General features: G+C 71.5%; 44 protein-coding genes (2 of these 44 cut by a window edge). 21 read left to right on the top strand and 23 right to left on the bottom strand.

From position 1 onward, the window contains the following. Positions 1-5: the beginning of a hypothetical protein gene (locus WMF20_RS01070; RefSeq protein WP_437609901.1), read on the bottom strand. Its footprint begins 391 nt before the window's first position; only the first 5 of its 396 coding nucleotides appear in the window; it begins with the start codon at positions 3-5; its stop codon lies beyond the left edge, outside the window. A 512-nt stretch (positions 6-517) separates the two neighbouring features. On the opposite strand from WMF20_RS01070, the gene WMF20_RS01065 reads away from it, so the two are divergent. The 4 genes from WMF20_RS01065 to WMF20_RS01050 all read left to right on the top strand — a co-directional run bounded on the left by WMF20_RS01065 (position 518) and on the right by WMF20_RS01050 (position 5,499). Then, positions 518-1,531 (top strand): galactose ABC transporter substrate-binding protein, encoded by a 1,014-nt coding sequence (locus tag WMF20_RS01065; protein WP_437609899.1) that lies wholly within the window; start codon positions 518-520, stop codon positions 1,529-1,531. 77 nt (positions 1,532-1,608) lie between these two features. Beyond that, the gene (locus tag WMF20_RS01060) at positions 1,609-3,123 is read left to right on the top strand and encodes a sugar ABC transporter ATP-binding protein (RefSeq protein WP_437609897.1); all 1,515 of its coding nucleotides are present in this window, start codon (positions 1,609-1,611) and stop codon (positions 3,121-3,123) included. A gap of 35 nt (positions 3,124-3,158) precedes the next feature. Next, on the top strand, positions 3,159-4,202 hold the full coding sequence (gene mglC, locus WMF20_RS01055; RefSeq protein ID WP_129572614.1) for a galactose/methyl galactoside ABC transporter permease MglC: 1,044 nt from the start codon (positions 3,159-3,161) through the stop codon (positions 4,200-4,202). Positions 4,203-4,488: 286 nt separating this feature from the next. Then, positions 4,489-5,499 carry an aldo/keto reductase gene (locus WMF20_RS01050; RefSeq protein WP_437609894.1) on the top strand — a complete coding sequence of 337 codons (1,011 nt, stop codon included), beginning with the start codon at positions 4,489-4,491 and terminating at the stop codon, positions 5,497-5,499. Between the two features lie 18 nt (positions 5,500-5,517). Here the strand turns inward: WMF20_RS01050 and WMF20_RS01045 are convergent, their stop codons facing one another. From WMF20_RS01045 to WMF20_RS01035, 3 genes are all read right to left on the bottom strand, one after another. Then, the gene (locus WMF20_RS01045; RefSeq protein ID WP_437609892.1) at positions 5,518-8,814 is read right to left on the bottom strand and encodes an ATP-binding protein; all 3,297 of its coding nucleotides are present in this window, start codon (positions 8,812-8,814) and stop codon (positions 5,518-5,520) included. 174 nt (positions 8,815-8,988) lie between these two features. Then, on the bottom strand, positions 8,989-9,330 hold the full coding sequence (locus tag WMF20_RS01040) for a hypothetical protein (protein WP_129572611.1): 342 nt from the start codon (positions 9,328-9,330) through the stop codon (positions 8,989-8,991). A gap of 655 nt (positions 9,331-9,985) precedes the next feature. Continuing rightward, on the bottom strand, positions 9,986-10,702 hold the full coding sequence (locus tag WMF20_RS01035) for a trypsin-like serine peptidase (RefSeq protein ID WP_437609889.1): 717 nt from the start codon (positions 10,700-10,702) through the stop codon (positions 9,986-9,988). A 774-nt stretch (positions 10,703-11,476) separates the two neighbouring features. Here WMF20_RS01035 and WMF20_RS01030 point away from each other — a divergent pair. Then, positions 11,477-12,613, top strand: coding sequence for a lipase family protein (locus WMF20_RS01030; protein WP_437609887.1), 1,137 nt, complete (start codon positions 11,477-11,479; stop codon positions 12,611-12,613). 136 nt (positions 12,614-12,749) lie between these two features. On the opposite strand, the gene WMF20_RS01025 is transcribed toward WMF20_RS01030, so the two are convergent. Both WMF20_RS01025 and WMF20_RS01020 read right to left on the bottom strand, forming a co-directional pair. Beyond that, positions 12,750-15,749 carry a PEP/pyruvate-binding domain-containing protein gene (locus WMF20_RS01025; protein WP_437609885.1) on the bottom strand — a complete coding sequence of 1,000 codons (3,000 nt, stop codon included), beginning with the start codon at positions 15,747-15,749 and terminating at the stop codon, positions 12,750-12,752. Between the two features lie 357 nt (positions 15,750-16,106). Beyond that, positions 16,107-17,000 (bottom strand): STAS domain-containing protein, encoded by an 894-nt coding sequence (locus WMF20_RS01020; protein WP_437609883.1) that lies wholly within the window; start codon positions 16,998-17,000, stop codon positions 16,107-16,109. Between the two features lie 155 nt (positions 17,001-17,155). Between WMF20_RS01020 and WMF20_RS01015 the strand changes: the two genes are divergently transcribed. Both WMF20_RS01015 and WMF20_RS01010 read left to right on the top strand, forming a co-directional pair. After that, positions 17,156-18,358 (top strand): lanthionine synthetase C family protein, encoded by a 1,203-nt coding sequence (locus WMF20_RS01015; RefSeq protein ID WP_437609881.1) that lies wholly within the window; start codon positions 17,156-17,158, stop codon positions 18,356-18,358. Positions 18,359-18,709: 351 nt separating this feature from the next. Further along, complete coding sequence (locus tag WMF20_RS01010) at positions 18,710-20,134, top strand: M20 family metallopeptidase (RefSeq protein WP_437609879.1); 1,425 nt, start codon at positions 18,710-18,712, stop codon at positions 20,132-20,134. A gap of 33 nt (positions 20,135-20,167) precedes the next feature. Here WMF20_RS01010 and WMF20_RS01005 read toward each other — a convergent pair whose 3' ends face one another. After that, positions 20,168-22,783 (bottom strand): ATP-binding protein, encoded by a 2,616-nt coding sequence (locus tag WMF20_RS01005; RefSeq protein ID WP_437609877.1) that lies wholly within the window; start codon positions 22,781-22,783, stop codon positions 20,168-20,170. A gap of 211 nt (positions 22,784-22,994) precedes the next feature. Further along, on the bottom strand, positions 22,995-24,839 hold the full coding sequence (locus WMF20_RS01000) for a vanadium-dependent haloperoxidase (RefSeq protein ID WP_437609875.1): 1,845 nt from the start codon (positions 24,837-24,839) through the stop codon (positions 22,995-22,997). Positions 24,840-25,218: 379 nt separating this feature from the next. On the opposite strand from WMF20_RS01000, the gene WMF20_RS00995 reads away from it, so the two are divergent. Together WMF20_RS00995 and WMF20_RS00990 are read left to right on the top strand one after the other, a co-directional pair. After that, positions 25,219-27,327, top strand: a complete 2,109-nt coding sequence (locus tag WMF20_RS00995; protein ID WP_437609873.1) for a radical SAM protein — start codon at positions 25,219-25,221, stop codon at positions 27,325-27,327. Between the two features lie 418 nt (positions 27,328-27,745). Next, entirely contained in the window at positions 27,746-31,123 is a 3,378-nt protein-coding gene (locus tag WMF20_RS00990) for a carbamoyltransferase N-terminal domain-containing protein (RefSeq protein ID WP_437609871.1), read from the top strand. A gap of 30 nt (positions 31,124-31,153) precedes the next feature. Here WMF20_RS00990 and WMF20_RS00985 read toward each other — a convergent pair whose 3' ends face one another. Further along, on the bottom strand, positions 31,154-32,323 hold the full coding sequence (locus WMF20_RS00985; RefSeq protein WP_437609869.1) for a hypothetical protein: 1,170 nt from the start codon (positions 32,321-32,323) through the stop codon (positions 31,154-31,156). A 298-nt stretch (positions 32,324-32,621) separates the two neighbouring features. On the opposite strand from WMF20_RS00985, the gene WMF20_RS00980 reads away from it, so the two are divergent. Next, the gene (locus WMF20_RS00980) at positions 32,622-33,278 is read left to right on the top strand and encodes a lamin tail domain-containing protein (RefSeq protein ID WP_437609867.1); all 657 of its coding nucleotides are present in this window, start codon (positions 32,622-32,624) and stop codon (positions 33,276-33,278) included. 60 nt (positions 33,279-33,338) lie between these two features. Here the strand turns inward: WMF20_RS00980 and WMF20_RS00975 are convergent, their stop codons facing one another. After that, positions 33,339-35,312, bottom strand: a complete 1,974-nt coding sequence (locus WMF20_RS00975) for an FG-GAP-like repeat-containing protein (RefSeq protein WP_437609865.1) — start codon at positions 35,310-35,312, stop codon at positions 33,339-33,341. Between the two features lie 134 nt (positions 35,313-35,446). Here WMF20_RS00975 and WMF20_RS00970 point away from each other — a divergent pair, with 134 nt between their 5' ends. Beyond that, positions 35,447-36,457, top strand: coding sequence for a hypothetical protein (locus WMF20_RS00970; protein ID WP_437609863.1), 1,011 nt, complete (start codon positions 35,447-35,449; stop codon positions 36,455-36,457). An 85-nt stretch (positions 36,458-36,542) separates the two neighbouring features. Here WMF20_RS00970 and WMF20_RS00965 read toward each other — a convergent pair whose 3' ends face one another. Continuing rightward, positions 36,543-37,418, bottom strand: a complete 876-nt coding sequence (locus WMF20_RS00965) for a helix-turn-helix domain-containing protein (protein ID WP_437609861.1) — start codon at positions 37,416-37,418, stop codon at positions 36,543-36,545. A gap of 305 nt (positions 37,419-37,723) precedes the next feature. On the opposite strand from WMF20_RS00965, the gene WMF20_RS00960 reads away from it, so the two are divergent. Continuing rightward, complete coding sequence (locus WMF20_RS00960) at positions 37,724-38,704, top strand: SGNH/GDSL hydrolase family protein (protein WP_437609859.1); 981 nt, start codon at positions 37,724-37,726, stop codon at positions 38,702-38,704. A gap of 111 nt (positions 38,705-38,815) precedes the next feature. After that, positions 38,816-39,034 (top strand): hypothetical protein, encoded by a 219-nt coding sequence (locus tag WMF20_RS00955; RefSeq protein WP_437609857.1) that lies wholly within the window; start codon positions 38,816-38,818, stop codon positions 39,032-39,034. On the opposite strand, the gene WMF20_RS00950 is transcribed toward WMF20_RS00955, so the two are convergent. Beyond that, positions 39,035-40,471 carry an FAD-dependent monooxygenase gene (locus tag WMF20_RS00950; protein ID WP_437609855.1) on the bottom strand — a complete coding sequence of 479 codons (1,437 nt, stop codon included), beginning with the start codon at positions 40,469-40,471 and terminating at the stop codon, positions 39,035-39,037. It abuts the gene before it with no gap. 68 nt (positions 40,472-40,539) lie between these two features. Between WMF20_RS00950 and WMF20_RS00945 the strand changes: the two genes are divergently transcribed. Together WMF20_RS00945 and WMF20_RS00940 are read left to right on the top strand one after the other, a co-directional pair. Further along, positions 40,540-41,151: a TetR/AcrR family transcriptional regulator gene (locus tag WMF20_RS00945; protein ID WP_437609853.1), complete on the top strand. Its 612-nt coding sequence runs from the start codon at positions 40,540-40,542 to the stop codon at positions 41,149-41,151. A 302-nt stretch (positions 41,152-41,453) separates the two neighbouring features. Next, a complete protein-coding gene (locus tag WMF20_RS00940) occupies positions 41,454-42,914 on the top strand; it encodes a glucuronyl esterase domain-containing protein (RefSeq protein ID WP_437609850.1) in 1,461 nt (486 codons plus the stop codon). 66 nt (positions 42,915-42,980) lie between these two features. Here WMF20_RS00940 and WMF20_RS00935 read toward each other — a convergent pair whose 3' ends face one another. Continuing rightward, entirely contained in the window at positions 42,981-43,328 is a 348-nt protein-coding gene (locus WMF20_RS00935) for a hypothetical protein (RefSeq protein WP_437609848.1), read from the bottom strand. Between the two features lie 495 nt (positions 43,329-43,823). Between WMF20_RS00935 and WMF20_RS00930 the strand changes: the two genes are divergently transcribed. Beyond that, positions 43,824-44,297, top strand: coding sequence for a hypothetical protein (locus WMF20_RS00930; protein ID WP_437609846.1), 474 nt, complete (start codon positions 43,824-43,826; stop codon positions 44,295-44,297). Between the two features lie 311 nt (positions 44,298-44,608). Here the strand turns inward: WMF20_RS00930 and WMF20_RS00925 are convergent, their stop codons facing one another. Both WMF20_RS00925 and WMF20_RS00920 read right to left on the bottom strand, forming a co-directional pair. Further along, entirely contained in the window at positions 44,609-45,664 is a 1,056-nt protein-coding gene (locus WMF20_RS00925) for a DUF998 domain-containing protein (protein ID WP_437609844.1), read from the bottom strand. Positions 45,665-45,696: 32 nt separating this feature from the next. Next, positions 45,697-45,864: a hypothetical protein gene (locus WMF20_RS00920; RefSeq protein ID WP_437609843.1), complete on the bottom strand. Its 168-nt coding sequence runs from the start codon at positions 45,862-45,864 to the stop codon at positions 45,697-45,699. 79 nt (positions 45,865-45,943) lie between these two features. Here WMF20_RS00920 and WMF20_RS00915 point away from each other — a divergent pair, with 79 nt between their 5' ends. Continuing rightward, entirely contained in the window at positions 45,944-46,843 is a 900-nt protein-coding gene (locus tag WMF20_RS00915; RefSeq protein ID WP_437609841.1) for a LysR family transcriptional regulator, read from the top strand. Positions 46,844-46,982: 139 nt separating this feature from the next. On the opposite strand, the gene WMF20_RS00910 is transcribed toward WMF20_RS00915, so the two are convergent. Genes WMF20_RS00910 through WMF20_RS00895 form a run of 4 tightly spaced genes read right to left on the bottom strand, consistent with a single transcriptional unit; the run spans position 46,983 to position 50,195 of the window. After that, a complete protein-coding gene (locus WMF20_RS00910; protein ID WP_437609838.1) occupies positions 46,983-47,603 on the bottom strand; it encodes a hypothetical protein in 621 nt (206 codons plus the stop codon). Beyond that, positions 47,600-48,502, bottom strand: a complete 903-nt coding sequence (locus WMF20_RS00905; RefSeq protein ID WP_437609836.1) for a DUF692 domain-containing protein — start codon at positions 48,500-48,502, stop codon at positions 47,600-47,602. Before WMF20_RS00905 ends, WMF20_RS00910 begins: the two co-directional genes overlap by 4 nt. Then, entirely contained in the window at positions 48,499-49,272 is a 774-nt protein-coding gene (locus tag WMF20_RS00900; RefSeq protein WP_437609834.1) for a hypothetical protein, read from the bottom strand. Before WMF20_RS00900 ends, WMF20_RS00905 begins: the two co-directional genes overlap by 4 nt. A gap of 2 nt (positions 49,273-49,274) precedes the next feature. Next, entirely contained in the window at positions 49,275-50,195 is a 921-nt protein-coding gene (locus tag WMF20_RS00895; RefSeq protein WP_437609832.1) for a hypothetical protein, read from the bottom strand. A gap of 179 nt (positions 50,196-50,374) precedes the next feature. Here WMF20_RS00895 and WMF20_RS00890 point away from each other — a divergent pair, with 179 nt between their 5' ends. The 4 genes from WMF20_RS00890 to WMF20_RS00875 all read left to right on the top strand — a co-directional run bounded on the left by WMF20_RS00890 (position 50,375) and on the right by WMF20_RS00875 (position 54,335). Continuing rightward, a complete protein-coding gene (locus WMF20_RS00890) occupies positions 50,375-50,629 on the top strand; it encodes a YdeI/OmpD-associated family protein (RefSeq protein WP_437609830.1) in 255 nt (84 codons plus the stop codon). Between the two features lies 1 nt (position 50,630). Further along, a complete protein-coding gene (locus WMF20_RS00885; protein WP_437609828.1) occupies positions 50,631-51,218 on the top strand; it encodes a hypothetical protein in 588 nt (195 codons plus the stop codon). Positions 51,219-51,279: 61 nt separating this feature from the next. Beyond that, entirely contained in the window at positions 51,280-52,368 is a 1,089-nt protein-coding gene (locus WMF20_RS00880) for a hypothetical protein (RefSeq protein WP_437609826.1), read from the top strand. Positions 52,369-52,448: 80 nt separating this feature from the next. After that, the gene (locus WMF20_RS00875; protein ID WP_437609824.1) at positions 52,449-54,335 is read left to right on the top strand and encodes a hypothetical protein; all 1,887 of its coding nucleotides are present in this window, start codon (positions 52,449-52,451) and stop codon (positions 54,333-54,335) included. 45 nt (positions 54,336-54,380) lie between these two features. On the opposite strand, the gene WMF20_RS00870 is transcribed toward WMF20_RS00875, so the two are convergent. The 4 genes from WMF20_RS00870 to WMF20_RS00855 form a co-directional block, all read right to left on the bottom strand. Next, the gene (locus WMF20_RS00870; RefSeq protein WP_129572515.1) at positions 54,381-54,785 is read right to left on the bottom strand and encodes a hypothetical protein; all 405 of its coding nucleotides are present in this window, start codon (positions 54,783-54,785) and stop codon (positions 54,381-54,383) included. A 262-nt stretch (positions 54,786-55,047) separates the two neighbouring features. Continuing rightward, positions 55,048-55,446: a hypothetical protein gene (locus WMF20_RS00865; protein ID WP_437609822.1), complete on the bottom strand. Its 399-nt coding sequence runs from the start codon at positions 55,444-55,446 to the stop codon at positions 55,048-55,050. 127 nt (positions 55,447-55,573) lie between these two features. Then, positions 55,574-56,590: a zinc-binding alcohol dehydrogenase family protein gene (locus tag WMF20_RS00860; protein WP_437609820.1), complete on the bottom strand. Its 1,017-nt coding sequence runs from the start codon at positions 56,588-56,590 to the stop codon at positions 55,574-55,576. A gap of 168 nt (positions 56,591-56,758) precedes the next feature. Beyond that, on the bottom strand, positions 56,759-57,671 hold the 3' portion of the coding sequence (locus tag WMF20_RS00855) for a trans-sulfuration enzyme family protein (protein ID WP_437609818.1). The gene runs 224 nt beyond the window's last position; the window shows 913 of its 1,137 coding nt (coding positions 225-1,137); the start codon falls outside the window, past its right edge — the gene reads right to left on this strand; the stop codon is at positions 56,759-56,761.

Genomic DNA, 57,671 nt, shown 5'->3' with positions numbered 1-57,671 from the left:
TTCATGCTCATCGACATCCGACGTCTCCTGTCAGGTAAGGGCAAGCTCAGCCGCACGATCGCGGCTCAGGATGCACATGTTAACGTTAACATCACGAGCGTCAATAGAAATCGACCGATGTACGCCGCCATCCTCGGCCCCGATTGACGCGCAGCGGCGGCCGGCCGCGGCGACGGCGGGCGGGCGCCCGCCCGTCCTGGCGCGGCGCTGCGGAGGAGCCCTGCCCGCCTCGTCGTCCCCCGGGATCGACGAGACCCACTGGCCGGTCGATTCGCGTCGATTCGCGTTGACACCCCAAATGTTATCGTTAACATGAGGACGAAGTTTGTGCTTTTGCTTCGCCATGGGTGGGTCACCATGCGCGCCGAGACCTCCGGGTCCAGGCACCGACTCCGTGGCTCGATCGTGGTGGAAGCGATCGCCGCTCGACGGTGCTCGGCGGTTCACCGAGGGTAATCCAGCAGAGACCACGACGAGCCTCGCTCATTCGACGGCTGATGCGTAAGGAGATCTCTGTATGAGGGCGCATTGTTTCGCGGCGGCGGCCATCGCCGTCATGATGTCCGGCTGTCAGGAAGGCGGCCCGAGCAGCGGCGCGCCCGGCTCCGGCACGCCCAGGCTGGCGGTCGCCATCTACCAGTTCGACAACACCTTCATGTCGTACATACGGCGGACCATCGAGGAGCGCGCCAAGGGCAAGGCGGAGCTGAACATCGTCGACAGCCAGAACCAGCAGCCCATCCAGAACGATCAGGTCGACCAGTTCCTCGTGCAGGGCTTCAAGGTGATGGCCATCAACCTGGTCGACCGGACCGCGGTGCCGATCATCGTCGACAAGGCCAAGGCCAAGGACGTGCCGGTGGTCTTCTTCAACCGCGAGCCGCTCAAAGAAGACATGGCCAGGTGGGACAAGGCCTATTACGTCGGCGCCGAGGCCGAGCAGTCCGGCACGATGCAGGGCGAGATCGTCGTCGACTACTGGAAGGCCCATCCGGAGGCCGATCGGAACAAGGACGGCAAGATCCAGTACGTCATGCTGACCGGCGAGCCCGGGCACCAGGACGCCCCGATCCGCACGGAGTACTCCATCAAGGCCATCACCGGCGCCGGGCTCCAGGTGGAGAAGCTCGCGGAGGACACGGCCATGTGGGAGCGCGTCAAGGGGCAGGAGAAGATGGCCGCCTTCCTCGCCGCGCACAACGACAAGATCGAGGTCGTCCTCGCCAACAACGACGACATGGCCCTCGGCGCGATCGAGGCGCTCAAGGCGGCTGGGTATTTCACCGGCGGCAAGTACATGCCGGTCGTCGGCGTCGACGCGACGCCGCCCGCCCTCGACGCGATCGCGAACGGCACGCTCCTCGGCACCGTCCTCAACGACGCCAGGGGCCAGGGCCAGGCGATCTTCGACATCTCCCTCGCGCTCGCCACGGGCGCCGAGGTCAAGACCAGCGTCGCGCCGCTCGACGGCAGGTACGTCTGGGTCCCCTACCGGAAGGTCACGAAGGAGAACCACCAGCAGCTCAAGTGAGGCGAGCGCGCTCGCGGCGCGCGTCGGCCGGGGAGCGGCCGGCGCCGCCTCCCCGGTCGAGCGCACAGGAGTCCGTCATGGCCGGCGCCGATTACGCCCTCGAGATGAGCGGCGTCTCCAAGGAGTTCCCGGGGGTGAAGGCCCTGGACTCGGTGACCCTGCGGGTCCGTCCGGGCACCGTCCACGCCCTCATGGGGGAGAACGGCGCGGGCAAGTCCACGCTGATGAAGTGCCTGTTCGGCATGTACACGCCGGACTCCGGCACGATCGCGCTGGCCGGCGAGACCGTATCGCTGTCGTCGTCGCGCGCCGCGCTCGATCATGGCATCGCCATGATCCACCAGGAGCTGCAGCCGGTCGCCTACCGGAGCGTCATGGAGAACCTCTGGCTGGGGCGCTACCCGCTCCGCCGGTTCGGGCCTCTCAAGCTGGTCGATCACCAGAAGATGCTGCGCGACACGCAGGCGCTCTTCCAGGAGCTCCGGATGGACATCGACCCGACCGCCTGGGCCGTGGACCTCCCGGTCTCGAAGCTCCAGTCGATGGAGATCGCCAAGGCGGTCTCCCGGCGCGCCAAGATCATCATCATGGATGAGCCGACCTCGTCGCTCACCGAGCACGAGGTGGAGCACCTCTTCGAGATCATTAACAGGCTCCGGCGCGAGGGGGTGGCCATCATCTACATCTCGCACAAGATGGAGGAGATCCTTCGCATCTCCGATGAGGTCACGATCATGCGCGACGGGCGCCTCGTCGGGACCTATCCGTCGTCCGAGCTCACGACCGATCTCATCATCCAGCGCATGGTCGGCCGCGACATGACGCACCGGTTCCCGCCGCGCGAGAACGACCCCGGCGAGGTGGTGATGCGGGTCGAGGGGCTGACCTCGGCGGATCCGAGGTCCTTCGAGGACGTGAGCTTCGAGCTCCGGCGGGGCGAGATCCTCGGGGTGAGCGGCCTCGTGGGCGCCCAGCGCACCGAGGTGATGGAAGCGCTGTTCGGGCTGCGCTCCGTCGCGAAGGGTCGTGTCATCATCGACGGGAAAGAGGCGCAGATCGGGAGCCCCATCAAGGCCATCGCGCGCGGGATGGCGCTCCTGACCGAGGAGCGCCGCTCGACGGGGATCTTCCCGATGCTCCACGTGGCCGACAACACGCTGTCGGCGAGCTGGAAGAACTACAAGCGCAGGGCCGGTCTGCTGGATCTCGGCCGCGCCGAGGCGGACGTGCGGCGGCTCGTGGAGGCGCTGCGCGTCAAGACGCCGAGCACGCGCGCCTTCATCCAGAACCTGTCCGGCGGCAACCAGCAGAAGGTCATCCTGGCGCGCTGGCTCCTCACGAGCCCCGATATCCTCATCCTCGACGAGCCGACCCGCGGCGTCGACGTCGGCGCCAAATACGAGATCTACACCATCATCGCGGACCTCGCGAAGCGGGGGAAGAGCATCATCCTGATCTCCTCGGAGCTGCCCGAGGTGCTCGGCATGTCCGATCGCATCCTGGTCATGTGCGAGGGGCGGGTCACGGGCACCCTGGAAGGCAAGAGCGCCACCCAGGAGGAGATCATGTCGCTGTCCACGCAGTTCCGTTGAGCCATCGAATCGATCGAAAGCAGAGGGACCACGTCATGGCAACCAGCAGCGCCGGCGGCGCCGCCCGCGATCGCATGAGGGCAGCTCGAGAGTTCGCCAGCCGGCAGGCGATCTCTCTGGTCCTCCTCCTCCTGGTCCTCGTGATCGGCGTCATGCGGCCCAGCTTCTTGAGCGTGGCCAACCTCATCAACGTCCTCATCATCTCCTCGGTCCGGGTGATCATCGCCCTCGGCGAGGGAGGGGTCCTGATCACGCGCGGGACCGACCTCTCCGCCGGCCGCACGGTGGGGCTCGCCGCCTGCATCGCCGCCTCGCTGCTGCAGCGGCCCGATTACGCGAGCCGGATGTACCCGCACCTCGCCAGCCAGCCGGTGCTCCTGTGCATCGTCGCGGCCGTCAGCGTCGGCGCCGCGGTCGGGCTCATCAACGGATCGATCGTGGCCTTCCTCAACGTGCCGCCCTTCATCGCCACGCTCGGCACGATGATCATGGCCTACGGCGCCGCGTCGCTCTACGTCGACCGCCCGCCGCTCGGCGCCCAGCCGATCGGCGGCCTGCGGGACGACTTCACCGCCATCGGCACCGGCGCGATCCGCTTCGGCGGCGACTGGGCACTGCCCTACCTCGTCATCATCGCGGCGGTGATCACGGTCGCCATCTGGGTGCTCCTCAACCAGACCCGCCTCGGCAAGAACATCTATGCCATCGGCTCGAGCCGCGAAGCGGCGGTCGTCTCGGGGGTCGACGTCCCGAAGACGCTCCTGCTCGTGTACCTCCTGGCCGGCGCCCTCTACGGCCTCGCCGGGGCGCTGCTCGCGGCGAGGACCGGCGGCGCCACGAACAACTATGGCCTGATGTACGAGCTCGACGCCATCGCGGCCTGCGTCATCGGCGGCGTCTCGACGTCGGGCGGCGTCGGGACCGTCGGCGGCATCCTCACCGGAGTGCTCATCTTCGAGGTGCTCAACAACGGCCTCGTCATCCTCGGGGTGTCCCCTTACTGGCAGCAGATCATCAAGGGCATCATCATCGTGGCGGCCGTCTCCGTCGACATTCGCAAGTACCTGCGGAAGCGCTGAGCCTCTGTCGCCTGGAGCGCCAGGGACGAGCCCGGGCGACGCGGCGCTGGCCCGAGAGGCCCCGGCCCCACCGGGGAACGGCAGGAACGCCGGGGAACGGCAGGAACGCCGGGGAACGGCGGGCCCTCCGGCGCGGCCGGGGCCTCTCGAGGTCGCGCGAGTTACGTCCGTTCCTCGCCAGGTTACGCCACTCGGGTGGCGCCCGCGCGGCTCGAGGCGGGCGGCCCGGGAGACGGCGTGCGCCTGCGCGGTCCCGATACGGCACCTCGAGCCAGGAGAGCGCACGATGAAGGTCGTCGAGCTGGGTAACACGGGGCAGAAGGTGAGCCAGCTGAGCCTGGGCTGCATGCTGATGGGCACGCTGACGAGCGAGGAGGAGTCGCGGCAGATGCTCGATCGCTACCTCGAGCGGGGCGGCAATTTCCTGGACACCGCCAACTGTTACGGCTGGTTCTTTCGACGGGGCAGCCACGGCGGCGAGAGCGAGGCGGTGCTGGGGCGCTGGCTCGCGCAGCGCGGCAACCGCGGGCAGGTGTTCCTCGCGACCAAGGGCGCGGCGATGGTGCGGACCCCCGACGCGCACTGGCGCGAGGGCGGCGAGGTCGACTGGACGAGCGCGCGCCGCGACTTCGAGGGCGCCGGCCGCGAGACGCTCGAGCGCGCCCTGGAGGCGAGCCTGCGCCGGCTGCAGACGGACCACGTGGACCTGTACTACGTGCACGTCGACGATCGGGTGACCCCGCTCGACGAGACGCTCGAGGCGCTCGCCCGGCTGGTGAAGGCGGGCAAGGCGCGGTTCATCGGCTGGTCGAACGTGCGCACCTGGCGCCTCGAGCGCATCCGCCAGCGCTGCGCGGCCGAGGGCTGGCCCGCGCCGGTCGCGCTGCAGCAGCAGCACTCCTACCTCCGCCGGCGCCAGGGCCTCGAGCACGCGTCGATCGTGGACGACGAGCAGCTCGACTACCTGCGCGAGCACCCGGACCTGTCGCTGGTCGCGTACTCGCCCATCCTGAAGGGGATCTACGACAGCGCCGAAAAGCGGCAGGGCCACTGGGCCATGCAGCCCTACCTCGGCAGCGACAGCGACGCGCGCCTCGCGGCCGTCGCCGCGATCGCGCGGCGGCTCGACGTGCTGCCGCACCAGCTGGTGCTCGCGTGGCTGATGCACCAGCGCGCCCCCCGCGTCGTCCCGCTCGTGGGGCCGCGGACGCTCGAGCAGCTCGAGCAGAACCTGCGCGCCGTGAACCTGGAGCTCTCGCCCGAGCTCTGCGCGGAGCTCGACCGTGCGAGCGGCTGAGCGGCGCGGCGAGGGCGCTCAGGTCGGGGGGGTGTAGACGCAGTGCACGCCGGTGCGCAGCGCCGCCTCGAGCTCGTCGGCGATGGCGGGGCTCGCGGCGCGGATGCGGCGCAGCGCGAGCGTCAGGCGGCGGCGGACGTTGACGCGCGCGCGCTCGACCGCCGAGGCGCCGCGCCGCGCGCGGCCGCCGAGGCCGAGGCCGCGCGAGAGCTCCCGGGTCACCGCCTCGAGCTCCGCGGCGAGCCGCTCGCGGCGGCCGAGGTCGCTGAAGCCCTCGGCCTCCTCGATCTCGGCGCGCAGCTCGCGCACCCGCGCCTGGTACTCGGCGCGGGCCCGCGCGTCGAGGATCTCGCCCGCGTCGCCGGGATCGACGCCCGCGGGGCTGCCCGAGAGCTCGAGCACGTGGAGCTCTCGGCCGGGCTCGTCCACGAGCTGCGCCAGCATCCGCATGCCGCGGCTGTCCTGCACGCGGCACAGGGCGCCCGCGGCGCTGACGGTCCAGTACTCGCCCTCCCGGACGAGCCGCAGCGGCTCGGCGCGCCCGGGGCGAGCGCGGGCCGGCGCAGGGTCGGCTGGGACGAGCGGCGCGAGCGGCGCGGGCCGCGCGCCCTCGAGCCCGGCGAGCGCCCGGCGGCAGCGCTCCTCGAGCGCGCCCAGGCCGACCTCGCTCGCGAGCGCCGCGGCCCGCTCGAGCCGCTCCCGGGCGCTCGCCGCGAGCGCGTCGCGGTCGCTGGCCCCTGCCGTGCGCCGGCGCGCGAGCGCGACGCGGGCGTGATCGTGGTGGACGCGCGCCGCGAGGGGCCGCGCGCCCAGCCGCTCGGCGGCGGCGAGGGCCGCGCGGGCGTGCCGCTCGGCGTCCTCCCAGCGCGACAGCACGGCGCTCAGGTTGAGGAGGGCGAGGTCGACAAGCCCGTGCAGGGAGAACGCGGTCGTGGTCAGCACGAACGCCGTCCCGGCGGATGGGGCGAGCTCGTCGTAGAGCGCCCGCGCCCAGGGCGCGTCCCCGAGCGCGCACGCGATCTCGACGGCCAGCTCCGGCATGTGGATGTACCCGGCGACGCTCGGGTCGTCCGGCCCGGGGCCGCCGCGCGGGGGCCCGGGACGCCGCAGGAAGCCCGCGTAGCCGCGCGCGCACAGCGCCTCGAGCGCCGCGCGCGCGGGCCCTTCCTGGCCTCGCCAGCTCGCGAGCAGCGCCGTGAACAGGGGCACGGCGGCGCTGTCGGGCGCCCGGCTCGAGAGCTCGCCCAGGAAGCGCTCGAGGCGCTCGGGGTCGTAGCGCCCGAGCGCGCGCGCAAGCGGCCGGGCGGGGACGAGCCTCGCGCCTTCCGCGTCGCCCTGATCGCGGATGCGGCGCGCCTCGTTCTCCCACTGCAGGGCGCGCTCGAGGTCGCCCTGCCACTCGGCGCGCATCGACCGGAACATGGCGGGCACCCAGCCGTAGCGCGGCTGGCCGAGCTCGCCCGCGAGCGCCTCGCAGCGGCCGAGCGCGACCTCGAAGCCGCCCGCGTCGAGCAGCTCGGCGCGATCGAAGGCGAGGCGCTGCGCCGCGAGCAGCGCGCGCGGGCCGTCGCCGAGCGAGACCGCGAGCTCGAGCGCCTCGGCGTTCAGGCCTGCGCGCTCCTCGGGCGGCGCGAAGTCCATCAGGGCGCCGAGCGCGGCGTGGATGACCGAGAGCGAGAGGCCGGGATCGTCGAAGCGCCGCGCCATGGCGATGGCGCTCCGGGCGAGGTCCATCGGCCCTCGCGGATCGAGCTCGGGCTGGCGCGCGCTGGCGAGCCGCGCGCTGACCCGGGCCGCGAGCGGGCTGTCGCCCGGCGGCAGGAGCGAGAGCGCCTCGCCGAGCAGGCGCGCGACCTCGCGATCGGCGGCGCCGGCGCGGCTCTCCGCGCCGAGCGCGAGCGCGGCGCGCGCGAGCAGCGCGCCGTCCCCCCGGGCCCGCGCGAGCTCGACGGCCCTGCCGCACGCCGCCTCGGCGCTCGCTCGCTGCTCGGCGCGCGCCAGCGCCTCGACGTGCGCGACGAGCAGCTCCCCTTGCCGCGCCGGATCGACGGGCGAGGCGACGGCCTCGGCCGCGAGCGCCCGCTCGTAGAGCGCGGCGGCGTCCGCGAAGGCGAGGCGCGCCATGGCGAGGCGCGCGGCGCGCTCGGCGGCGCGCGCGGCCCGCGGCGCCGACGCGACGCCCGCCTCGAGCCAGTGGCGCGCGATCTCGTGGAGGGGCGCGGCCGGGTCGCCCTCGTGGCGGGCCTCCAGGGCCTCGGCGGCGCGCCGGTGCAGGAGCGCGCGCCGCGCCGGGGGCAGCTCCTGCACCAGCGTCTCGGCCACGAGGGCGTGCGAGAAGCGGTAACGGCCCGGGCTCACCGGCGCGAGCACGCCGAGGGCGCACGCCTCGTGCGCCGCGGCCTCGAGCTCCGCGGCGGGCCGCTCGAGCAGGGCCGCCACGAGGGGGAGCCCGAACTCGCGCCCGACCAGCGCCGCGGCGCGCAGCGCCTCGCGGTGGCTCGCCTCGAAGGCGGCGAGGCGCTCGCCGACGAGCGCGCGCAGCGTGCCCGGCAGCGCCGCGGAGGAGCGCCGCGCGGCGGGCGCGGGCAGCCGCAGGAGCTCGCTCACGAAGAGCGGGTTGCCGTCGCTCGCCGCGTGGATCCGGCGCGCCGCGCCCGGGTCGTCGTCGCCCGTGGTCTGCTGGATCCAGCGCCTCACGTCGCCCTCGGACAGGCGCTCGAGGCCGAGGTGATCGCAGAGGCGCGCGAGCCGTGAGAGGCGCCGCTCGATCTCCGGCCGGCGGCCGTCGACGTCGCGCCGGCTGCCGAAGAGCGCGACGCGCTCGGCGTGCAGGCCCCGCGCGACGAACTCCATGAGCTCGAGCGACGAGGGGTCGACGGCGTGGAGATCGTCGAAGAAGAGCGCGATCGGCTCCTCGCGCGCGTGCGCCGAGAGGTGGCAGGCGACCGCGTCGTAGAGCTGGAACACGTCCGCGCCGCGCGCGGGCTCCCCGGGCGCGAGCTCGAGCAAGAGGCCGCGCAGCCGGCCGGCGAACGCCGCGGGCGCCCGCGGCCGCCCGAGCAGCGCGCGCAGGATCTCGAGCCAGGGCCAGAAGCTCGGCGCCTGGCCGAGCTCCCACCCCCGCCCCCACGCGACCGCGAAGCCGCGCGCCCGCGCGCGCTCGGCGAGCTCCTCGAGCAGGCGCGTCTTGCCGATGCCCGGCTCGCCCGCCACGAGGGCGCTCGATCCGCGGCCGGCCAGCGCCGCGCCGAGCAGGTCGTCGAGCAGGCTCAGCTCTCGGTCGCGACCCACCCAGGCTGCCGGACGCAGGACCACGCGCCCACCTTACCACCGGGAGGGCGCGCGCCGGCCTGGCATCGGGTGCGATCGATCCAGGCGAACGCCTGCCATCGCCGGGCGCGCGCCGGCCTTTGCCTTTGCCGGCGGAGCCAGCACGCGCACCTCAGCTGGAAGCGGTCTCAAGACGTGCCGCGGGACTCCCCGCCACGCTCAGATACAGATGTCTTCGTACAGGTCGATGCATGCATTGATGAACTGCTCCCAGCTACAGCCGCCGTTATCATGGCAGGTCCCCGTCCCGGTACGCGGGTCGACGCAGTAGTCGAGCCACACCCAACAGTATGCGGCGGCGTCGGAGGTCTGGCCGGTCGACTGCGCTTCGGCGGCGGGTCCGGAGGCGGGCCCGCTCCAGCTGCCGAGCGGGTTCTCTGCGGCTTCGCTCGGGTCCAGGCGGACGATCTCCGGCTCCGCAGGCTCTTCGGAGCCCACGCACCCGGCGATGCCCACAGCAGCGATGACGCCAAAGACCGCGAATGCTTGTCGCATCTTCATGACATAGCTCCTGTATCGCAGGCCGTCGTCCAGGGCGCGAGATGCGCGCGTCGCGCCTGCGATGCGGCGAACATAGAAGAGCCTCGCCCGACGTGCAAGACGAACTATTTATAGATTTCGTTAAGGCAGAGCGCGACATGAAGCCATGAGCGGCCATTCGGCAGACTCAGCTTGAAGTCTCGCAGGCCGCACGGCGACAACAGCCTCATCAATCCATCGACGAACCGCCGATAGATATCATCGACTTCTCGCGAGGATAGCAGAACGCATAAGAACGTTCGTCGCCGGTGACGGGGCGTGGCGGTCTGCCCTGGACACTACATCGTCGCCATCGACGACACGCGGTGGTTTGCATTTCTTCACATTTTCCCCGGCCCCAGCCGGGATGAGCCGGGGATGGCGGTGCCGCGGAGCTTGGTCCCGCAGAGCGCCCTTGGAACGCGGCCTCTACCCTGCGCCCGTGACGGCCTCGCCCGAGCCTCGCTGCTGCGAGGCGGGCTCAGCCAGAGAGCGAGTGCGCATCCCGGCGCGCGCAGCCCCCGTGAGATCCCTCACGGCCGCGGCCGCGCAGTTCGGGGTCCCGAAGTCGACGGCGAGCCGGGCGGTGACGCGGCCGGAGGAGGGCCTCAAGGCTCGGCTCCTCCACAGCGGCGGCTCAACCCCACCACGGGTCGACCTCCTTGATCCAGCTCCCGAACACGCTCGCCACTTCCGCGGTGATCCGCCTGCCACGGCCGCGCTGAGAATGGATCGCCATCGCCACGGGTTCGCCATCGATTTCTCTCCAGATCGGGCTGCCGCTCTGCCCTTCGTCCGTGTCGAATGGATATTCGACGACGTCATTCATGCCAAGCGCGACACACCGCTCCTCGCGATACATCCGACCGTCTCCCGACATCTCGGTCGGCCTCGTTACGACGGTCGGATATCCGGCCAGACAGGTCCTCGCAGGCACCGACTCCGCTAGGCTCGCGCCACGGCTGAGCCTGAACGTCTTGACGCTGGGATCGATGACATTACAAGGGAGCAGGATGGCGCCGTAGTCGTTCTTCGTCACTGCACGCGCTCGCCAATCGTCGCAAACCCTGAACCTATCGATACCAACATCAACACCGACAGAACTCTCGCGACTGGGCCCTCGAGCCACAGCAAATCTCACCCTGATGGAATACGCATAAAACCTGCGCTCGCCCTCGCCACCATGGTACAACCTATCGTTGTAGATATTGTGAGCCGCCGTGGCCACGATGCGAGGATGAATCAAGAACCCGGTGCCGCGGTACGCTGCGGAGCCTTCTCTTGGGGTGATATCTAGAGCACAGATCCCGGTGTATAGGGGATCGGCCACATCAACCGCTTCTTTGTGATTCATCGTTCTTCTGGGTGAATAGACATGTGAATCTGTTTCAGCCTGGAGCTCACCTGTGATGAGCTCAACCCTCTGGCACTCTTGTAACAATTCATGGTATTCTGAATCTGTGGTGATTGCATCGCGCCTACGCTCTCCAGGCTGGCGAGGATCTACCCTTGCCGAGCCAGATCCGGCCGCCGGCGCAGGCCACTAGCAATGCGGTTGCCAGCCGGCGACTCACGCGATCCGAAGCGTCTAGACCGTCGGCGCTCGCCCGCCCGCAGGCCCAAGAGCGCAGTTTGTTGCGCGAGTAGGCAATACCGCGGGGGGCCGTCGCGGCGCCTGCGAGCCGGCAAGATCGCGAGGCGGGCCCGAGGGTAGGAGTCCAAGCGGATCGCTGCTGAGCTCGGTTTTGCTCGCACGACGTCCAGCCGCTGTTTGCGCCATGGACCGGCCGCGCAGGCACAGGCGCCCTGCGCGCCGCTGCTTGGATGAGGATGGCCGCGCCGAGGACAGGCAGCGGTTCACCGGCCTGGCGGAGGGCAACGCCGTCGTCGTCGGAGACGACCTCGCCAGCCGCGGCATCTCTGTGCGTCCGGGGACTCTGCAGCGCGCACCTGCCGAACCCGCCGTGGCTCAGCCGTGGCCGTCGGGGGGCTGACCTGGACAGAGGGAGGCTCACCGCACGGGCAAACTCCGCTGCTTGCCAAAACTATCGTGGAAAATGTGCTCGGGTGGTGGCAGAACTCTAGGGTTCGGCGCCAGCCGTGCCGCCGGATGGGAGGGATGAGCGCGATGAGGTTCGACACTGTATATCAGGCAGGGCTCGGGGTCGGAAGGCCCCAGTCTGGGCCGCTCGAGGGCCTGTTCCCCACCATCATGCCGCACCTGCGCGAGATGCCCGACGGAGTGTATGATCGAAAGATCGCCGAGCTCCTCGCCTTCGTGTCGACGTGGACGTACTCGGATCTGCCCACGTTCGCCAGCGTCATGGCGCGTCGCGGGTTTCTCGGATGTGACTGCGCAGCGCTCACGATCGGGAACGATCCGCTCCTGGTGAACACCTCCGCAGTCGTCGTTCAGAGCAGGGACCAGAATGTTGTCGTCCTCTCTTTTCGTGGAACCGAGCTGCGGAACACCGTCACGTGGATGGCGGACGCCAGCGTCAGAAAGGAGCCGTTTGCTTCCGCCGGATACGTGCATGGCGGCTTTCATCGCGCGGTTCGCGCGCTCTGGTACCCGCTGACGGAGCTCCTGATGACCCTGTACAGCAAGAACGAGCTCTGCAAGGAGATGTCGAATCTCAAGGGATATTGGGCGAGCGCGTGCGCGCCCGCGACAGGGGAGTGTAACGACGGCACGCGGTCCGCGGGAGACGGGGACGGCGCCGACGCGCGAGCGCGGGACACATCTGCGCGCGGCACCACCGCCGCTCCCGATACACTGAAAGCGCTGTACATCACCGGCCATAGCTTCGGCGGCGCGCTCGCCGTGCTCGCGGCGGCGATCATCGCATCAGATCCCGCGCTCAAGGATCTGCGAGATACGCTGCGCGGGATCTACACGTTCGGGCAGCCCATGGTCGGCGATCCGGCGTTCGCCGAAGAGCACGGCAAGACCATCGGGAACAAGCTGTTTCGTCACGTCTACCGCAACGACATCGTCGCGCGCATGCCGCCGCTGACGGTAGGGAGCTTCGCGCACCTGGGGCGGCAGTACAACTCGACGGCGTCGGGGTGGGTGTACCAGCCGAGGCCCATCCGACAAGCAATAACGTTCGGGGCGAGCAACTTCATAGGGCTCTCGGCGTGGCTCGTTCAGCATGCGACGCCGATCAATCTGCTGCGCTTCCCGTTCTCCTGGGGCGATCACATGCCGATCAACTACCTTCGGACGTCGATGCTCGACATTCCTGGGACCGAGTTCCGTTGAGCGCAGCGCGCCAGGCGCCCGGCCCCGTCCTGCCCACCGGACGACGCCCCTGGAGTCGCGAGCCCATCGCGAACAACGAGCGATCGTAGGCCGCAGGTCCCCGCGGCGCTCACGCGTCGATGGGCGTGGCGACGCGTCAGTACTCGCGGCAATCGCCCGGCGCCGCGAGCGCGCCGAAGCTGTAGGGCCGCGCCTGCTTGACCAGCAGCCGCCGCTCCGGGCCGATCAGCTTCCACTCGATCTGCATCGCGTAGAGCCGGTTCTCCCCCTTCGGGTCGACCAGCGGCCGGTAATGGTCGTGGATCGACCCGAGCACGCAGCCGAGCCGCTGGACCTCCGGGAACGACAGCACGTCGCGCCCGCGCGTCAGGCTCGAGCGAGCGTGGTACTCCGCCTTGATCGTGCGCGGCGGCGGCGTGTACACGATCTCGTCGCTGGTCACGCCGGGCGCGGGGTTGGTGACCGACGCCTCCCCGATCTGCGCGTTGATGTAATATTGGCTGTCGCGGGTGGCGTCGAGCGCGTTGCGGCTGATGGCCACGCCCTGCGCGCGCTCCGATTGCCAGGCCTGGTGCACCAGCACGGCCATGGCCGCGCGCGCCTGCTCGACGTGGCCGAACTCCCGCTCGTCGTAGGCGCGCGTGTTCCAGAGGCTCGACCAGACCGTCCGCAGCGCGTCCTCGATGGAGCTCGACGCCGCGTCGAGATCGCCGCTCGTCGACGTGTGCAGGCCCGCGCCGTTGAAGGTCGCCAGATCCTCGGTGTTGCTGCTGCTGCGCAGCCGCACGCGGTCGCCGCCGAAGCGCCGTTCGACCGCGGCCTCGACCTCGCTCAGCAGCGCGGGGTCCACCGGGTGCTCCAGCATCCGCGCGCGCACCTCGGCCAGCCCCTCGGCGTGCGCGCGCGGGTCCGCGCGGAACTCGGGGTCCTGCTCGAGCTCGGCCAGGAGCTCCGCCGCGCCGCTCGCCTGGAAATGATCCATGTAATGCGAGAACGGGATCGCGAACGCCGCGGGCGGCACGTACAGCGGAATCAGGTCGGGCGGGCAGTACGCCCCCACGCCGCTCACGCGGTACAGCTCGGCCATGCCCGCCGCCTTGGACCCGATGCTGTCGCTCATCGCATAGCTCGCGGCGTCGAGCGACACGATCCCGCGCACGGAGACGTCGAGCGCCGGCGAGAGCCGCTCGCCCTTCGGCTTGCGCGCCTCCCAGTAGGCGTCCGCCTCCTCCGCGGTCGCCTCGCGGAGGTCGAAGTCCGTCGCGCGCACCTCGAGCCGCACCAGCTTGCCGAACAGGCCCCTCAGGCGCTCGTCCTCCCGCGCGCCGCGCAGGGCCATGTTCGGCGTCCCCCGGCCGCGCGCCAGCACGTTCACGTGCGAGAGCGGCGTCTGGAACGCCTCGGTGATGAGGCCGCCCATGAACGCCGTCTCGTTCGGCACGTCGTCCGTCACCACGATCACGTTCGGGCCGAGCTCGGCCGTCTCCAGCTCGCGCCCCGGGACGAACGTCAGCGTGCCGAACCCCTCGGCCGGGTTGAGCGGCTGGTAGGTGAGCCCCCGGTACGGCGCGTTCGGCCCCAGGAGCGGCGCGGTCCCCTCGATCGCGCGCATCTCGACGATCTGGCGCGCCTCGGTGGGCCGGATCGCCCACGCCTCCGGGTCGGGCACCGCCTTCATCACCGCGAAGAACGCGCGCCGCATCTGCGCGCCGACGATCTTGTCGCCGGGGGCGAACTCGACGGTCTTGGCGCCGTTGGTGTGCTGCACCAGCGTGCCGAGGAGGAAGCGACGCCCCTCGACGCGGAAGTACTCGGACTGGCTGAACAGCCCCCAGCCGGTGTTGAACTCCGCGGCTTGCTCGGGATCGCAGCGATCGAGGTGCGGCTCGCGCTGGATCTGCTCGCGGATGAAGGTGTAGTGGAGCGCCCATTTCTCGGTGCTCAGGAGGTGCACGGTGTCGTTCGCGGCCATGTCGACCACGAACTTGACGCCGGCCTCGCCCACCTCGGTGCCGCCCCTGGCCAGCGCGGCGAAATCGCCGGCGGTCTCCAGCCGGCGCGCGCGCCCGCTCGCGAGCGGGCGGCCGGACAGCTCGGCGCAGCCCTCGTTCGCCGCGCCGGGGCTCGCCGCCTCGCAGAAGCGCGGCGCCCCGGTCGCGTCGGGCACGCGGGCCAGCGACGCGCCCTCGGGCCACGCCATGAAGTCGATCCGATCGCTCGGCTCCGGCCGGCCGGCCTGCCACAGCGTCACCACGCCCTCGAAGTCCGGCGAGGCCTCGATCTCGGCCGTGTCCGCCGCGCTCACCGGGACGCTCACGCGCTCCCCGGGCGCGAGCGCGGCGGACGTCGCCGGCCACGCGAGCGCCACGCCCGCGCCCTCGCCGGGCGGCGCCTGCCCCGGCGCGAGCGCCGAGAGGCGCAGCGCGAAGCCGTCGAGCGCCACGGCCTCGTCGCTCGCGTTCAGCACCTCGACGAACCCCGCGGGCCGCAGCGAGAGCTCCGAGATGACGAGCGGCCCGGCGATGGCCGGGAACGGCTCGGGCCACGGGAAGGGCGCGAACGTGAAGCTGTCGTCGAGGCTCGGCGGCTCCGGCGGATCGCAGCTCTCGCCGTTCTCGCGCTCGGGCGTGGCGTAGCGGCAGATCGACGGCTCGCCCGTCCCGTCGGGCAAGCGCGCGTAGCTCTCGGAGCGCGGCAGCTCCGGCACCTCCATCGCGTCGGCCAGCGCGCACGACGGCGACCAGAGCAGCACGCGCGCGCCCGAGTTCGAGAGCTTGAACGGCAGGTGCCGCGGGCCCTGCTCGGGCGCGTCGTCGGCCCAGAAGAGCGCCGTCTTGCCCGGCTCCAGCGTCCCCTGCGGCAGCCGCGTCGCCTCGCCGAGCTTCTCCCCCAGGGCGTACTCCCCGAGATCGAGCGCGCGATCGCCGATGTTGACGAGCTCGATGAAATCGTCCGTCTCGCCGATCTCATCGACCCACGCGCCGTCGTTGCCGGTCATCACCTCGTTGATGCGCAGATCGCCGCTCGGCGCGGGCGCGCCGCCCGCAGGGAGCACGAAGTCGCACCTCGTCGACGTCTGCTCCGGCGGCGGATCGGGTATCTCGCCCGAACAACCGACGAAGGTGACCAACGACAACAGGCCCGCCCCCGCGCGCGCACGGCGCGCGCGACGCGGGCGGCGATCGCGGGAAGAGCTCGCCGTCATGCCTGCCCCGCCAGCATGCCGTATGCCACGCCGCCCGGCGCCTTAGCTAGCGAATAAAGCCATGGATATCCAACACTTATACGCCTGGCACAGCGTGCCGTGCGCCGCGTTGTGCCAGGTCCCGCGCCGCGACGACCAGGGCCCGCGCGCAAGGCGCCAAGGGCGCCAAGATAGCACCTTCTTCTTGGCGTCCTGGTGCCTTGGCGGTCTCGAGACTCTGCTCGTTTCAGGCAGCTTCAACTCGCTTGTCGCTCCAGCCGGAGCAGCAGCCCCCCTCGGCAGCGAGCGTCAAGCCGGCGGCGGCGCCGCCGGCGAGCCCGCCGCGGTCGCGAACGCGATCCCGCTCTGAAGATCGCGCCGGACCACGACGCCGCCGAGCTCGATGTCGAGGCCGACGATGGCCCGCGACACCTCGGGCCGGATGCCCGTCAGGACGACCTGCGCCCCGAGCAGCCGGACCGCCCGCGCCACCTGCAGGAGCGCGCTGGCCGAGGCCGTGTCGATGTGCGGCACGCCCGTGACGTCGACGATCGCCACCCGCGCCTGCCGCTCGACCACCTTGCCCAGCAGGTTCTCCATGATCTGCTGCGCCCGCGCCGCGTCCAGCACGCCCACGAGCGGCAGCACGAGGACGCCCTGGCTGATGGGCACGATGGGCGTCGACAGCTCCAGCAGCGTCTTCGCCTGCATCCGGAGCGTATCCTCGAGCCGCTTTCGCTCGGTGACCACCTCGGTGAACAGCATGATCCCGCCGATCTCGCCGCTCGTCGTGTGCCACGGGAAGATCTTCCAGCGCACCCAGTCGACGTGCCCGTCGCTCCGCGGGAAGGGCTCCTCATCATTGCTCTCCGAGGCCCCCGCGAGGCACCGCCGGTGGACCGCCCTCCAGTGCTCGGGGATGTCAGGGAAGAGCTCATAATGGCTCCGGCCGATGATCTCTCGCTCTTTCAAGCCATAATCCACCAGCCATCGGCTACTGGCCAGGACGTAGCGCATGTCCCGATCGAGCATGACCACCGCGGCCGGTGTATAGGTAACGAAGAGGCGCACATGCTCCTCGCTCCGGCGCAGCGCCTCCCGGAGGCGATCCCGCTCCTCCTCGGCTTGCTCCAGCTCCCGGATGCGCTGCCTCAGCTGCTGGTTCTCCGCGACGATGTCGCTGCAATCCGCCTCGAATGCCATCCGTTCCCCCGGCTCTATTCCGCCCTGTATATCAAAGAATCGCGTAGCCGGGCCAACCGTGCGGTGCAGCGCGCGCCGCGGCGCCCCGGGCGTCGCGCTCGGCGTCGCTGCTATCCTGGGCCGCGCCGCCGCGCCGTCGCGGCGCGAAAGGCCGCATGATCCTCTACGATCCGACACGCCACATCACGCTGCCGCCCGAGCCCTGGGCCCCCGGGCGGGCGCGGGCGTGGCTCGAGCGATGGGCCGCGGACGCGCTGGCCGCCCGGGGCCCGCACGGCTGGCCGGTGCACCCCCGCGACGCCGAGGACGCCCCGGGCCCGGGCGCGCCCCGCCCGTACCAGGGCCTGTACCTCGGCGCGTGCGGCGTCTGGCTCGCCCTCGCCCGCGCGGCGGCGGCGGGCTTCTGCGAGCTGCCGATGAGCCTGCCGGACATCTTCGACGAGGTGCTCGAGGCGTACCTCCGCTCGCCCGACGACGGCCAGCGCGTGCCGTCGTGGTTCCTCGGCGAGAGCGCCCTGCTGACGATGTGCTGTCTGGCTCGGCCGGACGCGCGCAAGGCCGATCGCCTGGCCGAGATCGTCCGCGACAACCGCGACAACCCCGCGCGCGAGGCGCTGTGGGGCGCGCCCGGGACGATGCTCGCGGCGCTGTTCCTGCACGAGGCGACCGGGGACGAGCGCTGGGCAGCGCTGATCCGCGACAGCGCAGCGGCGCTGTGGGAGAGCTGGACGCACGACGAGGCCCTGGACGTCTGGCTGTGGGAGCAGGACCTGTACGGCCGCCGGGTCCGCTATCTCGGCGCCGCGCACGGGTGGGCCGGCAACCTCTACGCGCTCTGGCGCGCCCACGCCCTGCTGAGCCCGGAGCAACGATCGCAGCTGCGCGCGCGGACGCTCGAGGGGCTCGTCCGCCTGGCGACGATCGACGGCGAGCTCGCCAACTGGCCCGCGCACGCGGGGCCGCCGTCGAAGCCGCTCTTGCAGTGGTGCCACGGCGCGCCCGGGATCATCACCTCGCTGCGCCACGCGGCGCTGCCCGAGGCGCTGCCGCTGCTCCTGAAGGGCGCGCGGTCGATCGTTGCCGCCGGGCCGCTGGCGAAGGGCGTGGCCCTCTGCCACGGCACCGACGGCAACGGCGCCGCCCTGCTCGAGATCTACCGGCGCACGCAGGACGCCTCCTGGCTCGATCGCGCCCGCGAGCTCGCCATGTGGGCCGTCGCGCAGTCCGAGGCCGAGCGCCGCCGGGTCGGCCAGTGGCGCTACAGCCTGTGGACCGGGGACGCCGGGCTCGCCTGCGTTCTGCTCGACTGCCTCGACGGGCGCAGCCGCGGCATGCCGGGGATCGACAGCATGTGGTGAGCGCCTCCAGCCCGGCGTGGGTAGTGGTCAACTTTGCCCAGAGAGAGTCCACATGAAGGCGGGAAGGCGTTAAGATCATTAAGGTTTTCTTCCCGCCTTCCCACCTTCATGTTCAAATTTGACCACTACCCCGGCGTGGGATGAGCGCCTCAGGCCCGGCGCGCCCACGCTCGCCCCGCGCGCCCGGACGGCGGCCTCCCCGGCGCGGCGCGGAGCCCGTCCGCCCGCCCGCGATCCGCGTCGCCGCGCGCAGGACCTGCCAGATCTCCCCTCTCGGCGGTACATCCGCCCCACCGGCGCTGTAGAGTCGGCCCCGGAGATCACCGCCGTCCTCAACCCCTGGAGAGGTCCATGCTGACGAAGCTCGACGAGAGTGAAGCCGTCGCGTCCTGCGAGCGCTGCTGGGAGCAGGAGATCGTCCCCGCGCTGCACGACTACATCCGCATCCCCAACAAGTCGCCGGCCTTCGACCCCGCCTGGCGCGAGAACGGCCACATGGACAAGGCGGCGTCGCTCCTCGCCGCCTGGTGCAAGGCGCAGCCGATCCCCGGGCTCACGGTGGAGGTCGTGCGCCTCGAGAACCGCACGCCGGTCATCTTGATGGAGGTGCCGGGCAGGCGCGACGACACGGTGCTCCTCTACGGCCACCTCGACAAGCAGCCCGAGATGACGGGCTGGCGGCAGGGGCTCGGCCCCTGGGAGCCGGTGCGCGAGGGCGACCGGCTCTACGGCCGCGGCGGCGCCGACGACGGCTACTCGGGCTTCGCGTCGCTCGCCGCGCTGCGCCTCCTGCACGAGCAGGGGCTCCCGCACGCGCGCTGCGTGGTGCTCATCGAGGGCTGCGAGGAGAGCGGCAGCCCGGACCTGCCGGCCTACATCGACGCGCTCGCGGACCGCATCGGCAAGCCGAGCCTGGTCGTGTGCCTCGACTCCGGCTGCGGCAACTACGACCAGCTCTGGACCACGACGTCGCTCCGCGGGCTCCTCCAGGGCACGCTCGAGGTGAGCATCCTGCGCGAGGGCGTGCACTCGGGCGTGGGCAGCGGCGTCGTGCCCTCGAGCTTCCGGATCCTGCGGCAGCTGCTGTCGCGCATCGAGGACGAGCGGACCGGGCGCGTCCTCGTCGACGCGCTGCACGTCGAGATCCCGAAGGAGCGCGTCGCGCAGGCGCGGGCCGCGGCCGAGGTCCTGGGCGCGACCGTCGTGAGCGAGCTGCCGTGGGTGCAGGGCGCCGGGCCGGTGACCGGCGACGTCGCCGAGCTCCTCCTGAACCGCACCTGGCGCCCGGCGCTCTCCGTGACCGGCGCCGACGGCCTCCCGCCCATCGCCAGCGCGGGCAACGTGCTGCGCCCGTTCACGCGGGCGAAGCTCTCGATGCGCATCCCGCCGCGCGTCGACCCGAGGAAGGCGGCGGCGGCCCTGAAGCAGGCGCTGGAGCAGGACCCGCCGTACGGCGCCGAGGTCCGGTTCCGCGTGAGCGAGCCGTCGCCCGGGTGGGACGCGCCGGCGACGGCGCCCTGGCTGGAGGCGGCGGTGCGCAAGGCGTCGCAGGCGTACTTCGGCCGGCCAGCGATGGGGATCGGCGAGGGCGGGACGATCCCCTTCATGGCGATGCTCGGGGAGAAGTTCCCCGAGGCGCAGTTCCTCATCACCGGCGTGCTCGGGCCGCAATCGAACGCGCACGGGCCGAACGAGTTCCTTCACCTCGGCATGGGGAAGAAGCTGACCTGCTGCGTGGCGAGCGTGATCGCCGACCACGCCGCGCGGCCGCGCTGAGGGCCGGCGGCCGCGCCCGGCGCCGCGCCGCGCTCAGCGGCCGCGCGCGCCCGCGCCCTGGGCGGCCGCGAACGTGAGCACGACCCGGGCCCCGCCCTCGCGGCCCTCCTCGATCCGGATGGATCCGCCGAAGCTCTTCATCCGGTTCGCCGAGAAGTGCAGCCCGATGCCGTTCGCGCCCTCCCGGGTCGTGAACCCGTATTGAAACACCTGCATCCGCGCGCCCTCGGGGATGCCTGGCCCGTTGTCCTCCACGGCGCAGCACACCTCGGCCCCGTCCTGCCACGTCGAGATCTCGATCCAGGGCTCGAGCGCGTCCGCCTCGCCGAGCGCGGCCCGCGCGTTGTCGAGCAGGTTGTAGAGGATGGTCAAGAGATCGTGGCGGTTCGCCACCACGTCGTCGACCGGCCGCAGATCGAGCTGCAGCGCGACGCGCGCGTTCACGAGCGCCACCCCGTGCGCGTGCAGCGACTCGTGGATCACCTCGCTCACGGAGAGCCGCTCGGTGCGGTACGCGTTCCTGTACGCGTACCTCTCCTGCGCGCGGATGGCGTCGCGGATGACGTCGAGCTGCTCGCGCAGGCGCTCGACGTCCGCCGCCGTCTCCGCCTGCTCCTGCTCCAGCGCGGCGAGCGCCAGCTCCACGTAGCGGCGCAGGCTCTCGCTGCGCGGCTCGCCCGCCGGCTCGGCGAGGTCCGGGCCGCCGCCCGCGAGCAGCTCGCCGAGGGCCCTCGAGAGCCGCGGCAGCCGCGACCTCGCGAGGCGATCCCGCACCAGATCGGCCGTGATCCCGGCGCTGCTCAGCGTGTTGCCCGCGCTGTGGAGGACGTCCATCGCGACCTGCGCCATGCCCGAGTGCCGCGCGATCTCGGCCTGCTCCGCGCCGAGCTGCTGGTACGACCGGTAGAGCCGCACCATCGACCGCACGCGCGCGAGCAGCTCCCGCGGCGCGAACGGCTTCACCAGGTACTCGTCGGCGCCGCCGTCGAGCCCCGACGCGATCGCCTCGTCGTCCGCGCGGGCGGTGACCAGGATGACCGGCACGTGGCGCAGCACGGGGTGCGCCTTCAGCCAGGCGGTGAGCTCGATGCCCGACATCCGCGGCATCATCACGTCGGAGACGATGACCTGCGGGGGCGAGCGCTCGATCAGCTCCTGCGCCTCGAGGCCGTTCTGCGCCTCCACGAGGCGGTAGCTCGGGGACAGCAGCGCGCGCATGAACTGCCGCATGTCCGGGTTGTCGTCGACGAGCAGGAGCAGCGGCCTGTCCGCCTCCGCGCCCGGCCCCGCGGCGCGCGTGGCCCCCGGCGGGCGGCTCGACCTGCGCGCGGCGCGCGGCGCGCCGGCGTCCGGCCCCTGCCCCGCCTGCTCGGGCGCGGCCTCCACGGGCGGCAGCGAGCTCAGCCAGCGCCGCGTCTGCGCGGCGCTGTTCTCGCTGCGCGACCTCGGCTCCGTGTCCTGCGGCGCGCCGTCCTCGTCCGTCCGCGGCAGGCGCACGCGGACCGTCGTCCCCTGGCCGAGCTCGCTCTCGATGGCGACCGCGCCGCGCATGAGCTCCGCGAACTGCTTGACCAGCGAGAGCCCGAGCCCGGTGCCCTCGTACCGCCGCGTCACCGAGCCGTCGACCTGGGTGAACTTCGAGAACAGCTTGCCGAGCTCGTGCCGCGGGATGCCGATCCCCTCGTCGCGCACGCTGAGCTCGAACGACGCGTCGTCGAGCGCGCGCAGGGAGACCTCGACGTGCCCGCCGGGGTGGGAGAACTTCAGCGCATTGCTGATGAGGTTGAGCAGGATGCGCTCGTACTTGTAGCGATCCAGGAGGACCACGCCGAGCGCGTCGCCGGTCATCGACAGGGTGCGGCCGCGGGCCACCGCGCTCGGCCGGATGTCGCTCAGCATCAGCGAGGTGAACCGGTTAACATCCACCGGCTCCCAGTCGACCTCCATGCGCGCCGCCTCCGCCTTGGAGAAGTCGAGCAGGTCGCTCACCACGTTGAGGAGCCGCGCCGTGTTGCGGCGGATGAGCTCCAGCTCGTCGCGCACGTCGCCCGGCAGGGCCGTGTGCTGGGCCTCGAGGAGCCGCTCCAGCGGGGACAGAATCAGGGTGAGGGGCGTGCGCAGCTCGTGGCTCACCGCGGCGAGGAAGTCGCTCTTGGCGTTGTTGGCGCGCTCCGCCTCGTCCTTGGCGCGCTCCGCCTCGTCCTTGGCGCGGGCGAGCGCCATCTCGGTGAGCTTGCGGTCGGTGATGTCGGTCCAGGAGCCGAGGATGCCGAACACCTCGCCGTTGTCGTCCTTGAGCGGCACCTTGCAGGTGAGCAGGTACCGGGTGCTGCCGTCGGCCTGGCGCTGGGTCTCCTCGATGTTCAGCATCGGCTCGCCGGACGCCATGACGGCCTTGTCGATGCGGATGTAGTGCTCGGCCTCCTCGCGGGTCCAGGGCAGGTCGTAGTCGGTGAGGCCGATGATGTCCTCGGCGCGGCTCAGCCCCGCGCCCCGGGCGCTCATCTCGTTCGTGCCGAGGTAGACGCAGTCGCGGTCCTTCCACCAGATGCTGTAAGGGAACGTCGAGATGATGTGCCGTAAGAGCTGCTCTTGCCGGGCCCCCGGCAGGAGCGGCGGCGTGCGCTTTCTATCTTTCGGATCCGACATAGGAAGGCCGTGACGACGGGCGGAGCTTTCCGTGGCTGTCCGCCCGGCGCTCCTGGCCGGCGGCCGCCACGCGACCTCCCCTGCAATCTGGCCGCTCCGCGTGCCGCCGGGGATGCACCTGAGACCCGGTGAGCATCCTATCTCACGCCGCGGGCGCGGCGCAAACCATCGGCCTCGGCGGCGGGGGCTCGCCGAGGGCGGCCGGTCCGGCTCAGATCGTGATTCGCGTGCCGTCGAACCGGGTGAACGTGAACCCGTCGAACGGCTCGCGGAAGGTCCGGCGCTCGTCCCGGAGCAGGCTGATCGCCACCGCCTCGCCGAGCGCCAGCGACGCCGCGGCGTCCGTGCGCCAGTGGATGCCCGCCCAGTTGCGCCCGAAGGCGGCGTTGGTCGCCAGCTTGTTCAGCTCACCGCCCACGGTCAGGGGCGCCCCGCCGTAGGGGACGAGCCGGGTCGGGTCGGCCGGATCGGGGACGAACGGATCCTCGATGACGTGGTCCTCGTCGAAGAACGCCTTCAGGAGCGTCACGTTGACCCCGGCGATGGCGGCGGCGCCGCCCGGGTACGACCCGTGGAGCGGGGCGCCCTCCGGGAAGGCCTGCGGCAAGAGGTAGCTCCCGAACGTGTCGAACGTCAGCTCGACCGCCAGCGAGCCGAGGATGTCGTGGTGCAGCGGGTGCTCGCGCCCGTTCGCGAGGCGGTGGTGGACCAGCCCGCCGTACGCCTCGGGGCGGATGCTGCGGTGCACGAACCACTTCTGCCAGTAGGCGGCGCGGATCGCGCGCGACGTCCCGAAGGGGAGCAGGCCCTGCAGGTAGGCGAGCGAGAAGGTCGCGGCGGCCGAGGCCTGCGTCCGCGACGTGAGGTAGGGGTTCGTGGGGCTCAGGGGCGCCGCGATGCCCCCCGGCACGCCCGGGTTCGCGCTGCGCGCCGCGCCGAGGAGCAGCGCCGCGCCCCAGAAGCTGGCCGCGCCGCCGTGCACGTACTCCGCCAGATCGCGCCCTGTCGAGACGTAGCGGCGCACCGGGTCGTACGCGATCGACCGGGTGGGGTTGAGCCCGTTCTGCACCGCGAGCCACTCGTTGTAATCGGTCTGGAAGTCGTTGCCCGGCAGCGCCGTGCGGATCGCGCCCTCCAGCACCTGCGGGCCATAGGGGATGTCGCGCAGGAGGAACTGCGAGATGTAAGGGCCGTCGAGCACGCCGGGAGGAATCACGTGCCTGGCCGTCCTGCCCGAGCGATCCCGGGGATCGGCGTAGGTGACGCTGCCGCGGAACAGCGTCTCCAGCGTGACGCGGCCGCCGACCCGGGGGCCGGTGTAGCCGGAGAGGCGATCGATCTCCTCGATCGCGTCCGCCACATCGCTGCTGTCGGCGTAGGTCTCGAACGGCACGTCCCGCAGCAGCGCCTTCCAGTAGACCTCGACGGCCTCGGCGGCCTTCTCCGCGCTGGCCAGCGCGGGGGCCGGGGGCACGCCGATCTGGGGCGGGGTCGTGCCGATCAGGCTGACGGCGAGGGTGCCGATCGGACTGACCAGCTTGCGGGTGCCGCCGAGCGGGATGGCCTCGAAATCGTCCCATTCGCGCGACGCGTGGGCGCGCGCGGCGACGCGGTACGCGGCCCGATCCACCTCGCCTCGCGCGTCGTGCGGCAGGCCGCGCGTGTCCGTCCCGATCTTGTTGGGATAGCGCTCCTCGTCGCCGTTGTTCGGGTGAGGCGCGATGGGCTCCTCGAACTGGTCGACCGCGGCCTCCACGCGCACGCGCAGCGCGCGCAGGCGGAGCTCGTGATCGAGCGGCGAGACGCGCGGATCGCGGCGCAGCGACCCGATCCCGTCGAGCAGATCGTCGATGTCCCTGCCCCGCGCCGCTCGCGCGACGCCGGGGGTCCCGGCGAGGACGCCGCCCACGGCGAGCGAGCCGGCGACGCCCATGAAGGCGCGCCGGCCTGCTGCCGCCTTGTCGGCCCTCGGTCGCGTCGCGGCGCCCTCGGGGCTGGCGGCGTCCGTCGTCGAAGCATCGCTCCGGGGATCGCGATCGTGAGAATCGATGGTCATGGCGTTCAGCTCCGTTCGTTGCAGGGAGGTCGGCGTCCGCCGGCCGCGGCGTCCGCGGCCGAGCACCCGTGAGATCCGGCCCGTGAGCTCGGGAGGAAGCGTCTCGTCCAGGAAGCGGAGAGGGTGAATGCAGAAGGCGAGCTTCCGGCCGCGCGCGCTCCGAGCGCTGAAGGGCCAGGAAGGACCAGGCAGCGGTCTCCGTCCTCCCATCCGTTTTAAAGGATTAATGTCTACTATAACGGACAATATCGAGCAAGGACTTTGTTTTGCGGCGCACCTGCGGGGCTTCTGTCGTCCGGCGCGCGGTGGTATCGGGCGCGCATAATTGCGGTGACGCGAGCTCGTGTTCCGGACCCGCAACAAGAGTATCCTTCGCGCCATGGAAGACGCGGTCCCCCTGCCGTCGCGCGATGAGCTCCGGCCCCACGCGCTCGATGGGGCGCTCCTCTGGTTCCATCCGCGAACGGGGATGAACGTGCGCTGGGACGGGGCCGAGACGCGCCGGTTGACGAGGCGGGCCCCGCGCGTCGCCCTGTTCGGCATCACCAACCGGTGCAACCTCGCGTGCTCGTTCTGCTCGCGGGACCGGGAAGCGGGGAGCGAGTGGACGGTGGACGGGGCGTTCGACGTGCTCTCGGGCCTCGCGCGCCGCGGCCTCCTCGAGGTGGCGTTCGGCGGAGGAGAGCCGCTCGCGTTCGCCGGCTTCGACGAGCTCTTGACGCGCCTCGCCGAACGGACCGCGCTCGCTCTCCATTTCACCACGAACGGCACGTTGCTCACGGAGCGGAGGCTCCGCGCGCTCGCGCCGCACGTCGGGGAGATCCGAGTCTCGGTGTATCGAGACACGCCCTGGGAGGACCGGCTGGAGCTGCTCGCGGCCGCGGGCGTGACGTTCGGCGTGAACGTGCTCGCGACGCCCGCGCTGCTCCCTTCGCTGCCAGCGCTCCTCACGCGGCTCGCCCAGCTCGGGTGCCGCGACGTGGCGCTGCTGCGGTATGTAGGGCTCGACCCGGACAACCACCTCGGCCCGGAGGGCGAGCGCCGCCTCGCCGAGATCATCGCAGACAGCCCTGTTCGAGCGCGGCTGTCGGTCTGCTTCGGGGACAGGCTGGAGCCCGTGCCGCGCCTCTTCGAGGGCGTGGACGGCGATTGTGGGGCCGGTCTGGACTTCGTGACGATCACCTCGGATCGCACGCTCAAGGCCTGTTCGTTCCAGCAGCGGGGAGCGCCCGTCCGGTCGGCGGACGACGTGCTCGCCGCCTGGTCTGCCGAGCGAGCGCGGCTCCTCGGGCCCGCGCCGCTCCCGGGCTGCGCCCGGCCCGCGCGGCGCAAGGCAAGGCTCTCCGACGGTATCCGCATCTGGCAGGGATTCTCCGGCAACAACAGCGGCGACTGCGTGCTCGTCGGGCGCTTCGAGGAGCTCGACGACGCCCGCCGCTACATCGACGATCTCTTGCCGGGATGGACTCCGGGCGAGCCGTTCGGGAAAGAGTGGCGAGCGCTCCTGGAGCGCGAGGGGATCCGCCTGGAGGGCGGAGAGGTGGCGCCGGACTCGATCGCGCGCGTCGGGGGGAGCGTGATGGTGCACACCGGCATGGCCGTGGACGACGACTTCCCTGCGCTGCGAGCGCTCCTCTGGAAGCGGGGCGGACGAGCGGTGTATTCCGGCGTCCACGAGCACGATCCGGTGGAGATCGTGGCGGGCCTGCGGTTCGAGGACGCGGCCTCGCTGGAGGCGGCGGAGATCGCGCTGGCGGTGGACGACGTCGCCGTCCTCGAGAGGCGCGGCCTCGACCTGTACGGCCCCGTCCCGGTCCGCCACGTGTCGCTCTCCTCCGGGACGCCGGATCTGGGCGCGCTCCACGGCACCATCTCGCAGCTCGAGGCGATCGCCGAGAGGCACGGCGCCCATCTGGCCGCCGAGCTGGCCCCGCTCCCCGGTGAGGCCCGCTGGCCTCAATGGCTCGCCGCCCGCCCCCCGAGCGCCGATCGCGCGCGACTCTGGGCCTCGTTCCCGGACGCCGCGAGGGCCGCCTCCGTGGCCGGCTCGCTCGACGGCAGGGCGGTGATCGCGGACCGCTATCTCATCGCCACGTCGGCGCGGATCCCGACGCGCTACGGCTTCCAGATCCAGCGCGCCGGCGGGACCGCGGAGTGGATGGACGGCGGCCCGGTCCGACTCTCCGCCACGTTCCGGCCGCGTTCCCAGGAGAATACGGCGTGCACGGACCCCGCGGCGCTCAAGGTGGCGTTGCGGCCTTATCTGACCGCGGAGGACGAGCTCTCGACCGACCAGGGGTGGGCCCACCCCTTCGCCACGGTGCGCACCGCCGAGCCGGGTCGCGTATTGCCCGCGCTCGTCGACTTCGCGCGCAGCCACGGGCTGGAGATGTGGCTCGACGCCGCGCCGCGTGACCGCATCGTCGCCGTGATCGCGCGCCTGAAGGACGACCTTGCCCGGGCGCAGAAGGCCGCGCGGACGAAGTAGCGCGCTGTCGCTCGCGCTCTCACCTCCCTACCCGGCGCTCTACGTGACGTCGCAGGTCCCGCCGCGCTGCCGCCTGCACCGTCCTCACCGCCGCAGCTTGACTTTCTATCTTCCGTTATAACGGACAAATTTCCCCCATAAGCGACTTGCTCGCATCGTGACCTCGGCAGCCGGCCGGACGCAGGAGCGGCCGCCCCGAGCCCCGCCCCGCCCCGCCCGCCGATCACCCGCTGCTGCCGGTCGGTGAATGTCGCGGCCCGCCCGCGCATCGGAGGCGTCTGGCGCGGGGAGCGCCTACGTCCACCACGCCGCCCGCGGCGAGCGGGTCAGCACGATTTCTTCGCCTCCAGCAAGGCCGCAGCGCGACCCGAGTGACGCCAGCGCCAGCACAGGTACCAGCACCCCGAAGGGCAACGCCATGTTTCTTCTCGCTCAACAGACCCACCGGATGCTCGTGTCGTATCACCCTCGGATCGGCCACCTGTACGTCCCCAACCAGAAGGCGCGCATCCCGCATGAACGCGGCGGCTATCGGGTCCGCACCAACGCGCAGGGCTTCCGCTCCGATGTCGACTACGCGCCGCAGCGGCGGGGCAAGCCGCGGATACTCGTGTTCGGGGACTCGATGACCGCCGGCGACGGCTGCGAAAACCACGAGCGGTACACCGAGCACCTCGGCCGCCTCCTCTCCGCGGAGGTCTACAACTACGGGCTCTCCGGGTCGGGCACGGACCAACAGACCCTCATCCTCGAGGAGCTCGCCGCCGGGGTCGAGGCCGATCTGATCATCCTCGCCGTGTACATCGACAACGTGGAGCGCGTCCTCTCGACGCACCGCGTTTCAATCGACAGCGCGACCGGACGCAGGCTCCTGGTGCCGAAGCCCTATTTCGAGCTCGTCGACGGCGAGCTCGTGGTTCGCCAGCAGCCGGTGCCGCGAGACAGGCCGGACGCAGGGCTGGCGTGGGAGCACCACTTCCCCAGCATGGCCGGGCTGGCCATGCTGTACAGCCAGCTGCGCGGCGTCCCCGTCGAGTCGGCCAGCATGACCCCCATCACGAGGGCGGCCTCGGACGTGATGGAGCGACTGCAGGGGCAGCCCCTGTTCGATCAGCTCGTTCGATTCGCCGCGCCTCGATCGTGGGACGACATCAAGCCATTCCGGCCGTGGATACAGCGGATGCTCGGCTTTCGCCCCTGCTCGGCGCACTACGACCAGCCGACGTCGGACGGGTCCAGGCTCCTGCGAGCCATCATCGCCAGGTTCGTCGAGGCCGCTCGACCTCGTCCGGTCCTCCTGATGCCGGTCCCGGTCCGCTACTATTGCCAGATCCCGAGCGCGGCGAGCTATCAGGCCTTCTTCGCGGACACGGCGCGCGATCTCGGCTGCGAGCACCTCGACCTGCTCGGGGAGCTGGCGCGGCTCCCGTTCGACGAGCGCAAGCGCATCTCGTTCCCCATCGACTCGCACTTCAGTCCGGAAGGTCACGAGCAGGTCGCGAGGGCCCTCGCGCGGCACATCCTCGATCGTGGCTTGCTCCCGGCGCCGAGCGCAAAAGCCCCGGCGCGGGGCGCGCCAGCGGCCGGCGGCGTCGTCGCGCAGCCGCGGCACGCCCGCCCGCCCGAGAAATACATCCTCGGCGTCTCCTGCTTCTACCATGACTCCGCGGCGTGCATCCTGCGCGACGGCGAGGTGGTGGCGGCCGCCGAGGAAGAGCGGTTTTCACGGGTCAAGAACGACCGAGGCTTCCCGCGCCAGGCCATCAATTTCTGTCTGGAGGAGGCGAACGTCGCCCTCTCGGATCTGGCCGCGATCGCCTACTACGATGACAGCGCGCTGGCCTTCGAGCGCGTCCTCTCGAGCGCCGCGGCGGCCGGCCGATCCGCGCGGGATCCGTGGGCAGCCATGCTCCCGTCATGGCTGTCGACAAAGCTCCGGATCGCCGAGGTGCTGGAGCACGAGCTCGCCTACAGCGGCCTCGTGCTGGAGAACCTGCACCACCGCTCGCACGCCGCGAGCGCGTTCTTCCCGTCCCCGTTCGAGGAGGCGGCGATCCTGACCATCGACGGGGTCGGCGAGTGGAGCACCGCGAGCATCGGCGTCGGCAAAGGCTCCGAATTGCGCCTCCTTCAGGAGATGCGGTTCCCCCACTCGCTCGGGCTGCTCTACTCCGCCTTCACCCAGTTCACCGGCTTCAAGGTGAACAGCGGCGAATACAAGATGATGGGCCTGGCCCCCTACGGCGAGCCGCGCTACGTCGACAGGATCCTTCAAAACCTGGTCGAGATCCGTGACGACGGCTCGATCCGCCTGAACCTGGAGTACTTCACCTTCTTCGGGGAGGACACCATCACGAACGCGAGGTTCGCGGCGCTCTTCGAGGGGCCGGCGAGGGATCCCGCCGCGCGCATCACGCGCCGCGAGATGGATCTGGCGCGCTCCGTGCAGGTCGTGATCGAGGAGGCGGTCCTCAAGATGGCGGCGCACGCGCACCGTCTGACGTCGGCCTCCAAGCTGTGCATGGCCGGCGGGGTGGCGCTCAACTGCGTGGCCAACGGGCGCATCTTGCGGGAAGGGCCGTTCGACGAGATCTGGATCCAGCCCGCCGCCGGGGACGCAGGAGGCGCGCTCGGGGCGGCGCTCGACGCCTACCACAGCTACTTCGGACAACCTCGGCGCCCGGCGAGCTCGCCCGGCTCCGCGCAGCGCGGCTCCTATCTCGGGCCGGCCTTCTCGTCCAGCGAGGTCGAGGCCTTCGTGCAGACCCACGGCCTTCCGTGCGAGCGCCTCGAGCCGTCCAGCCGGGCTGCCCGCGTCGCCGAGCTCCTGGCCTCGGGCCGGGTCGTCGGGCACTTCAGCGGGCGCGCAGAGTTCGGACCGCGCGCGCTCGGCGCGCGCTCGATCCTGGGCGACGCGCGCAGCAGCGAGATGCAGGTCACGCTCAACCGGAAGATCAAGTACCGCGAGTCGTTTCGCCCGTTCGCGCCGTCCGTTCTGGCCGAGCGAGCCAACGAGTACTTCGATTGCGCGGGCGAGAGCCCGTTCATGTTGCTCGTCGCGCCGCTCGTGGAGGACAAGCGCAAGCCGTTTTCCCGCGGCAGCTCCGAGGATCTGCTCGAGGTCGTCCGGGCGCCCCGCAGCGATGTGCCGGCGGTGACCCACGTCGACTATTCGGCCAGGGTGCAGACCGTGACCCGCGAGGCGCACCCCGCCTACCGGGCCGTCATCGACGCGTTCGCCGAGAAGACGGGTTGCCCGGTGATCGTCAACACGTCGTTCAACGTGCGCGGCGAGCCGATCGTCAATACGCCCTACGATGCGTACCGCTGCTTCATGCGGACCGACATGGACGCGCTCTTCATCGAGGACCACCTGTTCCTCAAGGAGCAGCAGCCGCCGTGGCCGGAGGAGGGCGGCGCCTACGACGAGTGGGCGTCCGTCGGGGCCTCGGCGCCCGAGCAGGTGACACGGCCGCTCGAGCGCCTCTTCGACAGCGACTTCCTGCCTGCGGTCGCGGACATCAAGGGCGCGCTCGCCGAGGCAGGGGCGGCCACGCTCTCTCCGGCGGAGGGCCAGTGGGAGCGGATCGACGCGGCGACCGCCTATCCGCGCGCCCTGGAGAGGCGTCCCGCGCAGCCGGACGCCTTCGGTCGCGCGATCACGAGCGGCTGGAGCTCACCCGAGCTCGCGCGCGCCCTGGCCCCCGTCATCGCGAAGGGCGTTCGCGTCGTCCACCGCGTGCCTCATCGCGCGCAGCGGGAGGTCGTGTCGGACACCATGTACGTGATGTTCTGAGCGCGCGGACGTCGAAGCGGGCAGCGGGGCTCACTGGATGACCGAGTCCGTCACCGCGATCGGCGTGTCGTCGTGGTTCGAGATCTGCGGGTAGGTCGGGTACCACGAGCCGCCGATGTTCTCGGTGATCACCGATCGATCGATGACGATGTTCCCCGAGTGGTCGTTGCTCACGAAGAAGATCGCGCTCCCGTACGCGTTCACCTCGTTCCGCTCGATCCGGGTCCCGCAGAGCGTGAGCGTCATTGTGTTGCCGTCGTTGTAGATGGCCCCGCCGCTGCCGCCGCCCGGCGTCCCCGCCTCGGCGGGGTTGCCGCCGCGCCCGATCGCGCGGTTGTGGGAGAACAGGCTGTTCACGACCGTCCACGAGACGCCGATGCTGCTGATGCCGCCGCCGTTCGCGCACGCGTTCCCGTAGCCCTCGGCGCCGCCGAAGGTGCTGTTCACCACGTAGAGCGGCAGACCGTCGTATTGCATGAAGGCGCGGATCCCGGCGCCGCCGACGTCGGGGCCGGCGCCGTCGCACGCGTTGTTGAAGAAGCGCGAGTTGACGACCTTCAGGCGCCCGCCCTGCGCGAAGATGGCGCCGCCGCCCTCGTCGTCATCGTCGGTCGAGTCGCCCTCGATGAAGGTGAGGTTCTGGACCGTCAGGCGCGGGTGATCCTGGTTGTCGCAGTTCGGCGTCGTCCACACCTGCGCCTCGTCGCACGTGTTCATGTAGAGGATGCGCCGCTGCCCGCCGCCGCTCAGCGTCACGAGCCCGCCGCCGTCGATCACGATCTCGGGGCCGGTATCGTTGAAGATCTTCGCGGTCTCCTCGAGCGTGATGGTGATCGGGTCGGGGCCGCAGTCGAAGGTGATGATGCCGCCGGCCGCGACGCCGCTGACGACGGCCTCCGAGGTGCAGCTCTCCGGCGTGCCGTCGCCGATCACCGTGGTCGGGGACGAGGTGTCGGCGGCGTGCGCCTCGGCCGGCACAGCGCAGCTCCCGTCGGGGTTGCCCGCCGCCGGGCCGCCGCCCTCGTGCGCGGGTGATCCCGCGCCGGCGCCGCCCGAGCCCGCGCCGCTGCCCGACGCGCTCGCCGCTCCGGCGCCTCCCGTGCCGGTCGCCCCCTCCCCTCCGCTCGAGTCGTCCGCGCAGGCCGCGAGCGCGGTCACCATCGACAGGCACAAGATCAGCTCCAGCGATCGTCGCATCATGTCCTCCTCACCCCGAGCGCATGCTGGCAGCGGCGTGGACCGCTCTCGGACCACGCTCGCCGCAGCACGGCGCTGGGCATGGTACCCCCACCTCGGCGGCGCTGCCCCTGAGCCGATGGCGCGGGTGCCTCCACCGGCGCCGCGCCCCGACGGCGCGGGGCAGCCGCGCTGGTGATCCGGCCGACTCGAGCGCGGCGATGGAACGAGCAGGAGGACCCGCGGTGGGCGCCGCACGCGCGCCGCCCCATTGACGCACCGCCGGGGCCGCCGTGTGCTGTGCGCCGAGGAGACCATCGTGATGGCACAACGTCGATTCATCATGCTTTGCCTTGCCGCGCTCTGCGCGGGAGGCTGCGGTTCGGGCGACGAGCCGGGGGACGCCGCCACGACCGCCGCGTCGTCCCAGGCCTCGAGCGGCACCAGCGGGGCCTCGAGCGGCTCCGGCGGCAGCGGGCCAGGGGGAACGGGGACGGGCGGCGCGCCCGCGTCCACGACCGTCGTGGTGAACGAGATCTCGGCCAAGGGCGGCGACTGGATCGAGCTCGGCAACCCGGGACCGGGGTCGGCCGATCTCAGCGGGCTCGGCCTCTGCGACTCCGACGACAGCGGGATGTGCAACACGGCCGACGCGCTCAGGTTCCCCGAGGGCACGCAGCTCGCCCCGGGGGCGTACCTGCTCGTCCTCGGCGATCAGGCCGCCGAGGCCGGCCCTGGGCCCCACACCACGTGTCTGCCGGATGGCGGCCCGAGCAGCTGCTTCTATGCGACCTGGAAGGTCAGCGCCTCCAGGGGCGAGACCGTCCACCTCATCTCGGCCAACGACCAGGTGCTCACCCAGCTGGAGTACCCGATGGAGGCGGCAGCGGACGGCGAGACGTGGGGCAGGTTGCCCGATCTGACCGGCGAGGGCGCCGTCACCGCGCCGACCCCCGGGGAGGCGAACGCGGCGCCATAGCGCCTGCGTCGCCGCGTCGGGCCTGCCAGACTGCGGCAGGAGCGAGCGGCGACCGCGGCGTCAGCTGCGGCGGATCCGCCGCAGCCCGAGGGCCGCGGCGGCCGCGAGCGCGAGCCAGAGGGCCTGGGGCGGGGCGCTGGGCGGGGACGCCGCGAGGCGGCAGCCGCAGCCGCTCGAGCCGTCACCGTCCGGCGGCGTGCGGGGGATCCCGCCGAGGAAGCCTTCCGGTATGACGCGACCGAACCTGTTGTTGCTCTCGTCCGGATCCTTCGCGTCGCTGGTGACGGTCGCCCACGTCTCGACCCGCTGCCCTCGATAATCGAGCTTGCCACGCACGGTGAGGGACCAGCCATCGAACTTCGGCATCTCCGCGACCTCGCAAGACAGCTTGCCCGCTTGCACGGCGCAGTCCACCCCCTCGTCCGACGTCCAGGTGACGCCGACCATGCCCTCGGGCAGATCCTGCTCCAGGCGCACGCGGCTCGCCGCCGAGGGCCCGTCGTTCCTCACGTGCTCGATGAGCATGATGTCCGAGTCCTCGATCACGATGCTCACGTCGCCGTACAGGTCGGCGCGCACCTCGTTGTCGATGGGGATCCGCAGCGTCGCGCGGTTGTTGCTCGGGTCGGCGTCGACGAGACGGCTGCACACCGAGACGCTCAGATCCACGTGCTCGCCCTCCCCGACGTCGAGGACCGCCACGAATTGCCTGCTCTCTCCGGCGCCGAGCCCGGGTACGGAACATTCGCCAGGGACGCCGCAGCTCAGCTTGACCTGACCGCTCGCTCCACCGTCTGCGGAGAGGGTCATGCCCTGCGACGGTGTGGAGCTCCGGTTCGTCACCGACAGCATCAGCCGGGGGTCGTCGCCTGACCTGACGAGGTCGGGCGCATCCACGATCTCGACCGCGAGATCGGTCCGCAGGCCGGCGGCCACGGAGGGGTCGTAGATGGAGTCGACGAGATCGAGCAACCCGTCGCCCGTCAGGTCGATCAGCGCTTGCGGCGCGTCCTCCGACCGATTGCGCTCGGTGAACGTCCATTGCCTCTCGACGAGCCGCCCGATGAACGAGCCGACGACCAGCTCGTCTGCGCCGTCCCCCGAGAGATCGGCCGTGAGCATCCGGCCGCGCCCGCGAGCCCTCTCCTGGGGCTCCAGCGGGGTGAACGTCCCCGCGGGGGCCTGGAGCCACGTGTGGAGCAGCATCTTGTAGTCCCCCGGCGCGACCTCACCCCTCGCGATCACGGCCACATCCTGGAGACCGTTGCCGTCGAAGTCGCCGAAGGCCCCGAGCTGGTAGCCTCCGTCCATCGCCAGCCGATGCACCGGCTGGAAGCTCCCCGCGGCGGTCCGCTGGGCGATGGCGACGCCGCCCGCGGCCGGATACAGCAAGTCCTGCAGACCATCTCCATCAACGTCTCGCGCGACCATCTCGGTCGTGAGCGCGACGGACGCATCGAGCACGGCGACGCCGGTCAGCGTATGCACCGCGCGGAACGCTCCCTCCGACGCGTGGAACAGCTGCATCTCGCCCGGGGCCGTCTCGACGACGATGTCCGCCTGGCTCGGGCTCAGGAAATGCCCGGCGGCGAGCAGCAGCAGCGCTCCGGGATCGCGCGGCGTGACATCGAGGTATCCGACGTGCGTGAGGTTGCCGGACGTCTGCTGGAGGACGAACACGCGCTGGGCGTCCCTGACGACGACATCGAGCTGGCCATCGCCGGTGACATCGGCGACCGCGAACTGCCGCATGCCCCGCTCGCGGTCCACGTCGTGCACGTACTTCGTGCTGGTGAGCGGCGAGCCGTCGCGGTCGCGAAGCTCGAGCGTGAGCTCGAAGGGACGGATCATGAGCCAGTCGTAGGCGCCGTTCCCGTCCATGTCGGCAAAGAGCACCCTCTCGCTCCCGGGAGCGAGGGCGAGCTCGGTGGCGCTCGACGCGAAGAAGACCGAGTCGCACGCTCCAGCGGCCAACGACACGCTCGGCAAGCCCAGGGGGAGCAGGCCGGCGATCATGAAAGCAGTCCATTTCATGAAAGCCAGGCTACCATGGGGGCCTCAGGCCTTGCGGGACGCAAGGCTGACGAGCTCGTGCTCCCCGCCGGGGCCGATCGCGCCGCGTCGAGCGCCAGCGAAATATGCGAGAATCTCACCCAACAGGGAACCTCATGTCACCGATGCCCGCGACCGAGATCCTCCGCGCCCCGTTGCTGCCGCCGCGCCCCCTCCGGGCGCCCCGCCCGCGCGGCGGGCCTGCGACAGGGGGGTCCCTGGCGCGGCGCTCGGCGCCGCCAGCGCTCGCGCTCTCGCTGCTCCTCCTGGGCTGCGGAGCCTCGGATCCGCCGCCGGAGGTGCGGGTCTCCGGCTGCCCTCGCTGCGCCGGGGTGGCGCGGGTCGGCGCGCTTCCGGAGGGCGACATCGACGAGTGCTCCGGCGTGGTCGCCAGCGGGCTGCACCCGGACGTGCTCTACGTGCACAACGACCACGGCGACGCCCCCCGGTTCTTCGCGATCGGGCTCGGCGGCGCGCTGCGGGCCGAGGTGGCCGTGGCCGGCGCGGCGGCGATCGACTGGGAGGACATCGCGCGCGGCCCCTGCCGCACGGGCGGGGGCAGCTGCCTGTTCCTCGCGGACATCGGCGACAACGACGGCGAGCGCGACAGCTACGCGGTCTACAGCGTGCAGGAGCCGGACGCGCTCGGAGGCGCGCCGCGCGCCTCGACCGCCGAGGTGTTCGTGATCTCGTACCCCGACGGCAGCCACGACGCGGAGACGCTGCTCATTCACCCCACCACCGGGGCGCTCACCGTGGTGACGAAGGTCAACAAGGGCATCTCGGAGATCTACGAGCTGCCCGCGCTCCCCGCCGCGGGCGCGCCGGCGACGCTCGTCCACGCGGGCTCCATCCAGCCGCCCGCCGGGAGCGCGCGCTTCACGGGCGGCGACGTGCACCCCGACGGCGCGGGCGTGCTGCTGCGGACCTCCTCGCACGTACTCTACTACCCGATGGCGCCGGATCAGACGGTGGCGCAGGCGCTGGCCGGCTCGCCCTGCGTGCTGCCGTCGGCCGACGAGGAGCAGGCCGAGGCGATCGCGTGGATGCCCGGCGGATGGGACTACGTGATGATCGGCGAAGGGAAAAAGGAGCCGATCCACCGCGTGTCCTGCCAGGCGCCCTGAACGGCGCCCCCGGAGGCGGACGAGCTTCTCCACCAGCCCGGTCTCCGGTCTGACGTCGAAGGCCCTGAGGCGCCCGGGCGGGCGATCACCTCTTTCGATACGCGCCGGGCGTCATCCCCGTCCGGCGCTTGAACGCCGTCGTGAGGTGCCCCTGGTTGGAGAAGCCGCAAGCCAGAGCGATCTCGGCGATGGACAGCCGCTCGTCCCGGAGCATGGCCATCGCCCTCTCGATGCGGCGCGAGAGCACGTACTGATAGGGAGTCTGGCGGAAGGCGTGCTTGAACAGGCGCGAGAAATGGTCGGGCGAGTAGCCCACCTTCCCCGCCAGGTCGACGAGCCCGAAGTTCGAGGAGAGCTCGTTGTCCACGAACTTTTCGATCTGGGTGCGCTGGCTGCTCGAGAGGCTCGTGTTGCGCAGCGAGCTCTCCGCCTTGGCCCCCGCGCCGTAACGAGCCGAGAGATAGGAGGCCAGCGCCAGGGAGAGCGACTGGACGTACACGGCTCCGAAGTACTCCTGCCCCTCGGCCTGCGCCTGAAGCCGGAGAACCAGGTCGACCACGTGGGCGTCGACCAGGCCAAACTGTGGGCCCCTCTCCGGAACCAGACCGGGGGACGGAGACGAGCAGAGGGCCAACATCGATGCTTCGGGGAAGCTCACCGCCGTGCACACGGACGGCCGCCCCTGCCACTCGACGCTGTGGAGCCTGGTCCTCCGCGGCAAGAGATCCATCATGCCCGAGAGCCGCTCGAAGGAGTGCTCCCGAACCTCCCCTGAGGTCGGCTCCTCGAAGCGAATGTGGACCTGCGAGGGGCCTCCGGTCCAGACCAGGACCGCATCCGACTCGTTGGAGAGCCCCTCGAGCCGGCCGCTCTCGGGCACGTGCCCGATCCGGAGAGGCAGCCCCACCCAGTCCGATCCGGTGAGCGCTGCTCCGTACTTCGATGCAAGCTTCGCGGTCATGCCTGGGGTCGTCCCGGAGCATCGTCGGCATCGAGGAACACAGGGGTCAAGGCCTTCGTTCGCGGGGCGTGTCCCAGCGCGCACATCTGCCCGCAGGCGCCGCCCGGATCCGAGCCCGCGCGTCGAGATCCTGAAAAGCTTCGCCGGGAATTTGAACGACGTCGGTGCGAGCGCTGCGTACCCTTCCGCCACTTCCTCGCAGAGGCCGCGCGGACGGCGTGCCATTGCGCCGAGCCCTCGCCGGGCTTCTGCCATAGACACAATTTTTCACGACTTGGTCGCCTACGACCGGGAGCGTTGCTCATATGTCGACTTCGACCTCTCCGCTTCTCGTCCGCCGTGGTGCATTCGGCGCCCTCGCCCGCGCGGTCCCCCTCGCGGGCCTTCTCTTCGTCGGCTCCCTGGCCTGCTCCAGCGATCCTGATGGGTCGTCCGCGGGCTCGGGCGGGTCTGGCGCGGCGACCTCCGGCGGCGCTCCGACGAGCGCAAGCGGCGCCTCGACCACGAGCGGGGCGGGCGGCGCGACCGGGACCGGTGGCTCGGGCGGGGGGGCGACCACGGGCAGCGGCGCGACGACCAGCGCCGGGGAGGGCGGTGCAAGCTCTTCCACGAGCGCGACTTCCGGCGGCTCGGGCGGGGGTGGGGGTGCTCCCGATCCGGGGTTCCAGCCTTGCCCCGCGACGGGCCCCTGCAAGGTCCTGCCCCTCGGGGACTCGATCACCGTCGGCCTCGGCTTCGACGGCGGGTACCGGGTCGAGCTCTTCCGCCTGGCCTTGCAGGACGACCACGAGATCACCTTCACGGGCACGCAGCAGAAGAACGGCCCCGCGATGGTCGACGGCGTGACGTTCCCCCGCAACCACGAGGGGATCAGCGGGCAAACCATCCAGCAGATCGCCAATCGTGTGCCGACCCCGGCGCTCAACGAGATGCCGCACATCGTGCTGCTCCACGCGGGCACGAATGACATGGTGCAAGGCGCCAACGGCGCCAACACCCGCCTGGCCGCTCTTCTGGACGAGCTCATCGCCCAGGCGCCCGACGCGCTGATCGTCGTGAGCAACATCATCCCTCTGCCGCGCTCCGCGAACGCGGTCAATACGTTCAACGCCACCATCCCCGCGATGGTCGAGGAGCGGGCCGCCGCGGGCGCGCACATCGTCTTCGCCGATCAGTTCACGGGTTTCCCCGCGTCCGAGCTCGGCGACACGGTCCACCCCAATCAGGCGGGTTACGCCCGGATGGCGCGCGTCTGGTACGAGGCGATCGAAGGCTACCTGAGGTGAGCCCACCTGGAGTCGAGGAAGTCGAGGGGCAGGCAGCGCGCTCCCGGGGCCGGGAGGCGTGGTCGCTCAACCGGCCTCTGCGGGGCGCAGCGGCGCGCCGATGCGCGTGAGGTGGTCGCGCACGCGGGCAAAGCCCTTAAGCAGGCGCTCGTGCACCTGCTCCTCGGTGATCTCGGCATAGCCCGCCGCGGCGAGCTGGGCGCGCAGACCGGGAGCGCTCTCGGGATCGAGGTAGACGGCGGGCGGCAGGCCGCGCGCCGCGTAGAAGGCCTCGACGGCCGCGAGGACGTCGGGCCGAGCCGCGCATACCCCGATCGCACGCCGCTCTGATCAGAACCAGCGCGCGAGCGCGTCGTCGAGCGACGTCGACGACGCGTCTGTCCACGCGATGCAGCCGTCGGGACGGACGAGCATCGACGGGCCGTCTTTGGTGCGTGCAAATTGCACGTCTTGCGGGAGCGACCGTGCCGAAGGCGAGATGAAGAGGCCGCCGCCTCTCTCCATCAGCGCGTAGAGCCGCTCTTCGCCGCCGTCGGTGAGCGTGAGGAGCTGGTCCTTCGCGAGCGTGCCGACGAGCGGGTCGTCGTCACCGAGGTCGTAGCGAATGCCGACGCCCGTGAGCATCTCGCCGAAGTAGCGATTGCCTTCGGGCAGCTTCATCAGGTCGCTCACGATGGTGCGGAGCGCGCTCGTCAGCGGGTCAGGACGCATGAGCGCGACTTGCGCGCGGGTGTTTTCGAGGACGCGCGCGGCGACGGGGTGGCGCTCGGCGGTGTACGAGTCGAGGAGATGCTCGCGCCCCTTCACCGCCGCGGCGAGCTTCCAACCAAGGTTCGCGGCGTCGACGAGGCCGAGGTTCAAGCCTTGGCCGCCGAAGGGCGAGTGGACGTGCGCGGCGTCACCGGCGAGAAGGACGCGGCCCATCCGGTAGGTCGTCGCTTGCCGCGCGTTATCGGTCCAGCGCGTCGCCATCGTCATCGACAGGATCTTGACGTCGGTGCCGCTCACGCGCTGGATCGCCGCTTCGACCTCGACTTGCGTGATCGGCGCATCCCGGTTGGGCGGCGGTCCGTTGAACTCCGCCGTGAAGACGCGCCCCGGCGTCGGTCCGGACGCGACGAGGCCGCGCGGCGTTCGGTGCCAACCCGTCGCGAGCTTCTCGGGCGTATCGAGCTCGACGACAGCCTGATATCCGGTGATGGTCGGATCCGTGCCGGGGAACTCGAAGCCGGCGAGCTTGCGGACGCGGCTCCGGCCGCCGTCGCAGCCGACGAGGTACTTCGCGCGCAGCGGGCCAGCGGTCGTCTGCACGGTCACGCCGTCGTTGTCCTGCTCGAAATCTTCCATGGTGACGCCGCGACGGATTTCGATCCCGAGCTCCGTCGCGCGCGCGATCAGGATCTTCTCGAGCGCCGCTTGCGGCGCGGGACGCATGTGGCGCTCCGGGTCGCGCTGGAGGCTCTGGTCGATCAAGAACAATCCAGAAAAATGGCCCCCGGGCCTCCTCATCGGTCCAGGTCCGAACCGCGCCTTCAGCGCCGGCATCATCAGCGCCATGGCGGCGCGGCGCTCGTCGTCGAGCGCACACGCGAGCCCGCGTCGCTCCAGCGCCTCGGCTGCCACAGCGCCGACCGAGGCGGCCTTCATCGTGCGGTCGGGCTCCACGAGCCGCTCCAGCACGAGCGGCCTCACGCCAGCGATCGCGAGCTCGATCGAGAGGAAGAGCCCGACCGGGCCAGCGCCTACGACGACGACGTCGTGAATCACGACGTGAACATTATACTCGGTACAACATTGCGCAAGTAAAATTTTTGTCTTAGTCTAAGATTCGATCCATGGGCGAGCTCCGCGAAAGGAAGAAGCGCGAGACCAGGCAGCGGATCTCCGACGTCGCGACGGAGCTGTTCTTCGCGCGCGGCTTCGACGCGGTGACGGTCGAAGAGATCGCCGCCGCCGCAAATGTCTCCAAGATGACGGTGTTCAACTACTTCGCGCGCAAGGAGGACCTCCTCCTGGATCGCGAGGACGAGGTGAAGCTGCTCTTGCGCGAGGCCATCGGCGACAGGCCGCGAGGGCAGTCGCCGATCGACGCGCTCCGCCGCCTCGTCGACAGGCTGTGCGAGCAGAAGCATCCGTTCGCGCGCATCGACGGCCAGACGGTCGGCTGGTGGCGCGTCGTTGCGGCGAGCCCGTCGCTCAAGGCGCGCCTCCGCGAAATCGAGGACGAGGCGGTCGAGGGGCTCGCGGTCGAGCTCGCGGGTCCGACGCCCGATGGCCTCGCGCGCCTCCTCGCCGGCATGGTCGTGCTGACGTGGCGCACGGCTTACGGCGAAGCGATCCGCGTGTTCGAGCGCGGAGGCTCGGCGAAGAAGGCGAACGCCGCGTTCATCGCGTTGATCGATCGCGGCTTTGCGGCCGCTCACGGAATGGCGGCGAGCGCGAGCTAGCTCGAGCCCCCAGCGGAGCGCCCCTCCGCCTAGCGGCCGGTAGCGCCGGCAGAGGTCCCGCCGTGCGCCCGGCCGCCAAGGAGCGAGCATTCCAGAGCATTCGCAACAATCCAACACGCCGAGAGTGACCGTGCGCGCGCGAGGCCCGCGTCGCCGTCGCGCGCCGGCTCGGAGGGTCTTTCGAGTCGACGGCACCATCGACTCGAGGTAGTCGTCGCACACACACCTTCCGACTGCGGCCTCGCTGGCAGCAGCGCGCCTGCCCTAGCTTCGAGCGGATTCACTCTCACGCAGGAGATCCCATGCGAACGGATGCGTGTTTGCTGGCCGGTCTATCGATGCTCATCGCGTGCGCAACCGAGCCGGTTCCTGGGCCGGTGGGCGACGCCGCCGGGACCGGCGGGGGAACCAGCCACACTCCGGATGTCGATCAAGTCGGGGGCGGCGCCGCAGGGCCGGCAGGGAGCGGCGGCGGTGGCGCCGGCGGCGCCGACGCGGACACCGGTACGGACCCGGACACCGATGGCGAGCCAGAGCCCGAACAGCCAGCGTACGCCTATGCGGCGACGGTGGAAAACACGGGCGTCGGCTGCGATGCGCCAGAGCTGCCGGCGCCCGGCCTGCTGCCCAAGATCGACAAGCTGCCCGACCCTTTCACGAAGCTCGATGGCACGCGCTTGACCAGGAGAAGCGAGTGGCGCTGCCGGAGGCAGGAACTCCACAAACAGGCAGAGAAATACATCTACGGGGAAAAGCCGCCGAGGCCCGACGAGGTGACCGGCAGCGTCACCGAGAGCGCGGTCTCCGTCGACGTGGAGCACCAGGGCAAGAGCATCCACTTCAGCGCCAGCGTCGTGTTGCCCTCGAAGGGACAACGCCCCTTCCCGGCGATCATCAACCTGGGAGCGAGGGGCGGCTTCGGCGGCATCACGCTGGGCGAGAGCTTCATCCTGGAGCAAGGCGTCGCCATCATCTTCTACAACCACTACGACCTGGGGAAGGAGGGCACGCCGGAGGCATCCAGAGGCAAACCCAACCCGGGCCTGTTCTACGATATCTATGGAAGCGATCACCCCGCGGGGCTCCTGATGGCCTGGGCCTGGGGCGCCAGCAGGATCATCGACGTCCTGCAGGAGGCGGGAGGCGACATCATCGACCCCGGCAGGCTCGGCGTCACGGGGTGCTCGCGCAACGGCAAAGGCGCATTCACGGTGGGCGCCTTCGATGAGCGGATCGCCCTGACCATCCCCCAGGAGACGAGCACCGGCGGAGTCCCGGCCTACCGCATCGTGGACGTGCTGCGCACGGAAACCACCAGCAACAATTTCTACGGGCTGAACTGGCTCGCCGACGACTTCAAGCCATTTGTCTTGAACGCCGCCCAGCTCCCCGTCGACACCCATGAGATGGTCGCCATGATCGCGCCGCGCGGCCTGCTCGTCCTCGACAACCCGCACATACGTCAGTTCGGCGCGCCCGCCGCCCATACGGCCGTCCTGGCAGGCGCGGAGGTCTACAAAGAGCTGGGCGCCGAGGAGAACGTCAGCTATATCTCGGACGTCGCCAACCAGCAACACTGTGCCTCCGGCAAGCCCGAGTACAGCGAGCCCCTCGTCCGGAACATCGCCAAGTTCTTGAAGCACGAGGGCGAGACCGTCGGACAGATCAAAGCGCATCTCAGCGGCGCAGGGGACCTGTCGCAGTGGCGAGACTGGCAAACTCCGACGCTGCAGGACGACCTCGCGACGGGCGAGGGCGGCTGACGGACCGATGATGGCGCCGCCGGGGACGGCGAGCGCGGCGCCCCGGCGCAGCGGGCGCCGGGCGGCTCACGGCACCGCGTGGCCGTCGACCCGGAGCTGGAACAGGAAGTAAGGCGGGATGCAGGCGCCCTCGCCCGAGCTCGTCCTGGCGCACACGTAGTCCTCGCGGTAGGGCGCCTCGCTCGAGCAGCGGCGCAGGCCCGCGGGCGCGACGTGGCGGCTCAAGCACTCGGTGAACGGCGTCCCGCGGGCGAGGCAGCGGTTGAACGGATCGAGCACGGCGATGGCGCCGCAGACGCCCTCCTCCGGGAGCGCGCCGCAGCTGCCGGTGCACATGCCGCCGGGGAACCCGAGGCGAGCGCCGGGCCGGAGAGCTGCGCCGCGCGCGACCAGGCCTGCGCGAGGCGGCAGCACGAGGGCTCGTCGCCGCCGGGGGCGAGGAGCTCGAACGCCGCGGTCATCGGGAGGCGCGAGGTGGCGGGCGCGGCGCCGGCCGCGCCGTCCGGGGTCTTCACGGCGTAGGCCAGCCGGTACACGAGGCGGGTCTCGCCGCAGGCCGAGGCGTGGAACGGGCGGCGATCCATCCGGTTCACCACGCCGATGAGCTCGAAGCGGGCGCCGTCCGCGGAGAGCCACCGCTCGTCGAGCGACGGATCGGCGACGCGTTCCACCTGCTCGCGGTGTGACGGCGCAATCTGGCCGCCGGACGCTGATGTCATACGACCCAGCAGACAAACGGGCTCTTCATCGAGGAAGCACACCTGGTCCGGTTCTTGCCGTGGCCGCACTTGGAGGCTTGAAATGCGGAATCATTGGGGATTGTTTCTTGTGGTGAGTGGGCTTCTGGGGGGATGGGGTACGGCGTGCTTGCCTGGGGACGGGGGGTCGAGCTCCAGCGGGAGCAACGGGTTGAGCTCCGACGAGAGCGACGGCTGCGGGTGCGTGGCGGACACGATCCGCTGGGGATACTTCGGTGGATTCACCCCGAACGAGGAGACCAGCGCACTCTCGCCGTGCCGTGTCTTCGCCTTCGAGCGGCGTGCGATCCGGGGCGACACGCCGCTGATGACGTGCTCGCAGGAGCTTGAAGCGTGCGAAGAGGGGGTGAGCGCCGGCGACGTCGCGGATGCGCTCGGCCACCCTGATGTCGTCGCGGCGCTCGCGGCGGCGCCTGTGCTGTACGGGATAGACGCGCGACCCGTGGACGGGAGCTTGTTCCGGATCCAGGTCGACGGCGCGGTCGTCGATGTGGGGTACGAATGCGGGGAAGCGCCGGGCTGCGTCCCGGTTCCGGACGGGGTGGCCGCGCTGGTCGACGTGCTCCGGACGCTCACGCAAGAGCAGCTCGCGCGCCAGACGTGCGGGGCCGTCACGACGCCGTGAGCGCGGGGGTCGCTCAGGCTTTCTGGAGGAGCTCGAGCTAGTTCCACCCACCAGGGGTCCCGCCAGGGATCCGGAGAGAGAGCGCAACGCAAAGGCGCAAAGGCGCAAAAAGAACAGATGTTCTTCATTTTGCGTCTTTGCGCGCTGAAGGCGCCATCCGAGCGCGGCTTCGGACGGAGGGCGTCGAGCCCTCCGTGCTTGAAGGCGTGGTACGAGCGCTCGAGCGCGTAGGCGGAGGTCACGAAGCTGCATGAGCTGCTGCTTCGCATCTGCGAGACCCCGGACGAGTAGACCGGGGCGGCGACTTGAACTCAGGCCGCGGAGTACGGGTGGACCGAAATCCGCATCGGCGCCTCGGCCAGCAGCGCCAGGATCTCTTCGCGAAGCTCGTCAGCCAGCGGGCCATTCTCATAGGCGTTCTTCGCCTCGTCGGACTTGAACACCGCCACGCACCACAGAAGATCCGGGTCGCCGTCTTCTCGACAGATGATCCACCGGTCCGATGCCCCCGATCTCTCCATTCCGATCGTGGCTAGTTGGAACAGCTTGTCACTCGCTCCAGGCTTGGCGCGCATCTTGATGATGTAGGCTGAGGCTGGCCGCCGCTTCAGCATCTGTGGTCGGGAAGTCTCGTCCTCGCCGCTCGAGCGTGCACAGGTCCGGCGATTCCAGATCGACGCCCCCGCACAGATGAAGCCGACCATGATGGGATAGACGGCACAGCGTTCGACGAGGCCGATGAGGACGTTGGCCCCCGAGCTGGCGACCGCGAGGAAGGCCACCATCGAGGCGAGCCCGAACACGCCGAGGACGACCATTGCCCTCCCGGCTTTCGGAGTGACTCCGATTTGTTGGCGCTGGCGTCCAAGAAGGATCGCGAGCACGTTGCCTCCGACGATCGACGCGAAGGCGCCCAAGCCGTGATAGTCGACTGCGCCGTCGGGCGGCTCTCCGGAACCGGGGTTGAACGCCAGCAAGACGCCGCCAAGCGCTACGAGAGCTCCCAGGATGAGCGCTGCCCAGCGGCGCCAGCTTCGCAGGCCATCGAGCGCGGCGACACCAATGAAGAACATGATCCCGAAGAGGAAGAACCCGGCATTCATGACCCACGCGAGTGGCGAGTTCATGAACTGGCCAAGAGCCTCGAGGGGGCCACGGACTCCCAGGTTGCTGATGTAGTGATGCGTGTAGCTGTATGGAGGATCCGTCCATGCCGCGGCGGCGATGAACTCGGCGAGGAAGAAGATCACTGCCCCGGCGACGAGCACCGCGCCGGCGGGGCGACGTTGCATCATCTGGTCCGCCTCGGGGGCGGGCCTCGCGCGCTCCTTCCGTTCGGAGCTGGAAGTGGGGTTGTTCTCGGTCATAGTCGGGTTCTCTCGGTTGTCGGGCGCGAGGCTCAGCGAAACAGAGACAGGTCGATGGGCTCCGCGAGCGCCTGGTCACCAGCGTCGTTGCCGTGGAGCTGGTCTTCCGCGAGGAACTCGTCCTTGACTCGGCTGGAGCGGGCGGGGTCGCGCCGGGGGAGCTCGCCTACGATGTAGAGGCCGCGCGGCGTTCGCCTCACGTTGAACAGCCTGCACCGTCGCGTTCAAGACGACCAGGACATTGATCGCAACGGTTTCAGACCCTATAGGTCTGAAATCATGGAGCTACGTCACCTGCGGTACTTCGTCGCCGTCGCGGAAGCGGAGCACTTCGGAAGGGCGGCCGAGCAGCTTCACGTCTCGCAGTCGCCCTTGAGCCGGCAAATCGCTCAGCTCGAAGAGGAGATCGGCGTCGAACTCTTCGTGCCCTCGGGACGCGGGGTGAAGCTGTCCGCCGCCGGCCGGAGTTTCCTCGAAGGTGCGCGCGCGACCCTAGCTCGCGCCACGCTCGCGGTCGAGGACGCCCGCGCGGCGGCGCAAGGCCGTATCGGGACGATCGTGGTCGGATTCGACGGCGCCCTGGCTGATACCCTCCTGCTGCCGGAAATCGTGCAGACGTTCCGCGCGCGTCATCCGCGCGTCGAGGTACGCCTTCGGCCGCTGCCGAGCGAGGAGCAGGTCGCCGCGCTACGCGATGGCAAGATCTCAGTCGGGTACGGCTATCATTCGCCGGAAGACAACCCGCTCTTCCGCTTCCGCGTGCTGTATCGCGAGCGCGTCGGCGTTGTGATGTCGAAGAACCATCGCCTCGCTGCACGGCGCACGCTGAGGGTCGCGGACCTGAAGCAGGAGCGCTTTCTCTGGCCTCCGCGCAAGGAGGGCCCGCGCCTCCACGACGACATCATCGCCGCCTTCCGAGCGCATGATCATACGCTCGAGCTCGCCCACGAGGAGGCCAGCAGCGATGTGATCCTCATGCTCGTGGCGAGCGGCGAAGGTCTCAGCTTGTTTCCCGAGAGCGCCGCGTCGACGCTCCTTGCCGGAGTGGTGTTCAAGCGGGTTCGGGACCTCAACGTTGTCATCCTTGGCCGCTCGGTGTGGCGCGCCATGGACGACAAGGACCCGCTCGTGCGGTCGCTCCTCGAGATCACGAATTCGGCGCATGGATCCTCACGGTAGGCGCGCGCTAAATTCCCGATCCTGATTCGGGAACGCTAGCAATTCCAAGTGCTTGGACGGAAAGCTTGCAGGTCGGCCTCTCCGTGCGCTCGTGGGCGCTGTGAACGAACCCACCACGAGGAGGAGAAGATAGACCGGCTCACCGAGCTCGCCATCGGGGGTCGCTCGCAGGGCCAGCGTCGGCTGGCTCCGCCGCGCCTGCGGGTGCCGCTGCGCCCGCGAGCGTCTGGACGACGGCATTCGAGGCGGGCTGCATCTGCCCGTGCCCGGGGTCGACCTGCTCGCCGGGTTGCGCCTCGATCCAGCGGCGGAACAGGCCGGCCTCGCCCGGAGGGAAGAAGGCCGTGGGCGGCACCTCGGCGTGGTAGCGCCGGAACGCGGCGCTGAACTCCGCAGGATCGCGGTCGAACCACGCCTCGGCCTCGGGCGATCCGCGCAGGAGCCGCTCGAAGCGGAGCCGCGCCACGAGCAGCGCCGACATCCGCACGCCGTCCTCGTCCGCGCCGATCAGCGCCCGCCGGAGCGCGGGCGGGAGCGCCGGATCTCCGGCCGCGGCGCGCAGCGCGGCCACGGGATCCTCGGCGGTCATCGCGCGGGCCGCGAGCGCTTCGTAACGCGCGTGCGCCTGCGCCCCGGTCAGCCGCGCCGGCGCGCGCTCCCCTGCCCTCCCGCCGGCCGCGCGCCCCGCCGCGCTGCCGCGGGCCGCGCTGCCGCGACCTGCGCGCTCCCCTGCCCTCCCGTCGGCCGCGCGCCCCGTCACCTGCGCCTCCCGCGCCCGCCGAGCACGCGCCGCGCGCGGCGCAGCTCCTCCCGCACGGCGGCCGCGTCGGCCGCGCCCTGCACCGTGCCCTCCATGCGCTCCAGCGTCACCCCGCGCAGGTTCGGGCACCGCGGCGCGACCTCTTCCAGGAGGCGCCACACCGGCTCCGGCACGGCATCGTCGTGGCCGTCGAGCCGCATCACCCGGCCGGAAGGCAGCCAGGCCGGATCGCTCGGGCCGCCGCCGGACAGGTGAATCTCGATCACCCGCGCAAGCTCGATCCGGGCCACGTACTCCGCCGGATCGAAGCCGAAGTTCTGCGCCATGGTGTAGACGTTGTGCAGGTCGAGCAGCAGGTGCGTCCGCGGCGCCCTCAGGATGCGCCCGAGGAAGCGCGGCTCATCCAGCGGATCGCCGAGCACGAAGTAGCTGACGCTGTTCTCGACGCCGACGTCCTCCACGACGGCCTGCATCTCCCGGAGCGCACGGCGGGCGACGGCCGCGCTGTGCGCGCTCATCGGCAGCGGGAGCGGCAGCCCGGCCGAGAGCCCGGCCGGCGCGCTGACCCCGAGATGATCGGTGTACCAGCGGAAGCGGAACATCGCGTGATCGCGCCGGAGGGCCGCGCGCCAGCGGGCGCGCCGCCCCGCGTCCGCGGCCGAGGCGCCGCCGATCGAGAAGCCCACGCCGTGCGCGACGAACGGCCGCTCCGACCGGCGCGCGAGCTCGGCGAAGCGGCGGTGAAAGCCGTTCTCCTGGAGATCGGCCTCGGCGGCGTCCGGCGCGCGCCAGAGCGTCTCGGGCGCCACCTCGTAGTAGTCGGCGTCGCGCAGGATCACCTCGCCGAGCAGATCGAGGAACGCCGCGTCGGGCTGCAGCGTGAGGCCGACCGGGATCAACGCGGGGATGCCCCTCGTCGCTCGACCGCGAAGAAGTAGAGGAAACGCCTGGACTTGGAGGGCACATGCCCCATGCCGCAGGCCATGAGCCCGGTCTCGTCGACCCCCTCGACCTCGGTCCCGCATCCGCTGGCGACCGCCCAGTGCGCGCCCGCCGGCGGCGCCTTCACGAGCCGCGCCCGCACGCTCGCGGCCCGGGCCTCGAGGTTCTCCGCGCCGGCGCCGAGGCCCTTGCGGAGCAGCGCCCCGAGCGCGCCGATCCGCCGCGCCGCCGTCGTGTCGTCGCGCTTCAGCAGCTCCTCCCGGTTCCCGGTCATGAGGCGCATCCCGTCGTAGCTCGGGAGCGCGACGTCGAGCTGCGTCGCGGCGACGGGCACCTTGTCGGTCCTGACCACCACGAGGAGCGGCTCCCCGTCGCCGGCGCTCGGCACGAGCTTCTTCAGATCGGCCATGGTCGCGCAGACGACCTCGACGCCGGCGAGCGGGGCGAGATCCCTGTCCGCGCCGAAGTTGAGCAGCTCGCCGAACGCGTGGCCGCGCTCCCACTTGGCACCGTCGTCGGCAGGGATGACGAAGACGAGCAGCGGTCGTTTCGCCTGCCGGGCGCGGCGGAACGCGGCCGAGACCTGGACCAGCGACCCCGCGGCGGCCGCCGGCTTGCCCGTCTCGTCGCACGCGGCGCCGTCGCCGAACGCCTCGCGGAGGAACGCGGGCCACGCGGTGGCCGCGAGCCCCGCTGCAGTCGCTCCCAGCAAATGCCTGCGCTTCATGGTCACTCCTCGCCGGCGTCCGCGCCGGCACGCTCGATCAACTCGCTCTCAGGCTCGACGCGCCGCGAGGGCTCGGGCGCGAGCGGCGCGAACTCCGCCAGGTCCGGGTGGAGCAGCCGCTCCCGATCCCGGCCCAGCACGATCGGCGCCGCCCCGGGGGACCGCAGCATCACGCGATCGCCCGCGGCCGAGTACGCGCCGGTCGCGATCACCGCGCCGGTGCAGCGGTCCTCGATCGTGAAGCCGCCGGAGGCGTCCAAGAGGAGCGTCCGCAGCCCCGCGGCGTAGAGGCCGACCAGCTCCGCCTCCGCGCTGCCAGGCTCCTGCGTCCCGGCCGCGCTGCCGGCGGCGGCCGCGGCCGGCGCGGCGAGCGCGTCGAGGGCATCCTGCGAGGCCGAGGGCGTGAACGCGGCGCGATCGCGCGGCGTGTCGGGCAGGGCCTCGATCACGCCCGCGGGCGGCTCGAGGAAGGAGCCGCGCTCGAGCAGGTCCGGCGCGGCGAGCGTCCACAGGCCGTCGCGCCGCGCGGTGATCTCCCCGTCGACGAGGGCCGCGAGCGCCGCCGCGGCCGCTTCGCTGGCGCGCACGGTCAGGCGGTCGTCGCGCGCCTCCTCGCCCACCGCGAGCCAGCGGACCTCGCCGCCTCCGCCGCGCACGTGCGCGAGCATGCCCCCGCGCAGCTCGAGCACCTCCGCGCCCCCCGGGCCGCGCAGCAGGGCCGGCTCCGCGGCGTCGAGGGCGACCGGCAGGACCGGCGCGCCGCGCCAGCCGTCGCTCTCCACGGTCCAGCGAGCGCGCGCCGCGGGATCGAGCAGCACGTACGCGGTGCCGTCCGGGGCATCGATCGGCCGGGCGCACCCGGCGGAGAGCGGCGCCGGGCCAAGAAGGGACAACACGAGGAAGAGACCTCGACGTCGGGGCATCGGGCGGAACCTCCGGCGAGCTGAGACGCGCCACGGCAGCGAAAGTTCCATCGCGCTTATGGACATCATCGTCGGATCGAACACGCGCGCGGCGGCGCGGACGCCGGGCCGCCGGCGGCGCTGCTGGACCGGGCCGGCCTCTTCACCTCGACGCGGGGCACCGGTATAACGAGGAGGCCATGAGCGCCGATTCGTCAGGCCTGAAGCGGCCCAGGTACCCGATGCCGGATTCCATCAAGAACGCGCTGGACGAGCGTGGCTTGATGGAGGCTTACAAGCAGCGCCCTGCCTACCAGCAGAACGACTATATCGGGTGGATCAACCAGGCCAAGCGCCAGGAGACCAAGGAAAAGCGGCTTCTCCAGATGCTGGATGAGCTCCAAGCGGGCGGCGTTTACATGAACATGAAGCACCCAGCCTCGGGAAAGGGGTGAGATGCTGGCTTACGTGTTCTGGCACTGGAAGCAGCCACAGACCGCCGCGAAGGACTACGAGCGCCGGCAGCGCGCCTTTCATGCGGCGCTCGCCGCGGCGCCGTCGCCAGGCTTTCTCCGGTCGTTCAGCGTCGGGCTCTCCGGGGCTCCCTGGGCGGCCGGCGGCGGCGACGCCTACGAGGACTGGTACCTCGTGCAAGATTTCGGTGCGCTCGGCGCATTGAACGAGGCCGCGGTCTCGGCCAGCCGCTCGGCGCCGCACGACGCCGCCGCCGCCGTGGCCAGCGGCGGGGCCGGGGGGCTGTACCGCCTGCGGGGCGGAGCGGCGCTGCGCGCGCCCGGCTACGCCCACTGGTTCGGCAAGCCCGACGGCATGTCCTACGGTGAGCTCTTCGCCCAGCTCGCGCCGGTCCTGGACCAGTCGGGCGCCGGCCTGTGGATGCGCCAGATGGTGCTCGGGCCTGGCCGGGAGCTCTGCGTGCACGCGAGGGCCCCCGTGTCCCTGCCCGCTCCGTTCGATGCGCTCGTCCTCCCGCTCCGGCCGGCGTGGCCGGCGCTCGACGACGGGGACACGGAGCCGGCGCGCTGAGGCGCGCCTCGCAGGAAGGCGCCGGCCGGACGGCGCCCACGTTCCGTGTACAATGCGCGCCATGAGCCGCTTCCTCATACTCAGCATGTTGCCCCTGGCCGTCGCGTGTGCCCCCGAGCCTCGGGAATTCACGCCGGATAGCTCCTCTGCCACGAGCGCGGGGACCTCCGGCGGGGGAGGGAGCGGCGGGGTCGACCTGCCCGGCTGCGACGAGGGCGAGGTCTCCTGCTCCGGTCTCTGCGTGGACTTGCGCTCCGATCCGGAGCACTGCGGCGCTTGCGACCATTACTGCCTCGGAGAGGCGTGCGCGCAGGGGCGCTGCGAGCCGCTCCTCCTGGCGTCGGGCGGGACCGAGCCGGTGGACATCGCGGTCGACGACACAAACGCTTACTGGGCCGATGCCGTCACTCGCCAGGTGATGATGGTGCCGGCCGGCGGCGGCAATGCCTCCGTCTTCATCGAGGGAGATCCCCCCTTCTCCCCCCGGAGCGTCGCGCTCCACGACGGCATGGTGTACTTCACCGACTCCGGCACCGAGCTCGTCATGAAGGCGTCGATCGAGGGCGATTTCGAGATCCTCGCCGATGGGCAGACGTATCCCATGGACATCGCGGCCGACGCCGCGAACGTCTACTGGACGAGCGCCGACCAGGGCACCGTCATGAAGGTGCCGGTCCAGGGCGGCGACGCCGTCGCGCTCGCGACAGCGCAAGAGTCGCCCCTCGGCATCGCGGTGGACGCGACCCACGTCTACTGGGTGAACGAAGGGGGCACCGTGATGAAGGTGCCGATCGAGGGCGGCGACGTCGTCACGCTGGCAGAAGGGCAGACGAAGCCCAAGGACATCGCCGTGGACGCCGCCTTCGTCTACTGGACCAACGACGGAGGCACCGTCATGAAGGCCACGCTCGATGGAGGCGGCCCCTTCACGCTCGCGGAGGGGCAGCGCAACCCGCGGAAGCTCGCGATCGACGCCGAGAGCGTCTACTGGACGAACGATGACGGGACCGTGAAGAAGGTGCCTGTCGGAGGCGGCGACATCACGACGCTCGCGACAGGGCAAGATCATCCGCTCGGCATCACGGTGGACGCCACGAGCGTCTACTGGACGAACAGCGCCGCCGGCACGGTGATGAAGCTCCCGAAATGAGCCCCGCGGGCCGTCAGGAGCCTGCTTTTGCCGAGGCCGCTTGCCACGCGGGCCGCTCGGGCGCGACGATCCGGCTCTCCATGAAACGCGCCGCCCTCCTGCTGCCGATCGCCCTCCTGGCCGCGTGCGCCGGCGCTCCGGCCCCCCAGCGCGGCCCCGTCGCGACGCTGCCTCCGGCGCCGCCCCCGGCGCGCGCCGCGCCCGCCGTTGCTGCGGCGCAGCCCGCGACCGCGCCGGAGGGGCTCTCCTCCGTGCTGCGGATCGCCGACCCGCAGCGGACCTGGAACCACCTCACGCGGTTTATGGCGAGCACGCCGCTCGGCCCGCTCCTGTGGAGCGCGGGCCCGATGGGGCCCGAGATGCTGCTCGAGCAGGCGCTGGGTCCGGCGCTCGCCGGGGTGCTCGATCTGGGCAGGCCGATCGACGTCGCCTGGTTCGGCATCACGGAGGCGGAGTCGCGCGTCGTGGTCTCCCTGCCGGTCGCGGAGCAGGAGGTGCCCCGGCTGCACGAGCGCTTCGTGCTCAAGGAGCACCGGGGCATGCTGCGCGTCGAGCGCGCGCGCGACGCCGACCCCGACGAGGAGACGCCGCCCCGGATCTGCGCCTTCGAGCCAGGCGCGCGCCGGGGCAGCGCGCGCCTGCTCTGCGCCGAGGACGCGAAGGACATCGACGCGGCCGCGCCTTACCTCGTGGAGGTCGTGGGCCCGCAGCCGATCGACGCCGACGCGCGGATCGAGGTCCTGGAGTGGGCGATCCGCGAGCTGATGAAGAGCGAGGACGGCGCCGGCGGCGACGGCAACACCGGGGCGCTGGGGCGGGAGCTCGGCGACGCGTTCATGCGCGAGCTCGAGAGCATGAGCATGGACCTCCGGTGGGGCCACGCGGAGGTCGACGTCGGCGTCAGCCTGCGCTTCGCGAGCCGGCGCTCGCCGTTCACGCTGGCCTTCGCGCCGGCCGTGGCGCCGGACGCCGCGCCCCCGCCGGCCTTCCTGCGCCTGCCGAGCGACACGGCCGTCGCCTTCTACACCCAGGGCGCGTCGCGCGCGGAGCTCGCCCCGCTGCGCGAGGCCCTCTTCCGGGCGCTGCGCGACGACTGGATGGACGACGGCTACGACGCGGCGGTGCTCGACCGGCTGCTCCAGCGCCTCGACGCGCTGGCGCTCACGGGCGGCTCCTTGGTGATGGGCGCGGGCGGGGATCGCGCGGCGGCGGAGCGGGCGATCGCGGCCTACCAGAGCGGCAAGGGCGCGGCGCGCTCGCAGAAGGCCGCGCGCCGCGCGCTGCAGCCCTGGATCCTGATCGCGGTCGAGGAGCCGGCCCAGACCTGGATCCCGGGGATGAAGGAGCTGCTCCTGCTCGGCGAGGAGCTGGACAGGCTCAAGGCGAGCGCGAAGGCAGCGGGCGGCGCGGAGGGCCGCGCGAGCAAGGACGAGGACAAGGAGCGCACCACCTCCGTGATCGTCCGAGCGCCCGCCACGCTGCCCGCGGGGACGCTGCACGTCGAGCTGCGCTCGACGCCGCTCACGAACGACGCCCCGCCCGCGCGCGCCCCGCACACGACCCACTTTTACGTCGTGCCCGCCGGCCAGCGGACGTGGTTCGGGATCGGCGATGACGACGCCGCCGTGGTGGCCCGGCTGCGCGCCGCGACCGACACGGGGCGCGACGAACGCACGCTCGGCGCGGCGCCGGGCCTCGAGGCGCTGCGACAGCCCGGGACGCTGGCCGGCGGGCTGTTCTCGCTGGCGGGCCTCACCTTGCTGGGGGCGACCGGCGACACGAAGGAGGCGCTGGACGAAGCCGCCAAGGATCTCGCCGGGCTCGCGACGCTGCCGGCGCGCGGCGAGGTCGCGATCCCGGTCGCGGTCACCTCCGAGGTGCTCGGCTCCGGCGCGGCCCGCGTCACCGCCCGCGTGCGGCTGCCCGTGGCGGCGATCCAGGACGTGATCGCGCTCGGCTCGCGCTGACGCCGAGCCACCTCCGGCGAAGCCCGGGCAGCGCTCGACGCAGGCTCACCTCGAGATGTCGATCGTGGGTGTCTGGTCTGTCGTCCAGGTCGTCTCGCTCGGGAAATAGGCCGTGTCGTCGTTGCCATTCCTGGTCGTGTGGATCTGGTACCGGCGATTCGCTCCGCAGTTGAAGAGCGCCCCGTAAACGATCGATTTCGTCTGACCGGCGCCGACCACCTCGGACGAGTTCTTCGCGAGCTTGTCCCACGTGCCGCCGGACACCTTCACCTTGCTCTCGTCCCAGTTGACCGTGAACGCCTGGCTGCCGGAGTTGTGCACGCGCACCGTGATCTGGCACCCGGCCACGGCGTCGTTCGGCACGCCCACGGCGACCGCGGCGCCGATGGGCACCACGGCGGCGGCGGCGATCGAGATCCGGCGGACGAGCACACGTCGATCGAGCTTCATAGCGAGTCCTCCTCGGGTTATGCGGCCGTCGATTCACCGCGACGGCGCGCTCTCGCAGGCACGCTCAGCAACCGGCAGGCCAGGCGAGAGATCGCGCCGATCCCCGGAGATCGAGCCCGCTCGCGGCCGCGCGGCGCCTGCCTGGGAGGCGCCGAGACGCCCGCGCTCCGCACGTCCGGCTCGCCGATGCGCCCTCTCCGCGGATCTCTGCGGGTGACACACTGTCACAGGGGTGTCCGGTGACACCCTGTGACAGGAGGCGCTACGCCCGCTTCGGCGGGATCGGGTACATCGCGGCGAGGTCGTCGTTCCGCCGGAACCCGAGCGCCTCCCGGTGCACGCGCAGCTCCCAGAGCGCCTGCGCGGCCACCTCCCGCTGCCGGTTGTAGGCCGCGATCATCGCCGCCCGCTCCCGCGCATCGGCGCCCTGGCCGCGGGCGAGCGCATCGAGCGCCTTGCCCTGCAGCTCGAGCTCGAGCAGCGCGACGTTGATCTTGTCCTCGGATCGCCCGAGCGCCGAGGCCATCTCCCTGAGGATCTCGCCGGCGAGATCCGACGGGGCGGCCGCGGGCAGGCGCTGTCGGAGGCGGTCGAGGTACGGGCTCTTGTGCCCCTGGTCCTTGAGCTGATCGACGAGCTTCTTCCACGCGGGCTCGGACATGCTCCTTCAGCGTAGCAGCGCCCCGGGATCGCACCGCCTCGCCGCGGGCGCGCGGGCCTCGCCGGGGCCGGCCGAGCTCGCCCGGCCCGCGCCCCCGGCCGCGCGCGCGGCCCGGCGCGCCGCGCGGTCAGCCCCACCCCTCCAGCACGATCTTCCCCACGGTCTGCCCCGACTCCAGGCGCGCGTGCGCGGCGCGCAGGTTCGCCGCGTCGATCCGGCCGAGGTGCTCGCGGCGCGTCGAGCGGAGGCGCTTCGCGTCCACCCACGTCGCCACGCGCGTGAGGATCTCCCGCTGCGCGACCATGTCCGGGGTCCCGTGGAGCGACCGCGTGAACATCAGCTCCCACGAGAAGCTCGCGCTCTTCGACATGAGCTTGCCGAGGTCGACCGGCCCCGACGTCTCGACGATGCCCACGATGCGCCCGAGCGGCGCCACGACGTCCGCCATCGTGTCCCACCACGCCTCGGTGCTCTGCGTGTTGAAGATCAGCTCCACGCTCTGCATGCCCGCGGCCTCGAGCTGCGGGCGGAGCGGCGCGCGGTGGTCGACGAGGACGTCGGCGCCGAGGAGCGCCGCCCACGCCCGGCTCTCCTCGCGCGACGCGGTGGCGACGACGCGCAGCCCGGCGGCCTTCGCGAGCTGCACCACCATCGAGCCCACGCCGCCGGCGCCGCCGATGACGAGCACCGTACGCCCGGCGTCGCGGCCGTCGGGCTCGACGCCGAGGCGCTCGAACAGCCCCTCCCACGCGGTCAGCGCGGTGAGCGGCAGCGCCGCCGCGTCGGCGAACCCGAGCGTCCGCGGCATCGGCCCGGCGATGCGCTCGTCGACGAGGTGCACCTCGGCGTTGCTGCCGGGCCGCGCGATGCTCCCCGCGTAGTACACGCGGTCCCCCGGGCGGAAGGCGGTGACCTCCGCGCCGACCGCCTCGACGACGCCGGCGGCGTCCCAGCCGAGCACGCGCGGCGCGTCCTCGACCCGGGGCTTCGGCGAGCGGACCTTCACGTCGACCGGGTTCACGGCCACCGCGCGCACCCGCACGCGCAGGTCGCGCGGCCCCGGCTCCGGCTCCGGAAGCTCGACGTCGAGCAGGCTCTCGGGGTGATCGATCGGGAGGTAACGGTGGAGTCCTACGGCGCGCATGGCGTTCTCCTCTCCGGGGCCGGCAGAAGGCCCCGTCGCGCGTCGAAAGGTGCACCCGGCGGCCGCAGCGCACAATCGGCCCGCGAAGACGTAGATCTGTGAATGCGGTTCATCAATGACGCCGACACGACGGCCGAGCTCACCCCGTCGCCAGGCGGTCCGCGGCCGTCAGCGCGCCCGGAGCGCCTCGTCGAGATCGGTCCAGAGATCGTCGAGCGACTCGAGGCCGATCGAGAGCCGGAGCAGGTTCGGGGGCGCCAGCGTCCGCGGGCCCTCCACGGTCGCCCGGTGCTCGATCAGGCTCTCGACGCCGCCGAGGGAGGTCGCGCGGAGAAAGACCTTCGCGCGTCCGGCGACGCGGAGCGCGTCCTCGGCGCCGCCGCGCACGAGGATGGAGAGCATCGACCCGAAGCCGCCCTGCATCTGCCGCGCTGCCACCGCGTGACCAGGGTGGGACTCGAGCCCTGGGTACAGCACCCGCTCGACGCCGGCGTGGGCCGCGAGGCGGCGGGCGAGCGCGAGGGCGGTGGCGCTCGCCCGGCCGACGCGCACGAAGAGCGTCCGCATGCCCCGCAGGAGGAGCCACGCCTCGAACGGGCCGGGGACCGCGCCCTGCACGTGGCGGAGGTGGCGGACGCGCTGCCACGCCTCGTCGTCGCGCGCGGCCACGAGCGCGCCCGCGAGGACGTCGCTGTGGCCGTTGAGCGCCTTGGTGGCGGCGTGCATCACGAGGTCGGCGCCGAGGGCGAGCGGCTGCGTGTGGACGGGCGTGGCGACGGTCGAGTCGACGGCGAGCAGCGCGCCGCGCGCGCGGGCGATGTCGGCCGCGGCCGCGATGTCGACGACGTCCCAGGTGGGGTTCGCGGGCGTCTCGATCCAGACGAGGGACGTCGGGCCGCGCTGCACGGCACCGCGGAGCGCGTCGAGGTCGGTCGCGTCGACGAGCTCGAGATCGACATTCCACGTCGCGCACCACTCGGTCATCCAGAGGCGGAGGCCGTGGTACATCGCGCGCGAGGCGACGAGGCGCGCGCCCGGCCGCACGAGCGCCTGCACGGCCGTGGTCGCGGCGGCCATGCCC

It is taken from the genome of Sorangium sp. So ce834 (genome assembly GCF_051521425.1).
Classification (GTDB): domain Bacteria; phylum Myxococcota_A; class Polyangia; order Polyangiales; family Polyangiaceae; genus Sorangium; species Sorangium cellulosum_D.
This window is presented reverse-complemented; position numbering and strand designations above follow the sequence as displayed.

Coding starts and splice junctions, on each gene's coding strand:
- WMF20_RS00965 (WP_437609861.1), bottom strand. CDS start 37,418: ATGACCGCGAAGCTTGCATCGAAGTACGGAGCAGCGCTCACCGGATCG.
- WMF20_RS00995 (WP_437609873.1), top strand. CDS start 25,219: ATGGAAGACGCGGTCCCCCTGCCGTCGCGCGATGAGCTCCGGCCCCAC.
- WMF20_RS00915 (WP_437609841.1), top strand. CDS start 45,944: ATGGAGCTACGTCACCTGCGGTACTTCGTCGCCGTCGCGGAAGCGGAG.
- WMF20_RS00875 (WP_437609824.1), top strand. CDS start 52,449: ATGAAACGCGCCGCCCTCCTGCTGCCGATCGCCCTCCTGGCCGCGTGC.
- WMF20_RS00860 (WP_437609820.1), bottom strand. CDS start 56,590: ATGCGCGCCGTAGGACTCCACCGTTACCTCCCGATCGATCACCCCGAG.
- WMF20_RS01040 (WP_129572611.1), bottom strand. CDS start 9,330: ATGAAGATGCGACAAGCATTCGCGGTCTTTGGCGTCATCGCTGCTGTG.
- WMF20_RS00885 (WP_437609828.1), top strand. CDS start 50,631: ATGCTGGCTTACGTGTTCTGGCACTGGAAGCAGCCACAGACCGCCGCG.
- WMF20_RS01030 (WP_437609887.1), top strand. CDS start 11,477: ATGAGGTTCGACACTGTATATCAGGCAGGGCTCGGGGTCGGAAGGCCC.
- WMF20_RS00980 (WP_437609867.1), top strand. CDS start 32,622: ATGGCACAACGTCGATTCATCATGCTTTGCCTTGCCGCGCTCTGCGCG.
- WMF20_RS00960 (WP_437609859.1), top strand. CDS start 37,724: ATGTCGACTTCGACCTCTCCGCTTCTCGTCCGCCGTGGTGCATTCGGC.
- WMF20_RS00895 (WP_437609832.1), bottom strand. CDS start 50,195: ATGCCCCGACGTCGAGGTCTCTTCCTCGTGTTGTCCCTTCTTGGCCCG.
- mglC (WP_129572614.1), top strand. CDS start 3,159: ATGGCAACCAGCAGCGCCGGCGGCGCCGCCCGCGATCGCATGAGGGCA.
- WMF20_RS01060 (WP_437609897.1), top strand. CDS start 1,609: ATGGCCGGCGCCGATTACGCCCTCGAGATGAGCGGCGTCTCCAAGGAG.
- WMF20_RS01005 (WP_437609877.1), bottom strand. CDS start 22,783: ATGTCGGATCCGAAAGATAGAAAGCGCACGCCGCCGCTCCTGCCGGGG.
- WMF20_RS00975 (WP_437609865.1), bottom strand. CDS start 35,312: ATGAAATGGACTGCTTTCATGATCGCCGGCCTGCTCCCCCTGGGCTTG.
- WMF20_RS00925 (WP_437609844.1), bottom strand. CDS start 45,664: ATGACCGAGAACAACCCCACTTCCAGCTCCGAACGGAAGGAGCGCGCG.
- WMF20_RS00940 (WP_437609850.1), top strand. CDS start 41,454: ATGCGAACGGATGCGTGTTTGCTGGCCGGTCTATCGATGCTCATCGCG.
- WMF20_RS01015 (WP_437609881.1), top strand. CDS start 17,156: ATGATCCTCTACGATCCGACACGCCACATCACGCTGCCGCCCGAGCCC.
- WMF20_RS01065 (WP_437609899.1), top strand. CDS start 518: ATGAGGGCGCATTGTTTCGCGGCGGCGGCCATCGCCGTCATGATGTCC.
- WMF20_RS01000 (WP_437609875.1), bottom strand. CDS start 24,839: ATGACCATCGATTCTCACGATCGCGATCCCCGGAGCGATGCTTCGACG.
- WMF20_RS00900 (WP_437609834.1), bottom strand. CDS start 49,272: ATGAAGCGCAGGCATTTGCTGGGAGCGACTGCAGCGGGGCTCGCGGCC.
- WMF20_RS01050 (WP_437609894.1), top strand. CDS start 4,489: ATGAAGGTCGTCGAGCTGGGTAACACGGGGCAGAAGGTGAGCCAGCTG.
- WMF20_RS00985 (WP_437609869.1), bottom strand. CDS start 32,323: ATGATGCGACGATCGCTGGAGCTGATCTTGTGCCTGTCGATGGTGACC.
- WMF20_RS00945 (WP_437609853.1), top strand. CDS start 40,540: ATGGGCGAGCTCCGCGAAAGGAAGAAGCGCGAGACCAGGCAGCGGATC.
- WMF20_RS01020 (WP_437609883.1), bottom strand. CDS start 17,000: ATGGCATTCGAGGCGGATTGCAGCGACATCGTCGCGGAGAACCAGCAG.
- WMF20_RS01035 (WP_437609889.1), bottom strand. CDS start 10,702: ATGAATCACAAAGAAGCGGTTGATGTGGCCGATCCCCTATACACCGGG.
- WMF20_RS00880 (WP_437609826.1), top strand. CDS start 51,280: ATGAGCCGCTTCCTCATACTCAGCATGTTGCCCCTGGCCGTCGCGTGT.
- WMF20_RS00970 (WP_437609863.1), top strand. CDS start 35,447: ATGTCACCGATGCCCGCGACCGAGATCCTCCGCGCCCCGTTGCTGCCG.
- WMF20_RS00865 (WP_437609822.1), bottom strand. CDS start 55,446: ATGTCCGAGCCCGCGTGGAAGAAGCTCGTCGATCAGCTCAAGGACCAG.
- WMF20_RS00890 (WP_437609830.1), top strand. CDS start 50,375: ATGAGCGCCGATTCGTCAGGCCTGAAGCGGCCCAGGTACCCGATGCCG.
- WMF20_RS01010 (WP_437609879.1), top strand. CDS start 18,710: ATGCTGACGAAGCTCGACGAGAGTGAAGCCGTCGCGTCCTGCGAGCGC.
- WMF20_RS00990 (WP_437609871.1), top strand. CDS start 27,746: ATGTTTCTTCTCGCTCAACAGACCCACCGGATGCTCGTGTCGTATCAC.
- WMF20_RS00870 (WP_129572515.1), bottom strand. CDS start 54,785: ATGAAGCTCGATCGACGTGTGCTCGTCCGCCGGATCTCGATCGCCGCC.